The sequence below is a fragment of the Fervidobacterium sp. 2310opik-2 genome, from assembly GCF_011057735.1.
In the GTDB taxonomy this organism is placed as follows: domain Bacteria; phylum Thermotogota; class Thermotogae; order Thermotogales; family Fervidobacteriaceae; genus Fervidobacterium; species Fervidobacterium nodosum.
Map to the genome: position 1 here is coordinate 1 of NZ_LNGG01000003.1, position 57,671 is coordinate 57,671.

General features: G+C 35.4%; 49 protein-coding genes, 1 tRNA gene and 1 pseudogene (1 of these 51 running past the window's edge). 32 read left to right on the forward strand and 19 right to left on the reverse strand.

From position 1 onward, the window contains the following. From AS161_RS09290 to AS161_RS01245, 8 genes are all read left to right on the forward strand, one after another. The coding region (locus AS161_RS09290) for a hypothetical protein (RefSeq protein WP_241241301.1) at window positions 1-217 on the forward strand (217 nt) is incomplete at its 5' end. A gap of 103 nt (window positions 218-320) precedes the next feature. Continuing rightward, on the forward strand, window positions 321-1,358 hold the full coding sequence (locus tag AS161_RS01215; RefSeq protein WP_164541502.1) for a hypothetical protein: 1,038 nt from the start codon (window positions 321-323) through the stop codon (window positions 1,356-1,358). Window positions 1,359-1,389: 31 nt separating this feature from the next. Then, the gene (locus AS161_RS01220) at window positions 1,390-2,814 is read left to right on the forward strand and encodes a thermonuclease family protein (RefSeq protein ID WP_164541503.1); all 1,425 of its coding nucleotides are present in this window, start codon (window positions 1,390-1,392) and stop codon (window positions 2,812-2,814) included. 45 nt (window positions 2,815-2,859) lie between these two features. Beyond that, entirely contained in the window at window positions 2,860-5,211 is a 2,352-nt protein-coding gene (locus AS161_RS01225) for a DUF4493 domain-containing protein (protein ID WP_164541504.1), read from the forward strand. 134 nt (window positions 5,212-5,345) lie between these two features. Then, complete coding sequence (locus AS161_RS01230; protein WP_164541505.1) at window positions 5,346-7,625, forward strand: hypothetical protein; 2,280 nt, start codon at window positions 5,346-5,348, stop codon at window positions 7,623-7,625. Window positions 7,626-7,658: 33 nt separating this feature from the next. Further along, on the forward strand, window positions 7,659-9,335 hold the full coding sequence (locus AS161_RS01235; protein ID WP_164541506.1) for a hypothetical protein: 1,677 nt from the start codon (window positions 7,659-7,661) through the stop codon (window positions 9,333-9,335). 37 nt (window positions 9,336-9,372) lie between these two features. Then, complete coding sequence (locus AS161_RS01240; RefSeq protein ID WP_164541507.1) at window positions 9,373-10,161, forward strand: thermonuclease family protein; 789 nt, start codon at window positions 9,373-9,375, stop codon at window positions 10,159-10,161. A 42-nt stretch (window positions 10,162-10,203) separates the two neighbouring features. Next, on the forward strand, window positions 10,204-10,845 hold the full coding sequence (locus tag AS161_RS01245; protein WP_164541508.1) for a nucleotide-binding protein: 642 nt from the start codon (window positions 10,204-10,206) through the stop codon (window positions 10,843-10,845). A 67-nt stretch (window positions 10,846-10,912) separates the two neighbouring features. Here the strand turns inward: AS161_RS01245 and AS161_RS01250 are convergent, their stop codons facing one another. The 9 genes from AS161_RS01250 to AS161_RS01290 all read right to left on the reverse strand — a co-directional run bounded on the left by AS161_RS01250 (window position 10,913) and on the right by AS161_RS01290 (window position 21,846). Then, window positions 10,913-11,623 (reverse strand): hypothetical protein, encoded by a 711-nt coding sequence (locus AS161_RS01250; protein WP_164541509.1) that lies wholly within the window; start codon window positions 11,621-11,623, stop codon window positions 10,913-10,915. A 194-nt stretch (window positions 11,624-11,817) separates the two neighbouring features. Continuing rightward, window positions 11,818-13,947 carry a S8 family serine peptidase gene (locus AS161_RS01255; RefSeq protein ID WP_241241302.1) on the reverse strand — a complete coding sequence of 710 codons (2,130 nt, stop codon included), beginning with the start codon at window positions 13,945-13,947 and terminating at the stop codon, window positions 11,818-11,820. A 17-nt stretch (window positions 13,948-13,964) separates the two neighbouring features. Beyond that, window positions 13,965-16,367 (reverse strand): Ig-like domain-containing protein, encoded by a 2,403-nt coding sequence (locus AS161_RS01260; RefSeq protein ID WP_164541511.1) that lies wholly within the window; start codon window positions 16,365-16,367, stop codon window positions 13,965-13,967. A gap of 255 nt (window positions 16,368-16,622) precedes the next feature. Next, a complete protein-coding gene (locus AS161_RS01265; protein ID WP_164541512.1) occupies window positions 16,623-16,946 on the reverse strand; it encodes a hypothetical protein in 324 nt (107 codons plus the stop codon). Between the two features lie 195 nt (window positions 16,947-17,141). Further along, window positions 17,142-18,152, reverse strand: a complete 1,011-nt coding sequence (locus AS161_RS01270; RefSeq protein ID WP_164541513.1) for a M42 family metallopeptidase — start codon at window positions 18,150-18,152, stop codon at window positions 17,142-17,144. Beyond that, on the reverse strand, window positions 18,149-19,183 hold the full coding sequence (locus tag AS161_RS01275) for a M20/M25/M40 family metallo-hydrolase (protein WP_164541514.1): 1,035 nt from the start codon (window positions 19,181-19,183) through the stop codon (window positions 18,149-18,151). Before AS161_RS01275 ends, AS161_RS01270 begins: the two co-directional genes overlap by 4 nt. Next, window positions 19,176-19,820: a septum site-determining protein MinC gene (gene minC, locus AS161_RS01280; protein WP_164541515.1), complete on the reverse strand. Its 645-nt coding sequence runs from the start codon at window positions 19,818-19,820 to the stop codon at window positions 19,176-19,178. The genes AS161_RS01275 and minC overlap by 8 nt, the downstream gene beginning before the upstream one ends. Window positions 19,821-19,847: 27 nt before the next feature. Beyond that, window positions 19,848-20,900: a YfbR-like 5'-deoxynucleotidase gene (locus AS161_RS01285; RefSeq protein WP_241241303.1), complete on the reverse strand. Its 1,053-nt coding sequence runs from the start codon at window positions 20,898-20,900 to the stop codon at window positions 19,848-19,850. 109 nt (window positions 20,901-21,009) lie between these two features. Next, window positions 21,010-21,846 carry a GGDEF domain-containing protein gene (locus AS161_RS01290; protein ID WP_164541517.1) on the reverse strand — a complete coding sequence of 279 codons (837 nt, stop codon included), beginning with the start codon at window positions 21,844-21,846 and terminating at the stop codon, window positions 21,010-21,012. A 114-nt stretch (window positions 21,847-21,960) separates the two neighbouring features. On the opposite strand from AS161_RS01290, the gene AS161_RS01295 reads away from it, so the two are divergent. Genes AS161_RS01295 through AS161_RS01305 form a run of 3 tightly spaced genes read left to right on the forward strand, consistent with a single transcriptional unit; the run spans window position 21,961 to window position 24,630 of the window. After that, window positions 21,961-22,344: a type II secretion system protein gene (locus tag AS161_RS01295; RefSeq protein WP_164541518.1), complete on the forward strand. Its 384-nt coding sequence runs from the start codon at window positions 21,961-21,963 to the stop codon at window positions 22,342-22,344. A 25-nt stretch (window positions 22,345-22,369) separates the two neighbouring features. Beyond that, window positions 22,370-22,936: a hypothetical protein gene (locus tag AS161_RS01300; RefSeq protein ID WP_164541519.1), complete on the forward strand. Its 567-nt coding sequence runs from the start codon at window positions 22,370-22,372 to the stop codon at window positions 22,934-22,936. 32 nt (window positions 22,937-22,968) lie between these two features. Beyond that, window positions 22,969-24,630 (forward strand): hypothetical protein, encoded by a 1,662-nt coding sequence (locus AS161_RS01305; RefSeq protein WP_164541520.1) that lies wholly within the window; start codon window positions 22,969-22,971, stop codon window positions 24,628-24,630. Window positions 24,631-24,658: 28 nt separating this feature from the next. Here the strand turns inward: AS161_RS01305 and AS161_RS01310 are convergent, their stop codons facing one another. Genes AS161_RS01310 through AS161_RS01325 form a run of 4 tightly spaced genes read right to left on the reverse strand, consistent with a single transcriptional unit; the run spans window position 24,659 to window position 31,505 of the window. Then, entirely contained in the window at window positions 24,659-26,209 is a 1,551-nt protein-coding gene (locus AS161_RS01310; RefSeq protein WP_164541521.1) for a hypothetical protein, read from the reverse strand. After that, window positions 26,202-28,232, reverse strand: coding sequence for a S8 family serine peptidase (locus AS161_RS01315; protein ID WP_164541522.1), 2,031 nt, complete (start codon window positions 28,230-28,232; stop codon window positions 26,202-26,204). The genes AS161_RS01310 and AS161_RS01315 overlap by 8 nt, the downstream gene beginning before the upstream one ends. Before the next feature lie 33 nt (window positions 28,233-28,265). Beyond that, on the reverse strand, window positions 28,266-29,738 hold the full coding sequence (locus AS161_RS01320) for a GGDEF domain-containing protein (RefSeq protein ID WP_164541523.1): 1,473 nt from the start codon (window positions 29,736-29,738) through the stop codon (window positions 28,266-28,268). Window positions 29,739-29,789: 51 nt separating this feature from the next. Continuing rightward, window positions 29,790-31,505 (reverse strand): ABC transporter ATP-binding protein, encoded by a 1,716-nt coding sequence (locus AS161_RS01325; RefSeq protein WP_164541524.1) that lies wholly within the window; start codon window positions 31,503-31,505, stop codon window positions 29,790-29,792. A gap of 199 nt (window positions 31,506-31,704) precedes the next feature. On the opposite strand from AS161_RS01325, the gene AS161_RS01330 reads away from it, so the two are divergent. Continuing rightward, window positions 31,705-33,708: a S9 family peptidase gene (locus tag AS161_RS01330; protein WP_164541525.1), complete on the forward strand. Its 2,004-nt coding sequence runs from the start codon at window positions 31,705-31,707 to the stop codon at window positions 33,706-33,708. A 65-nt stretch (window positions 33,709-33,773) separates the two neighbouring features. On the opposite strand, the gene AS161_RS01335 is transcribed toward AS161_RS01330, so the two are convergent. Beyond that, the gene (locus tag AS161_RS01335) at window positions 33,774-35,057 is read right to left on the reverse strand and encodes a Glu/Leu/Phe/Val dehydrogenase (protein ID WP_164541526.1); all 1,284 of its coding nucleotides are present in this window, start codon (window positions 35,055-35,057) and stop codon (window positions 33,774-33,776) included. A 221-nt stretch (window positions 35,058-35,278) separates the two neighbouring features. Then, a complete protein-coding gene (locus tag AS161_RS01340) occupies window positions 35,279-36,937 on the reverse strand; it encodes a formate--tetrahydrofolate ligase (protein ID WP_164541527.1) in 1,659 nt (552 codons plus the stop codon). A gap of 221 nt (window positions 36,938-37,158) precedes the next feature. On the opposite strand from AS161_RS01340, the gene AS161_RS01345 reads away from it, so the two are divergent. The 19 genes from AS161_RS01345 (at window position 37,159) to AS161_RS01435 (ending at window position 53,972) form a co-directional block, all read left to right on the forward strand. Continuing rightward, a complete protein-coding gene (locus AS161_RS01345) occupies window positions 37,159-38,235 on the forward strand; it encodes an ExsB family protein (protein ID WP_241241304.1) in 1,077 nt (358 codons plus the stop codon). Next, window positions 38,178-38,819 (forward strand): ribonuclease III, encoded by a 642-nt coding sequence (gene rnc, locus AS161_RS01350; RefSeq protein WP_241241307.1) that lies wholly within the window; start codon window positions 38,178-38,180, stop codon window positions 38,817-38,819. Before AS161_RS01345 ends, rnc begins: the two co-directional genes overlap by 58 nt. 30 nt (window positions 38,820-38,849) lie before the next feature. Beyond that, window positions 38,850-39,722, forward strand: a complete 873-nt coding sequence (gene xerA, locus AS161_RS01355; RefSeq protein ID WP_164541529.1) for a site-specific tyrosine recombinase/integron integrase — start codon at window positions 38,850-38,852, stop codon at window positions 39,720-39,722. Window positions 39,723-39,784: 62 nt separating this feature from the next. Then, window positions 39,785-41,935: a bifunctional (p)ppGpp synthetase/guanosine-3',5'-bis(diphosphate) 3'-pyrophosphohydrolase gene (locus tag AS161_RS01360; RefSeq protein ID WP_241241308.1), complete on the forward strand. Its 2,151-nt coding sequence runs from the start codon at window positions 39,785-39,787 to the stop codon at window positions 41,933-41,935. Between the two features lie 2 nt (window positions 41,936-41,937). Beyond that, a complete protein-coding gene (dtd, locus tag AS161_RS01365; protein WP_164541531.1) occupies window positions 41,938-42,387 on the forward strand; it encodes a D-aminoacyl-tRNA deacylase in 450 nt (149 codons plus the stop codon). A 1-nt stretch (window position 42,388) separates the two neighbouring features. Continuing rightward, entirely contained in the window at window positions 42,389-42,940 is a 552-nt protein-coding gene (locus AS161_RS01370; protein WP_164541532.1) for an epoxyqueuosine reductase QueH, read from the forward strand. Between the two features lie 6 nt (window positions 42,941-42,946). Further along, window positions 42,947-43,693 carry a DUF4940 domain-containing protein gene (locus AS161_RS01375; RefSeq protein WP_164541533.1) on the forward strand — a complete coding sequence of 249 codons (747 nt, stop codon included), beginning with the start codon at window positions 42,947-42,949 and terminating at the stop codon, window positions 43,691-43,693. Between the two features lie 35 nt (window positions 43,694-43,728). Continuing rightward, window positions 43,729-44,154 (forward strand): ATP-binding protein, encoded by a 426-nt coding sequence (locus AS161_RS01380; protein ID WP_011994248.1) that lies wholly within the window; start codon window positions 43,729-43,731, stop codon window positions 44,152-44,154. Window positions 44,155-44,193: 39 nt separating this feature from the next. Further along, window positions 44,194-44,556 (forward strand): divergent PAP2 family protein, encoded by a 363-nt coding sequence (locus AS161_RS01385; protein ID WP_011994249.1) that lies wholly within the window; start codon window positions 44,194-44,196, stop codon window positions 44,554-44,556. Between the two features lie 33 nt (window positions 44,557-44,589). After that, entirely contained in the window at window positions 44,590-45,306 is a 717-nt protein-coding gene (locus AS161_RS01390) for a transglycosylase SLT domain-containing protein (protein ID WP_164541534.1), read from the forward strand. 14 nt (window positions 45,307-45,320) lie between these two features. Continuing rightward, window positions 45,321-46,100, forward strand: coding sequence for an ABC transporter ATP-binding protein (locus AS161_RS01395; RefSeq protein WP_011994251.1), 780 nt, complete (start codon window positions 45,321-45,323; stop codon window positions 46,098-46,100). Between the two features lie 268 nt (window positions 46,101-46,368). Beyond that, window positions 46,369-47,499: a solute carrier family 23 protein gene (locus tag AS161_RS01400; RefSeq protein WP_346774407.1), complete on the forward strand. Its 1,131-nt coding sequence runs from the start codon at window positions 46,369-46,371 to the stop codon at window positions 47,497-47,499. Between the two features lie 38 nt (window positions 47,500-47,537). Beyond that, complete coding sequence (locus tag AS161_RS01405) at window positions 47,538-48,737, forward strand: 5-(carboxyamino)imidazole ribonucleotide synthase (protein WP_164541536.1); 1,200 nt, start codon at window positions 47,538-47,540, stop codon at window positions 48,735-48,737. Window positions 48,738-48,759: 22 nt separating this feature from the next. Next, window positions 48,760-49,317, forward strand: coding sequence for a 5-(carboxyamino)imidazole ribonucleotide mutase (gene purE, locus AS161_RS01410; RefSeq protein ID WP_164541592.1), 558 nt, complete (start codon window positions 48,760-48,762; stop codon window positions 49,315-49,317). An 8-nt stretch (window positions 49,318-49,325) separates the two neighbouring features. Then, entirely contained in the window at window positions 49,326-50,015 is a 690-nt protein-coding gene (locus AS161_RS01415; protein WP_164541593.1) for a phosphoribosylaminoimidazolesuccinocarboxamide synthase, read from the forward strand. Further along, window positions 49,994-50,242 carry a phosphoribosylformylglycinamidine synthase subunit PurS gene (gene purS, locus AS161_RS01420; RefSeq protein WP_164541537.1) on the forward strand — a complete coding sequence of 83 codons (249 nt, stop codon included), beginning with the start codon at window positions 49,994-49,996 and terminating at the stop codon, window positions 50,240-50,242. The genes AS161_RS01415 and purS overlap by 22 nt, the downstream gene beginning before the upstream one ends. Window positions 50,243-50,246: 4 nt before the next feature. Then, window positions 50,247-50,942, forward strand: coding sequence for a phosphoribosylformylglycinamidine synthase subunit PurQ (purQ, locus tag AS161_RS01425; protein ID WP_206518743.1), 696 nt, complete (start codon window positions 50,247-50,249; stop codon window positions 50,940-50,942). Then, window positions 50,939-52,741, forward strand: coding sequence for a phosphoribosylformylglycinamidine synthase subunit PurL (purL, locus tag AS161_RS01430; RefSeq protein WP_164541538.1), 1,803 nt, complete (start codon window positions 50,939-50,941; stop codon window positions 52,739-52,741). Before purQ ends, purL begins: the two co-directional genes overlap by 4 nt. Before the next feature lie 160 nt (window positions 52,742-52,901). Further along, on the forward strand, window positions 52,902-53,972 hold the full coding sequence (locus tag AS161_RS01435; protein WP_164541539.1) for a hypothetical protein: 1,071 nt from the start codon (window positions 52,902-52,904) through the stop codon (window positions 53,970-53,972). 130 nt (window positions 53,973-54,102) lie between these two features. Here the strand turns inward: AS161_RS01435 and AS161_RS01440 are convergent. Then, a tRNA-Pro gene (locus tag AS161_RS01440) sits at window positions 54,103-54,179 on the reverse strand. A 133-nt stretch (window positions 54,180-54,312) separates the two neighbouring features. On the opposite strand from AS161_RS01440, the gene AS161_RS01445 reads away from it, so the two are divergent. Then, window positions 54,313-55,665 (forward strand): response regulator, encoded by a 1,353-nt coding sequence (locus AS161_RS01445; RefSeq protein ID WP_164541540.1) that lies wholly within the window; start codon window positions 54,313-54,315, stop codon window positions 55,663-55,665. Window positions 55,666-55,676: 11 nt separating this feature from the next. Here AS161_RS01445 and AS161_RS01450 read toward each other — a convergent pair whose 3' ends face one another. The 3 genes and pseudogenes from AS161_RS01450 to AS161_RS01460 all read right to left on the reverse strand — a co-directional run. Then, window positions 55,677-56,567 (reverse strand): RluA family pseudouridine synthase, encoded by an 891-nt coding sequence (locus AS161_RS01450; protein ID WP_241241309.1) that lies wholly within the window; start codon window positions 56,565-56,567, stop codon window positions 55,677-55,679. Window positions 56,568-56,670: 103 nt separating this feature from the next. Further along, window positions 56,671-57,087, reverse strand: a pseudogene (lspA, locus tag AS161_RS09295) (signal peptidase II); the annotation flags it as partial. An 80-nt stretch (window positions 57,088-57,167) separates the two neighbouring features. Beyond that, window positions 57,168-57,671, reverse strand: the 3' portion of a protein-coding gene (locus AS161_RS01460) for a protein-glutamate O-methyltransferase CheR (RefSeq protein WP_049751017.1). 348 nt of this gene lie beyond the right edge of the window; 504 of the gene's 852 nt are visible here — the last part of the coding sequence; the start codon falls outside the window, past its right edge; its stop codon occupies window positions 57,168-57,170.

The window sequence follows — 57,671 nt, forward strand, 5'->3', positions numbered from 1 at the left end:
AAATTTCCATGACATGGTTACAATGAACACAACGAGGGTAAGGGAAAGAGAAGAGTTTGTGTTTTTTGGTGAAAGAAAGTTTAAAGTAACGCTTGCAGTCTTTGCAAAAGAAGATTTGGTTTTTGAACTTATCATGACCGTTTTTGATGAAGTTAGAAGAGCCGCAATGAGGGCATTTGAGTTGGACATTAGCCATATCGGGATACCTCCTTATTGAGAGTATATTGGGGGGTGTCCCCTATTTAAGAAGATAATATGATTTTTGAAATTTATCAATACCTTTGGTTAACAAAATCCTTACAAGAGAGGGGAGAAGGAAAGTGAAAAAGTATCTTATTTATTTAACGTTTCTTTTGTTACTTTTTTTGATTTTCAGCTGCTCATTGCTTAATACCCCTAATCAAACTGAAAAACAACCATCAGAACCATCGAACCTTCTGTTACAAGCAAAAGCGGAAGTATTAAACTCGAATACACCTAAAAATATTGACTTACTGGTTGGAAAAGTCATATGGGTCTATGAAAACGGTGATTTCGTTTTGAAAGACAAGCAAACAGCTATATACGTTGTCGGAGGAAAAATAACGGATAAATACATAGGAAAATTTTTGAAAATTAAAAACGGAGTCGTAAAATCATCAGACGGAATGATAAAACTAACTCTTGATAACTCATCAGAAATAGAAGTAGACTTATCACAAAAATTTTCCGTAGAAGTACTTAATCTTGAAAAATCACTTAAAAACTTAAAAAAAGAAGAAACATACTTTTGGGACGGACAATATGTAAAAATCGCTGGTAAGCTTTCTGGAAGCTCGAATGAAAATACTGTATACTCTATAAAAGATAAAATCGGCAATACTATAATCATTGACAACAAAGAAATAATTGAATCATTCAATGAAAATAAATTTATCCCCATCACAGTGGATGCTACAGTAACAGGATATTTGTATAGAAAAATATCTTCAAACAGCTCTTCAGAATGGCATATAATTCCATTTGGAAAATCAAATGTCACATTAGACATCCCCCCTGTACCAACCCAAGTCTCCGTGGATTTAGGAATAATAGCACCTGTTGAAAATATCAGTGCATCGTATAACAAAAATGAAAACAAACTAAGACTTTCTTGGTCTTACACATATGGGAACGTAAATTTCTTCATCTATCGAGAATACGAAGAAGACAATAACGTTTATTACGAACTAATTGGAAGTACAGATAAGAATAACATAGAAATAAATCTCTCTAATCAAACATACGAAAATTCAACCGGATTTGGCGTATTGGCTTACAAAGACGGAAAAGAAAGTAAACTTGTAGTTGTCAAAAAAGACAACATACTCGAAAACTAATTTAATTAAAAAAGGATAAGGAGCGATAGGAATGTCTAAAAATTCAATCAATCACAAAAAAACGATAAAAATACTGTACATAATCACATTAGCTATATTCATACTCACTCTATCAACATGCCAAAATCCTAAGACAATTAATTATACAGTTTCAATAGCTTTAAACTTGCCATCAGAAATAACGAATCAGCATCAGAACTCTCAAAAAACTCAAAACTCATTCTCTGAATACCAAATTAGTAAATCGGAATTGTTGATTTACAATGGGGAAAACCTTATAAACTCATTTGAAACCAACAACCTAAATTTTTCTCAAATACAACTCCCTAAAGGAAATTATAAATTCGTATTTAACGCATATTACCAAGAAAATTCTCAAGAACTGCTTTTTTTCTACGGTACAAAGAATGTAAACATTGATTCAAACACAACTGTATACATAGATACTCGGCTTGCTTCAGGTACAGCAAATATTAATTTTTTAACAAACGACCAAAATTTTGATATAACTCAAGCTACGATAACATTGCTAAATCAGGCAAACGGAAAGATACTAACGCTAAACTCAAACACCAATAATATTGAAATCTATCCAGGGGTTTGGAAGTTAGTTCCAGAAATAATTGCGAGAAACCAGACAAATCCAATAGATAAAAGATATTCAGCTGGCAAGGAAATATTCATATATATCCGCCCATCTCAGAATTCAAGAAATACAATAACATTACCAATCCCTCCCGAAGAAAAAATCGGAGCCATTCGTCAGGTAAATGATGTACATGATGGAGATACATTTAGAGACAGCAATAACAATTCTTACAGAATAATAGGAATAGACACACCTGAAGTATCCGCTGGAACAAAGCCAGTAGGGGAATTCAATCAAGAAGCAAAGCAAATGCTCGAGAATTTTGTTAACTCTGGAAATGGATACGTAAGGGTTATATCTAAAGGCACAGATAGTTATGGTCGTTACCTTGTTTACGTATTCAACGACTCTGGGAAAAGATTTTTTGAAGAAGAAATTTTAAAAGCAGGTTATGCGAGACCCTTATTCTACGATGAAAATGCTGACCCAGAATTAACACCACGTCTAATAAATGCTTATAGATACGCATATGAAAACAAAAACGGTATTTACTCAAAATGGGACACTGCGCCCATAATAGAAAATACCACACAAAACAAAGATAGCTACGTTGGAAAGATTGTTTGGTTGAAAGGAACAGTAAGTAAAATTTCATATGACTCTAGCTACGAAAAATGGACCATTACATTAGACAACGGTTGGGCAAAAATTGAAATAAGAAACGAAGAGTACACACGCCTTTTCAATAATGAAAATTTATCAAATCTTAACAATAAACAGGTAAAATTCTATGGAGAACTTTGGAATGAATCAGGAATTTATAAGATTTTGCTACGTGCATCATGGGAATATGTAATTATAAACTAAACCTTATTACGAAATTGTACCATTAACCACCAAGGAGGAGAAAGTATGCTTAGAGGGTTCAAACTTGGAAAAGTTTTTCTGTTATCCTTTTTAATTTTACTCACAGCTATTTTCTTAACAACGAGTTGTACTTCCAAACCGTCGGCCAACACACCAACTGATAAAAAAGTAACTGTAAAAGTCAACGTCAGTCTGCCTTCAGAAAAAACATCAACAAAGACCAACGCGTTTACAGACAACATCACAAAAGTTACACTTACAGTAAAAGATTCGAGTGGTAACCCTGTCCAATCAACTGAAACTACAAACAAGCTTAATCCATCATTCGAAATTCAACTAACCCCAGGAACATATACTTTCGAAGTAAAAGGTTATGAAAACGATACAGAAATATTCTCTGGGGCCAAAGAAAATCAAACTGTAGCACAAGGAAATGACAACACCATAGTTATAGATGCCACATTCGTCAATGGGACAATAAAGGCAACTGTAGAAATAGAACAAGCAATATGGGATAAATACAACGTAACTTCAGCAAAACTTACATACAAAAAAGATGTAGAAACGCAATCTCAAGAAGATAACATAACATTTTCAAGTACATCAACTGTATTAACAAAATCGGTATACCCCGGAATGTGGAATGTAAAATTCAACATATCCCTTGCAGCGAAAAGCCAGTATACAGAACCAGCAAGCAAAGACCTTGAAAAATCAATTAGCATAGAAGTATCACCTGCAAAGATAAGAGAGATAAAGTTCAAAGTATACTTTGACTCACAAACCAATGAACCACAAGTAGCCGTAGTAGTAACGCAAATCAATTTACCATATATACAAGGAGTAACAAATCTAACCGCAACTTGGGTTAAAAACGCAAATAAGCTTATACTATCTTGGGATTATAACGATGACGCGCAATTTTACATATACAAAGAAATAGTCACTCAAGACAATGAGACATATTATGAACTTGTTGGAAATACTCAGGATAAAAATTACACTATTGAAAACTTTGACCAATCAGAGTACGACAGAATAAGCGGAATAGCGATAAATACTTACAAAGATGGAAAAGAAAGTGGATTAGTTGTATTAAAGAAAGACCAAATTCAAGAATTTACAATAGGCGCAGTTACTAACCTAAAAGGGTATTACGACGGGGCTCAGTTGAAACTAACATGGGATCATAACAGTTTAGTTGATAAATATATAATTTACAGAAAACTACCAACAGACAGCGATTTTGTAAAAGTAGCCGAAGTAACAGAAAAACAAGCAACCATCGAACTTTCACTTGTTGATTATAACAATTTGGAAAAAATAGCCGTATCAGTTTATTGCTTTGAAACTGAAGGTCAAAAAGTTGAACTTGCTAAAGCTGACATCTTACCATTCGATGGTGGAACAGGAACACAAGATGATCCATATTTAATCCGCACGGCATGGCAACTGCAAAGATTAAACGATTCACAATATCTCACAGCTAATAAATACTTTAAACTCATTGCTAATATAGATTTGACAGGATTCACTTGGACACCGATAGGAAATTTTTCTTCTGATTTGTCACAAACCGCATTCCAAGGAACTCTCGATGGTGATTATCACAAAATCACAAATTTGACATTCAACGATACGAGCAGAAGCAACGCAGGATTGTTTGGGTATCTTTACAACGCAACTGTTAAAAATCTTATCATCGAAAACGCAAATGTTACAGCTAAACAATACGTTGGCGCATTATCTGGTTCTGCTAAAAAATCAATGATATACAGAGTAGGTGTAAGAAATTCTGCAGTTGAAGGAACAAACAACAATTACAACATCTACGCAGGAGGATTAATAGGCGATGTATCTGGTGGAGTGACTATTGAAGAATCTTTTGCTAATAATATAACTGTTTCTGGTCCAAATTATGACAACGCCAGAGTTGGTGGATTAGTAGGAAGGTTGATGCATTCAACAGATGGCGATAACAACGTTTCAAAGTCTTACGCAACAGGAACAGTAAAATTCAAATCGAAAGATTCTTCGAATATTGGTGGATTAATAGGCCTAACGTCAAGCGGAACAAGTTCTACAGCCAAAAATTATATCAACCAATCTTATGCGGCAGTTGCTCCATCTAATATCGCAAATGATGGCACAAACGCATACTGGAAAGGTTTCGTAGGCGGCTCTGTTGTAGCTGAAGATCCAACAATAAAAAATTACTTTGACACAGAGGTTTCAGCAACACCATCTGGTTCATCAAAGGCAACACTTCAAGACGGATTAACAACAGCACAAATGAAGTCTAGTTCAAATTTTGTTGGTTGGGACTTTACAAACGTTTGGACAATAAACGAAGGTAACGATTATCCAAGATTAAAGTGGGAACAAGATGTAAAATAAAAAAGTTGTACCTTTATTAAGAGCGCTTAATTTAACTATTTAATTATCCACAACCGATGGGAAACACACCCCATCGGTTGTGTTAGCTAAAAAGGACAAAAGTACAAAAAAATATATTTGCGGGAGGCTAAGGTATGAGTGGTTTGAAATTTATGAAAATCAAAAAAATTATATTTACGTTTGTCATCTTCATTATGTTATTCTCAATACTTTCTTGTGTTCCACAACGTCCAGAGCCAAAAAGTAACGATATTTACTCATGGAAAATGGAAATTTTGAATTCTCCAGGTAATGTGCTTATAAAGTCAATTGAAGGTACACTTATCTATGTCGATACTAGTGGAAATGGAATAATTCACGATGGAAAGACAGGAATATACGTTTACAAAGGCGGTTTTTATAGTTCAGATAAGGGTAAGAAAGTTATAATATCAAACGGTATTGGAACAACATACAGAGATTCCATACAAATTGATATGAGCAAAGGTGGAACAAAAACATTACAAACATCATCGGATAGCATTTCACCTACCCCATTGGATGTAAAATTAGATAACAGTGATAAATCGCGAGCACTTTGGGACTTTAGATATGTAACAGTTTCTGGATTTATTCTCGGAGGTCAAAATTCAACTGGTGATTACATACTAAGTTACACAACAAGCTCGAATACCAGTGAAAAAATAGTGATATCTTCTTTAACAGGAGCTCTTACTTTACCGTTGGCTTACACAACAGAAGCAACGGTAACAGGTTATCTTCAATATTCAAGTGGGAAATGGAAATTGAACATTATGCAAGCCACGTTAGGAAAACAAATTGTGGGTAATGGAATATACGTAGATGAAGTTATCGACGGATTAACATTTACCGCTCTTGGAAAAACTTATAAAATAACGGGAATAGATGTCTCACTAAACAACGCATCAAAAACTTCGCTCGAGAATTTTATAAATGAAAATAATGGTTTGGTCCAAGTAGTTGAAGGTAAAAGAGATGAAAACGGCGCAATCCACGTTTTCTTATTCAGTGAAGATGGTTATAAATTTTACCAAGAAGAGTTACTTAAAACCGGTAATGCATTGATAGATATAGATGCTACAATAGACAACCCAAACATGTATGAAAGGATGAAATTAGCTTACAAAGAAGCTTACAACAAAAAATTAGGAGTTTATAGCACATTCTCAGACGCACCAACTGTAAACTCAGCTGACATGGCGTTATCAAACGTAAACAAATTTGTTTTCGTGACAGGAACTGTCAACGATATAATTTCAAATGAAGATAGGAATAAAACTCTTCTTGTAAGTGATTGGCTCCAAATTAACATATCTGCCGGGAATTTCAAGTATCTATTCTCATCACCAATCGATAGCTTGAAAAATAAAATAGTAACATTCTATGGGTATCTCACAAAGCCAGAAGGTACCGAAAGGTATACAATTAATCTTAGAGCCGAGTGGGAATACTTCTCATTTGCGGGTGGTACTGGTACAAAAGATGATCCATTCATCATAGAAAGTCCATTACACCTTATAAGTGTCAAAGCAATGGCAACACAAGGTAAATACTTCAAACTCAACGCAGATATAGACTTAGAGGGTCAAGAGTGGTCGCCAATAGGCACATATTCAACTGATTTGACAAAGACAGCATTCCAAGGAGTATTTGACGGAAATAACCATAAAATCTCGAATTTCGTTTACAATAACGAAACGACTGGAACAAACGCTGGATTGTTCGGATACCTGTATAACGCAACAGTCACAAATCTTATCATCGAAAACGTTACGATTAGAGCAAAACAACGAGCAGGTACACTAGCAGGCGCAGTAAAAAGTTCATACATCGAAAAAGTAAAAGTTGTTAACGCAAATATATACGCTTCTATCGATGGTTCAGGATATGCCGGAGGATTAATAGGTGATGCTGGGGAAGGTACAGTTGTAAAACAATGTGCTGTCAGAAACTCAACAATAACAGTTGCCAAATATGCTGGTGGTGGATTAATAGGTCAATTGGTGAGTACAAATGCATCTAACCCCGCTCTTATCGAAAATTGTTATGTGGAAGGTGGAGAAGTAAAGAGCAACTATTCATCAACAACAGCAACTAGTGGTTTTATTTCCAATTATAACGTTTCAGCTGGTCAAGTAAGGAACAATTACGTGGCGATTAAAGTTACGAACGGGCAAGGTTTTGTTGGATACATTCCATCAGGTGGTTCCAGTTCCGGAGCTTCAGGAAATTATTTTGACAAAGATGTAGCAGGAACAAGTAGTGACAAATTAAATACTCCAGCTAAAACGACAGCGGAAATGAAAATGCAATCAACATTCGTTGGTTGGGACTTTACAAACGTTTGGATAATCAACGAGGGCAATGATTATCCAAGATTAAGATGGGAATAAAAAATTAAATAATAAACAAAGGGGGGAAATTTGATGAGTTTATTGAACAAAGTTCAAAAATTACTTATAATTGTAATGATAGTGATTTCTATTTTTGCGTTAGCGTTTAAATTAGATTTTAGTTTGACGGGTTATTTAACATATGGATTGACTGATGGAACTTACGATAATTTTCCGATAGCTTATTTCACAATTACACCTCCAAGTTTTATAAACATATTCTCCTTGAAATTTACAGACTATCTAACTTATACTCATGGTAAAATTGACATACTTGGAAACAGCGTTATACTGCCGAGATATTATTTCATAGATTCAACTTTTACATTCGAGCAGTATAAATTGTACCTTAGCTTTGGAAGGCTAAGACTTTCAAGGAACAACACACAAAAATTTGAAAGTGTAAGACTCGGTGGATTCAAATTTGACACATACAACACATCAGTTCAAGAACCAGCAACACTCGGTGGTTTCGCCGGATATCTTTCTGGCAAAATATTCGGATTAAATTTCGAACTGGGAGGAGCTTATAGCTTAGACTTAGGAAAATTTGCTGTATATAGCACGTTAAATACAAACTTTAATCAGCTTGGCACAGGAAGAATTGGAGTATACTACGAAAATAGGTACGAAAATTTATCAATAAATTATACACACACTTTGAAAGGAAACTTCGGACAATTGGATATTTGGACAGGTTTAGCTGCCGCGCAAAGTAACCTTTTAGAACCGAGCTTTATAATTGGAACAACATGGAAGCAAAATAGCTTTAACTTGTCATCACAATTTGTATACATTGGAGCGAATAAATACGATGTCGAATTTGCTTCCGGAGAACCATCAAATCCAAATGCTCCATACACTTGGAATTTTATGACAGAACTCGGATATGAACTTCCACAAATGTACGTTGCTTTATTCTTAAAACACAACAGCAGGTGGTTAGCTAACGAATGGTTACCTTTGTACGGTGTAAAACTCAAAGTTGCAGACTTAACTATATCTATAGCCAACGGTGACCTATCATCAACTTTACTCGGAACACAGAACATACTTCTTCAGCTCACTTACAACTATAAAGCTTCATTTGATTTTGAAGGAGCACTATCATCAGTCATAAGTTCTTTCGTTCCAAGCGGTGTACAGCAAAGTACTAAACCTGAACAAGTTTCACAAAAATCTATAAATATCGCAGAAATTTACAAACTTTCAGAAGGTAGCAAAGTCACAACCACCGGGGTCGTACTTGCTCCAACTGGCTTACTTAACTCTGCAACTACGTACATCCAAGATGAAACCGGTGCAATTATGCTTTATGGTAAGTCAATTCCAACTAACTTACAACCAGGAGACTTAGTAAGTGTATCTGGAACTACAAAAGTGTACAACGGTATTCTTGAAATTGTAGTTGATAGCATAACAAAAATTGGTACTCAACAACCAAAAACTGTTGAAACAAAGAAAGTAGAGATGAAACATTTGTCAAATCTTGTAAAAGTACAAGGTACAGTTAAGAACGTTTCAAAAGATACAGTTATAATAGATACCGGTGAAGCTGAAGTAAAACTCTTCGTTAAAAGCGCGACTGGAATATCTCTTTCAGAAATTAAGCAAGGTATGAAGTTAACTGTAACAGGTATAGTCAGCCTTTACAAAGATGAACTGGAAATCCTGCCAAGGTATCAGGAGGATATTGTTATAGAAAAATAAGTTAAAATTTAAATAATTAAGGAGAGGATAAAATAAAATGTTGAAAAACAAGAACTACAAACTTCAAGCTTACTTAGCTTTAGTTTCTTTAATTTTTCTAATTGTACTTCTCAATTCATGTCAACCTGTTCAAGAAGTTGTCTCTTATATACAAGTTGTTGATGGTGATACCCTAAAAGCAAATGGTAATACAGTAAGAATTATAGGCATTGACACTCCAGAAACATACTCAGGTTCATCAAAGCCTGTAGGAGAATTTGGACAGGATGCAAAAAATTACTTAGGGTGGTTTATAAGCAATCTAAAAATATCGCTCGAATTTAAAGGTCAAGATGATTACGGTAGGAAATTAGCGTACGTATTTGGAACAGATGGTTCCAATAACAAATATCTTTATGAAGCATCAGTTACAGAGTTAGGATACGCAAGACCGTTGTTCTATTCAGACAACTACGTTTCTGAATACGCTCAAAAAATTATAAATGCCTACAAAAGCGCATATGACAAAAAACTTGGAATATTTTCAAAGTGGGAAATCGCACCTGTTATCACATCATCCACCACAAATTGGTCTAATTACGTAGGCAGAATAGTATGGTTAGATATGAACGTCGAAAATGTGTATAAATATTCTGGAATATGGCATATAACATCTACTTTTGCAACCGTGAAGATAAGAGACGAAGAATACAGGTACATATTCAACAACTATAATTTATACACATTGAAAAACAAAAAAGTAAAATTCTACGGCGAACTCTGGAACGACGAAGGTAAACCTACGATAATGCTCAGAGCACCATTTGAGATAGTTATTGAAAATTAATTACTCTCAAATTCTCAAAATATGAAGGGGAGGACTTAGGTTATGAAAAAACTTTTGGTAATTTCTTTTTTCGTGCTTTTGGTAGTAAGCGCATTTTCTGAAGTTATTCCCATCGCTCAAATTTACAAACTAAAAGAAGGCGAAACAGTTGAAGCGACAGGTGTCGTTTTAGTGGAACCAAGCGCGTTGATGAACAAGACAACATGGATTCAAGATTCAACCGCGGGAATTATGGTTTACGGAAATCTTCCAACACTTAAATTAGGCGATGTTATAAAAATAACTGGTAAAACGAAATTGTACTACGGTATATTGGAGATACTTCCAGATAAAATTGAAGTCATAGGAAAATCTGAAGTAAAACCCGTTAACTTAAATGAACTCTTCAACAAGTTAGCCGAACAAAACGGTGGAAAAGTCTCACAACAAAAAATAGGTGAAGCATTTAACTCTGTTATGTCCATGTTAGTTACCCTTGAAGGAACGATATCAAGCATACAAGGATACCAATTCACAGTCAAAACAGAATACTTTGAGATTCTCATTTACCTACGTAAAGAAGCTAATGTATCGACAAAAGACTTGAAAGTCGGCGATAAAGTTTCAGTTACAGGTATCATGTACTTGTACAAAGACACATTCGAAATACTTCCAAGAAACCAGCAAGATGTGGTTAAGAAATGAAATAATACAAAAGAAAAAACAACCCCAGGCTTTCAAAGTCTGGGGTTGCTTTTTTTAACTTTGAAGCCTATTTGACAATATTCAAATATATTACTTTCTGCACCTTATCGTTATTTTTATCTTGTGCTACAACTATCAACGGTATTTCACCTTGCAAATCTTTGAGTGAAATTGTGTCTTCCAAATTGGTACTGTACTCATTTGATAAATCAGCGGGTAAGTTAAGAATAACTCCCGGAGTTCCGTTGACTTTCACGTAAATCTTTTTGATATCAAATTCTTTCGGCTTCGCGTTAACAACTACATATATAGTATCAGTTGCAACGGAAGATGGATCAACTGATTTAGATTTAGTACTATCTGTGTAAAGTCTGACATCGATATCTATAGGTATTTCGTAAGTGGGTGTTGCCACACTTTCTTCTAAATATGGAAAAATTCGTATAGAATCATTTGCCTTGAATTTGATATCTTGAAAAACTACCGTTCCGTAATTTTCCTTCTTTACAATCACATTCAACTGCTCGCCATCTTTTATCAAATTCGTACCAATTTTAGCGATGCCTGAGCTATCTGTCTTTCCCTCTCCCCTTATTCTTCCCCAATTACTTTTTACAACGACAGTAACGCCTTCAACAGGTGACAAAAAAAGTCCTTTGAGAACGTACGCCTCAAGCATTCCTGCTGTGGTATAGTACTCCAGCATAGCACAACTTGAAAGTATGAATAAAAACAATGTTGAAGTAAAAATAACCACCCTCCAAAAACTTCTCTTCATAATATCCCATCCCTCCAAATGTTTTAAATAGTCTTCAAGAAAATTATAATATAAAGTTTATATACAATCAATCGAAAATCAATTTAAAAAATTCAAAAATTCCAACATTCAAAAAGTAAAAAGCCCTCGGAATTACCCCGAGGGCTTTGATTTTTGAATATTTTTGAATATTTAAGTATTATTTCTGAGTCACATTATTTCTTCCCAAATACTGTCCACCATGCATAGAATGGTTCCGTTTCAGTACCAAAATTCATTCCACCGTAGTCATCAACTACAGTAAATGTCTTTCCTGCTCTAATAACTCCAGACACTGGTATTTCATCTCCGTTGAGAGTTACTGTACCTTGAATTGTTATATCTTGTGAAGGTGGTACAAGCTTAATTACTCCAATGGTAACTTGTCCTGAAAGCACAGAAAGATCTATTGGATTGTTTGAATACGGTAAAGTTCCATATACAGATGATGCCATTGGATCAGTTATGATTATCATCGCATCATTTGGCAATTTCGTTCCAAGCTCAATCTTAAACTCTGAGCTTAACACGGCCGTAATTGTAGCATCTTCGGAAATAAGACCAAGTGGTTCTGGATCAACTACAACTCCTTTTCTTTCTTCTTCCATTCTCAAAGCTACTTGCCAAGCGCCTATTAAACTTCCATCAGCAGTTGGTGCAAGCGACCTTTCCCAGTGGTCTGGTCCTGCGACGATTAATTTCACATCTGGGTCACTAAAATCAATACTGTCAATATGATAGAATCTTGCGTAACCATCTAAACCCGTTTTTGCGTAATAGCAAGCACCATCTGGTCTAACAATTTTAACCATAACTGTTGGAACACCAAATTCACCATATGCATCTGTTACTAAAATGTTTAATTCATTAATTCCTCCATCTGTTGGAAGAATTCCATTCAACGCATCATCAAGTTGGGCAAGTCCATAACCTGAACTGTGGTCAAAACCTGCGTCATCTATATCCATTGCAGTTTGCTCAAGCAATTTTCTTATCTGCCATACTTTTGCATTCGGGAATTTTTGTAGTAATACAGCAACAGCTCCTGTTACATGCGGTGCTGCCATGGACGTGCCTTGGTAGTAATCATATGTTCCTCCATTACTTACTCTAACATTACTATTATGTCCTTCATAACCAATGCTATTGATTCCTGGAACTGTGGAGAGTATAGTAACACCAGGCGCTGCAACGGTGATTGCATCGCTTCTGTTTGAGAACCAAACTGTCCTGTAATTACCACCATAGTATTCCGCTGCCGCAACTTGGATAACGCCAGGATAACCTGATGGGTAATGATGGTGTTGATCTGTATGGTCATTTCCAGCCGAAACAACCATTACAACGTTGTTCTTAAGTGCATAATCAAATGCTGCTTTCATTGTATGGCTATAACCCCAGCCACCCCAAGAATGGTTCATAACCTTCGCACCATGCTCAACCGCCCAAATAATACCTGCTGCAATGTAATCATCACCAACGTATCCATTTCCACCAACAAGAGCAGGATCATCAAATATAACTATTGGCATGATTTTTGCATTTGGCGCAACACCGACGATACCTTTTCCATCTTTCTTCGCTGCGATTGTTCCTGCAACATGTGTTCCGTGCGCTCCACCATATGATGAATCCGTTCCTGCTGGTAATACTTTACCAATAAATGGTCTATATCCTTCAATAACTTGTCCTTCAAGATCTGGATGTGTTCCATCAACACCCGTATCCACAACAGCAACGATAATATCTGTACCACTTGCTTCATTCCAAAGTGATGACGTTATTCCCATCGCTTCAAGTCCCCATAGTTCATTCGATAGTTCTTCACCATAATCACGTGCAAGAGGTGAAACTTTTCCTTTATTTCCAAGTATGTTCTGATCAGGTGTTAATTTCGTAGGTGCTATTAATTCTCTTTTGTAGCTTGGTTCAACGTATTTAATTCCTTTAATATTTGCTTCTTTTATTTTTTCATAAGCTTCTTCAACTGTTCCGTTGAATTTGATTGAAACCATGTTAATTTCTGGCAAATCAACGATTATTTTACCGTTGAGCAATTTTGCTACTTCTAATGCCGCATTTCTATCCGTGTATCCGACAAGAACCTTACCTTCAGTATATTCCCCTTCTTTGAGTTCACCATAAATTATCTTAAATCCATCTGGCTTTGTTGTTTCAACATTTCTTGGATCAAAACCTGGTTCAAACGGTTTCAATGATTTATTAGAATCTGGCTTATTTAAAGCACAGGAGAATACCAAAAGGAAAACAAGAGCAATGCTAACGAAAAGTAATGATTTTTTCATCATTTATCCCCCCTTCCTCAATTTTCACCAGTTACAAATCTGTGATACATGTCTGTTTCTATCGTACCTGTTCCCAAATAGTTATTGTTGTCAGTATGAATTGCGTAAGCTACTGTCCTATCAGAACTGTCTATTACCCTTGCGTAAAGTAATTCATTACCCCATTCGTACGTTTTGTTAGCTTGTAATTTATCGTATGGATACCAAGTACCGGCTTCGAAGTCAACCCATCTATACGTTTCAGATTCAGAGGTAAAATCTGAGAATTTAAAGCTAACAGTATTGCCTTGAGTAGCTGGAGTTATTCCAAAGATTGAGTAACTTCCACCAAGAGCTCTTGAGATAGAGTAGTAACAAAAATCGTTAACTACAAGGTCGTATAACCATATATCGTATATATAGGTAACATTACCTTCTGGTGTTGAAGTTGGACCAACAAATTGCCAGCTAAATTCTGGATCTCTTGGCACATTTGTCGAGCCATTGACAGGACTGATGTATTGAACATCAAACATTGGAAGCGGTATTACACTACCAACTACGCTGTAAGGAGTTTCATAACCATCATAAACCGATGAAACAGCATACCAAACTTTTTTATTTGGTTCAAGTTTTGCTGAATAGTCTGTGTATGTATATACATTATTTGGAAGTGTCGCTACAGGTTCAAAGATTGTTCCATCGAATGATCTGTAAATTTTGTAAGCCTTCGGTTGAGTTGTTCCCGATGCACTATACCATGGTCTCCAGTATACTCTCACATAGAGATTTTGGTCTTTATCTGCAACTGTTGGACTCGGAGTTTTACCACCATAGTATTCTATCTTTCCACGACGTGTGTAAGCTAATATATTGTATCCAGTAGGAACTGCGTTAGTATATTTTTCAACAATATAAGGTGTTATTGCAACCGATGGGGTTCTTGAAACATAGAGATAAATTATCTTCTCATATCTATTATCGTTTTGATCGTAAAGATCAACGTAAACTGGTACCATTCCTTCAAATTCTTTGACAGAGCTTAAAGCGCTAATTGCCGGTGAGTACCCAATCACTCTTGGATTAGTAAGTGTTCCTGCACCTGGTACTCCACCAACTTTCACGTACCACAGATTAAACGTATATTCGGTGGAAGTAGCAGTACCTAAAACCTTTATTCCATCAGTACTTACAACATTATCAACTAATTCTCTTCCCATTTCATCCAATATCACATATTCAAGTTCAAATGGTTTATCAGAGCTTGTTGGACCTAATTTTGCAACGCGCATTTGCGTCTCAAATTCTATAGTTTCGCCATCTTTAAGTCTCAATCCTTCTATATAGGTCTTCGCATACCCATTCTTGGAAATGATTATATCAAAATCAGTTGTTGTATTTAAAGTTATGTTATTAAACACTACTTTACCACTTGAATCTGTTGTTTGTTCACTTACCAAGCTACCATTTTTCATTAATTTCACGGTTGCTCCACTTGTCGCTGGACCACTCTTGTAATCAGTTATGTAAATCGTAAGATTACCTGTTCCTGGAATAGTAGCACTAACTTTAAATGTTTTTGTTACTTCGCCACCTTTTCCATCAGAGAATTTGAGTGTAACGCTTGTTTCATTCATCAAAGTTTCTGGGAACCAAACATATTTTGTTCCAACAATCGCACCAGGACCGCTAACTTTCGTTATTTGTACGGCATCTCCATCCGGATCAGAAACATAGTCTTTAAGGTTGATTGAAACTTCTTTACCAACTTTTGTTGAGAGATTCTGAAGTGGTAATACTACAGGTGGTCTGTTTGGAATAACAGCTGGTTGAACAGAAATCTCTAAAGTCGCATATGAAAAAGCTCCTTTGGAATCTCTTGCTTTGAGTAAGAAGCTGTAAGAACCCTCAGTAATAGCTGAAGTATTCCACTTAAAAACTTTTCCTTCAATAGTTGCTCCACGTGTATTGCCCTCAATAGTTACTTCTACTTCATCTCCATCAGGGTCATTTACTTTGTCGCTTAAATCAAATATAAATAATTCTCCTTTATTTACGTTTCCTGTGTAACTCGAGGCACTCCAAACTGGCGCATTGTTTGGAACTATTGAGACATTTATAACTAACGTAGCTGTGTTTTTACCACCTTTTCCATCAGATGCTTCAAGAACGAATGTGTAAGTTTTTGCTTCAGATGGTGTAAATTTGAAAACACCGTTCTCAATAGTTGCTCCGGTTCCTCTGACTATGGTAATACTCACAGGATCACCATCTGGGTCTGAAACTTTGTCAGAAAGGTCAAACTCGAGTAGCACACCAACAGTACCCGAAATCTCGTAAGGAGCATCTTTCCAAACCGGTGCTTTATTAAGTGGAGTACATGAAAACACAAAAGCCAAAACTAACAGTACAATCAAACTAAGCAAAAAATACTTTTTCACAACATATCCCCCCTCGCTTAAAAAATGGTTTTAAATAAAAGTATTAAAACTCTCAAAAATATAAACATCTCTTTAAATTTAGAACATGCTTTACAATATATTCTTCAAGAAATAGATATCAAAACGTAAATACTTTCAGTATTAAGATTTCCTTTCTTTTTAAAACAACATCAAATGTTCGAAAATAACTACTACAAGTTCTTTTAATAAAACTCAATTAACATTTATTAGTTAAATAAAAATTCAAAACATCAACTACCAATGCAACACTTTTGCTCCTGCTGTGTCTTCGGCAGCAACTTTGATTAAGAAATCTCCTTCTTCTGTAGGTGTCCATTTGTAAATACCATTTTCGATAATACCTTTACCAGTTGTTACAAGTGATATAGACTTTAGGTTATTGTCTGGGTCACTGACATATGATTTGAGATCAAGAACAATTTCTTGACCTTTTCCAACAACTTGATCAGGTATGTCCTTCCAAACAGGTGGTTTGTTAAATACCTGTTGACAACCTGAAAGTACGAAAATCAAAACTGCCGCAAGTAAAAAAGTTGTTAATAGAATACTCTTTTTCACCTAAATCCCCCCTTTATTGAAATGGTGTTATTCAGTTACTTTAATCCTTAAAAGCTTCCCAAATATCAACCAATATCGTAAAATTTTCTAGCTTTCAATTAGTTTAATAGTAATCAACATTATAAAATTATATAAAAAACTTCATACCCTGTCAATAAATATTTTTTACAAAAAAGTAACTTAAAAAACCAAAATTTATTCTTTTTCAAGAAACATTTCTAACAAATTTAACGTATGCTTGTAATCGTTTTTATTTATCGACGAGACTGGACTGTGAATGTATCTTGCTGGTACTGATACAACTCCCGCGGGTATTCCAGTTATAGCGTATCTTCTTGCGTTTGTGCCTCCAACTGTGCGCATTTTGTATTGGAATGGTATATTGTTTTCCTTGGCTATCTGGACGAGTTTTTCAAATATTTCTTGATGAACAACGTATCCACTGTGCATAAATGTTATCGCAGGACCGTTACCAAGGTGAGTGGACCAAAGTTGTTTTTCAAGTTCTGGATCGTCACCACTTGTTGTTGTTTCAACAGCTATCGCCATATCAACTTTTAATTGTTCCGCTATTATCGCAGGGCCCCTTAAACCTGTCTCTTCCTGGACAGTGAAAGCAAAGTAAACGTCGTTTGGCAACGAATTTTTATTTGATAATTCATCTATTAAATCCATAAGCACACTACAACCACATCTGTCATCAAGAGCTTTCGCAATTACGAAGTCCCCAGATTCTTCGTAATTTGTTGTGAATGCCACCATGTCGCCTATTTTGACTTGTTTTTCCGCTTCTTGCTTTGATTTCGCACCTATGTCTATTTTAAGCTCCGGGTACTTTGGTGTGTTCATCATTCCTTCTCTTTGAAGATGAGCAGCTTTGTAACCTATCACACCTATTGATTCTTTACCAACTTGAACTTTTTTACCAATTATGACCCTGGGGTCAACACCACCAACTGGCGCGAATGATAATGTACCATCTTCGTTGATGTTTGTTATCATAAATCCAACCTCGTCCATATGTGCATCAAGCAATATTTTCTTACCTTTCCCATTGCCTTTCTTCAGCGCTATTAGATTTCCCATTCTATCTACAAACAATTCATCGACTTTTTCTTTTATTTTCTCTTTTATGTATTCTCTTACATCATCTTCAAACCCAGAAACGCCCTTTAGCTCTGTGAGTTCTTTTAAATATTTCATCATTGCTCTTCCACCTCCGTGATTTCAACCGCAGTGAATACAAGTAGTTTGGCTGTGTCTTCGACATCTTTAACTGTAATTTTTTCGTATGGGTTGTGCATGTATTTTAGAGGTATAGATATCAAAGCTGTTTTAACGCCTATTCTTGTTAATTGGACTTCGTCGGTGTCTGTTCCAGACCTTCCCGGTATGGGTTCTATCTGAGTCTTTATGTTGTATTTCCCAGCTACTTTGTTTATATGCTCCACAAATTTTTTATTTGTAACAGGTCCAACAGCAACGGCTGGTCCTTCGCCCATCTTTATCTTAGGATAACCAGGTATATCCTCATCACCATGCGTAACATCTATGACTATGCCGTATTCTATTTCTGAAATGTACGCACCACTTTTAGCACCTGGCCCTCCTATCTCTTCTTGAGTGGAGAATACATAATAAACTTCCGCGTCTGTATTAATTTTCGAGAGTAACTCAGCTGCTTTAATTATAGCCACACAACTTGCTCTGTTATCAAGTGCAGGTGCGAATATCGTCCCGTTTTTCTCAAATCCTTCTATATCTAAAGTTACCAAATCACCTATCGATATATCCTTCCAATTTGGGTTCATAGTAACGTCGACGAATAAATGGTCATAATCTGGTACTTTTTTCGACTCTTCCGTTGTTTGGAGATGCGGAGGCATGAAGCCAACTACGCCTCGTAATTTCCCTTTTTTCGTGTGAATCCATACTTTTTGGCTTACAACTGTCTTTGGATCCCACCCACCAACTCCAGAGAGTCTCAAAAATCCGTCTTCGTATATTTTTGTAACAACAAACGCTATTTGGTCGGCATGGGCAAAAAATCCAATCTTGGGTCCAATACCTTTTTTAACACACACAAGACTGCCCATAGGTGTTCTGAAACATTCATCAGAGTAATCACACATAATTGTTTTTATTTCTTCAATGACTTCGTCTTCGTATCCAGAAGGACCTGGAATGGCGGAAAGTTTTAAAAGTAAGTCTTTCGTAGATAATTTTTCTTTACTCAACGTTTATCCCTCCCAGTTTGCTGTCGTATTTGTTTATTTCTATTCTACTACTTTTAACGTAAATAATGCATGGAAATTCGTATTTTTCTGTGAATGTCCCTTTTAAATCTGAAATCTGAACGAAAGGAGATTCAAAAGAAAGTGTGGCTATAACCGATTCTCTTCCCTCGTTTATTCCCGCTCTCACTATGCCCTGACACCTTCCAAAGATAACCACGCTTCCCCCAGCAACAATCTCTGCTCCCGCGTGCAAATTGCCAATCAATATCACATCACCAGAGTGGATAATACTCTGCCCACTTCTGAGGTTCTTCTTAACTATTTTTGTACCAGAACGCGTATCACCTTGATTTACCATATCAACTTTCTTCTTTACCACAACTTCATTTGCGCCTTCCGTGCCCATAAGGACATGTGAGATTGTAAGTCCAAGTTCTTGGACTCTCGCAACTATCTTAGGCACGTCGGCGATGTGTTTCTCATGTTCTTCAATCAGAAGCATTATCTTATCACCTTTTGCAAAAAAATTACCCATGCTCTTTACTTTATCCTCTATCTTTTGAAGAACATCGAATATGTCAGTGTAATCTTTAATGTAGAGCACTAAACCATCTTTTGTCATCTTGAAATCTACCATACGATTCCTCCTTGCTTATCATAAAAGTCAGAGTATTAGCGCTTCTATTTCATCAATCCACTCCGAAACATCTATCGGTGAAATTTCTTTGATGAGCTTTTTAAACGTAAAAAAGCTATCTCGGAATACATCCAATCTATTTCCCGAATGTACTTCGACAGCGCATTCAAGGAGTGCGGCAAAGTAATCAGCGGTTCTTACAATTCTTCCAGAATCCTCACTAAATGGTTCAACACAGTATTCTATGTAATTCTCAAGAGGTTTTACATTCTCATTTCCGTTTATCCATTCTTTAATCATTTCACGTTCAACGACGTTGACTAGCTCTTCTAACCCCGGAACTTTTTTCTTTGTCGGAGTTATAACATCACCTGTGAACGCTTCTGGCAAGTCGTGCAGGATTGATTTCAGAATAACTTCTTCGATATTTTCAAATTTATATAACTTCGCAATCAAGTAAGCGATTGTAACAACAAGGAAAGAGTGCCCTGAAACAGTTGTTCGAACATTGCGGTGTGTTCTATTCCATCGTACCATAGAAGTGAGATTTAAAATGGCAGGCCAAGAGTATTTAGCGGTATTCCACAACTTGTCGCTCTTTTCTTTTCCAAAATGGTTTTCAATTTTTTCTATCTTTTCTTCCAATTCTTTCAAAGGTTGAGAGTAATCAAAAAGCTTTCCATTTTCATATGCTTCAAGATAGCTCACGTACAAATCAGCAATCTTATCTAACGGATTCTCTTTAATAGGTGATATTAATAAATCAACGGTTTCTTCATCTGACAATTTTCGTAAATCCTGAATAGATTTCTCAGTTACTTCTTTCCATACTTGTGGCGAAAACCTTTCGATACGTTCTTTGAGTTGCAGTGAAACATCGGAAAGCACAATCTTTGGAAGTTCACGTGTGAACCTCCATTTTAGACTATCTTCAATTGATTGAATTAATTGGTCTTCGGAAATTTTGAAAAGGAAAGATAAAAATAATGTATTAAAGGAATTATCAGCTTCGGAAAACCTTATTATCGCCGGTCGGTTATTCCAACGCTGAATCGTGAACAAATTTGTGAGAGAAAACAAAAAATTCCCCTTCCCCAAGTGAATCACTCCCGATACTATTCCCAATTTGATATTATTATACCACGACACACTTGGAGAAGGGAAATTTTTTTAGATCTCATTAGTTTTATCACGAGCTTAAATTTTGATAGATTATCTTTTTATCTGCTTTATTCATCTTTTTACTTTCGTACATCTTTAAATCGGCACTTTGGATTGCTTCTTCAAGAGAGTTGTAATTTTGCAAACTAACAATTCCATATGAAAATTCAACGATGGATGTTAATTTTACACGTTCAATAACTTTCTCTGGTTCATTTGAGTCTATGTAAAGTAAAAATTCATCTCCACCATACCTTACAAGAACATCACTCTTTCTTATCATGTTTAGGCATGTTTTTGAGAAATCTTTTAAAATTTGGTCACCTCTTGCATGACCGTATTTATCGTTGTATTCCTTAAGATTATCAATATCAATAAACGCTAAAAAACCTTTTCTATCATTACGCTTAACACTCTCAAAGATGTTCGAAAGTATCTCCATACCAGCTTGTCTTGTATATGCTCCGGTCAGTTGATCACGTAGTAGCATATATACTGACTTGTTATGATATAATATATTTTGTAAATGCGTTTGAGCAATTTCAAAGATGTTGCTAATAAAATCGCGCTCTTGCGTTGAAAAGTCTGTGTGATAAATCGTTAGTTTCAAACTATCAGATTGAAATGAACTTGAAATTTTGCATGATTTTCCGATTATCTTTATGTACGAGTCTGTCATTGCCCTAACACCTACCACAGATGTGTTGAGATAGATAATAGAGGCTAACTTATTTATAAACTCAACTTCGTTTAATGTACTTATTAGTTCCTTTGCTATACTTAAAAAATCTTTATTTAGATGTTCATTTTTCTGTATCTTATCAGCTTTTGCTATGTTTTCATCGAAAATAAGCAATTTTTCCATATTAGGCAACACCCCTAACAAATTTTGTGTTTTTTCCTCTTCTGAACGAATTATCGGAAATAGCTGTCTAATATTTAGAGGATTAGAGGATTTAAAGGGAGGTAGATAAATCAAATGATTAGTATATATAAAAAAGGATTCACATTAACAGAGAGTATTATGGCTATTTTGTTGATTTCTATAGTGTTTATGGTGATAACATATGGACTATCATCTGTTATAAATTCGGTTGCCATGCTAAATAATTTTCAAAAGGTTACCGAACTACAGAATTTTATAGCAAGGTGGGTTTATATCCAAACAGATTTTAGTAACGCGGTAGACGAAATAAATACTGCTTTTTACGGTAATCCATTACCAGGTAATTATCCACGGTTAAACAATTTCAGCAGAACTTCCATTTCGGGCAATTATTTTGATAAATTTACATTCACGATAGAATACGCGCCAGGTAAGATAAGCAATTTCACGGTTTACAAATATAAATCCACAAATTAAATTAGACTATTAAGGGGAGAGATGAATGGACCTTACTTTAACAGGTTTGATAGCTAGTTTAATAGTGTTTGTAATAATCTTTGGAATGTTAGGGCTAATATTTAACGCGACATTAAACGTTTTAAATCAACAAAAAGAGTACGCGGAATTCTACGCGGATGTTCAAAATTTGACAAACACAATTGATATGTTTTTGTCTCAGAGCGTTTGGAAAACGGAAGAATTAGAAGCAACCAATAATTATTTAATACTACCTTTCTTCGTTCCACAGCAATCAAGCTTAAGTGCAGTAATTGAGAAGAAAAAACTTAAAATTGAAAATGGTAAATTAATCTTCAGTGATTACAATGATTCAAATGGCAAAATAATAATGAATATTCCAAATACAATCGGAAGTGCTAGGTTTGCGAAAGGAACAATTAATTTAAAAAAATTTATAATAATGATGGTGCAACCAAAAAACGGAAATTTACAAGAAGTTTTTAAAAATCAATTTCAAAAAACATTGCAAAAAATTTTAGAAGATCCAAATCAATATTTACCAGGATCTTATCCCATTTTCCTTCTTTCAGCACTTACAGAAGCAGGATAACAGAAGCGGGATAATAGAGGAGGGGAATAAGTATGCCAAATCGAAAAAAACCTGGTTTTGCGGTCGCAATTGTACTGATATTTCTTACTGTTGCTAGTATATTACTCCTTATAATATACGAAGTACTTGCGAATTACAGAAATAACGAAATAAGAATGCGTTTAGAATCACAATTAGAAGTTGATGCTTTAAATACATTAAACGTCGGCATAGGCATGATAAGAAGTAAAAGTGCCGGTATACTTGGTTTCGATATTCCCTTTTCACCTAACTCTCCCAGTTGGTTTAATTCGGAGTTTTTGAACAAATTAAATAACGATTGGAAACAATTTGTAACGAAAAATGTTAAAGCTAATAGTGTTTATAAAGTGATTTCCATGACTGGTAATGAAAATTACTCAATTGATCCATCGGTAATAAGTGAAATATCGAATTATAAATCGGAGCGAGGCTTAGACTCTATTGAAATATATGCGTTCAATATGAATAAACTGAATTTATTTTTAGTTTCGCGTGTTGTAAAAAATGGAAATTCAACTTATTCTTATGGAATAGTTGGTTCAAAACTTTTAAATCAATATGTGTATTTTACTAATAAAGAAAAAATTCCAGACGGGCAAACAATATATTTTAAATCAGGTGAAACCATTGATGGCCCACTCAGAACACATGATTATATAAATATAAACAATGTTGGTGGTAATCCTACATTTCTAAGTACAATTGAAATCATTGGAATTAAAGACAAAAATGGTAATGTAGTTCAACCGAGCAATTATTCTAACTACGCAAATCTGTTGGGAAATCCACCGTATAAAATTTTAACTCAAGAAGATATTAATGCTTTAGATTTTAATGCTATAAAGTCTCAATACCAAAGTTCAATTAATTCGCTTGTTGATACATACGATAATGTGAAAAATAACCCAAATAAACTAAGTGGGCTCAAATTTACGGGTGATATAACTGTCAGTTTCAATCATGGTCAAGGAAATTCAAACTATGACATCAAAATATCTCAAGGAAACGTTGACTATATAATTAAATGGGAACCATCGGGTCCACCTTTGGCAAGAATAAGGAAACAAGGAGGAGGAAAACCGGATGAATTTGTCTTCAATTTCAACGGAGTGATATATTCGACAGGTAACATGACTATAGGTGGTCAAACTAGTCTTTCCACATATAATGGCAATTATACTTTGTTTTCGGAAAAGAGTGTTTACATAAAAGATAGGATAATACCTTACAAAACATATAAAAAAGTTTTTAACGCAAGTGAACACAGTCCTAATGGTGAAGTCGTAACAGCAGATAAGATTGAGCAGATAAAAGATTTTGTCACATCAAATGAAACTTCCGCTTTAAACATCGTTGCAATTAAGGATGTTGTAATAAAAGAGAAACTCCATAACATGAAATTGTTTTCAAGTATATTTTCTTTCGATGGATCATTTGAGGTGGAAGGGTACGATACAGATGAATCAGTTGGTCAACTCTTTGTATTTGGTAGTATAATGCAAAACGTACGTGGCCCTGTTGGAACGTTTGACCCATCAACTGGTCAGACAGTAACAGGTTACTACAAAACTTACTCGTACGATCCAAGAATAATAACAGGAGCCTATCAACCTTATGGAACTCCCACAAAATCTGAAACTATAAGGCTTTTTGTACTTGGGGTTGTTAAATAGCACAAAATATCAAAATCAATGAAGATAATTAGTTTCCTGTTATAAAAAGATAATACTTTTCAGGTGGTATCAAAACCGGAGATATGCTTCCGTTGTAATCACAAACGATAGATACCGCAATAGAGTTATTTTTATCGTCTTCTAAAATAGCAGCCATTAGTTCAGGTGCCCATTCATATGGCTTGTTGGATTGCAATTTATTTTCATCTAAACCTTTCCATCTATAATCTTCAAATTTTATGTTAACTTCTGGATTTTTCGTTTTAAATATTATTCGATTGTTACTACTATCAACTGGATAGTAGTAATGTTTTTTATTTACAGTCCAATCGTAAAGCCATATTTCATATTTGTACTTTATTCCTTCAAAATCTTCAAGTCCCTCAAATTTCCAAGAAAATTCTGGTGTCACAGAAACGTTTGTTTCACCATCATACGGTTTGACATTAGTCATTTTAAAAGATGGGAGTAAAACAACACTTCCAACTATGCTTCTTGCCCCTTCCAAAAATTTATAAACACTAGCAACGGCATACCACACTCTTTTTCCAAATCTATTTGTTGGCGAAGTGTCTATGTATGAGTTTTCTCTATCAGAAACAACGGCTATTTTTTCGAAATTTTTCCCGTCGTAAGAACGATAAACCACATATCCGTAAGGTTTTTCTGTAATTAAATTTTGTGTACTCTCTTCCCATCTTTTCCAATTTATTTTTATGTAAGTATTTAAACCAACGCTTGAACTCTCTAAAATTTCCAAGATTGGTGAAAAATTATAGTATTTTGTTTCACTTCTAATTGTGTAAGCATAAAGTGCGGGTTTTTGTGGTTCCACTATGTAAGGTTTGATTTTTAAATTAACTGAATCTGAGAAATAAATCGGTATTATTTTCTCATATCTGTTATCATTTACGTCATAGCAATCGATAAAAAGATAAGTTTTTCCGTAAAAACCTGTTGTTTCTATATTACCCGATAGACGACTAGATTCGCTGTACAATCTTGGAGAAGTCAAAAACTCCGCCCCCGGCGGAGTACCAATTTTTGCGTACATGTGCGAGATAGGAATATCAGATGAGGTCGCTTGTGCTTCGATGAAAATAGAAGATGTGAAAAAAATATTATAGATACCTTCTTCGTTTGGTGTATATTTTAATTTTCTCTGTTCCGAATCGTAGATTGAATAGATGATGTTCATTTTATTTTCCATGTTTTCAACAAAATTTGCCTTCCTTAGAGTTGTGTTTATTGTCAATGAACTTTGTAATCTCTCTATGTCTATAACGGTTTTAGCATGGGATGGTTTTGAGATAATTATTGTGTATGGTTTACCAATTTGAATAGTTTTACTGAATGTAACTATTCCTTTTTCATTAGATGTTGCTTCTTCCAATAATGTACTTCCACTGTATAGCTTTACGTTAGCCCCTTCTACCGCGGGACCTGAATTGTATTCTGAAATTACTAACTTTATATAATTCTCAGAATTTTTGAAACTAACACAACTGGAAAGGAAAATAGTAATTATAAGAATTATTATGAGGAAGAACTTTCTATAATTTCTATTCATTTTACTCATTGCCAAACACCGTCCAGTAATTTCCTGATTTATCGCGAAGAACTGTATTTGTTGAACCTTTTGTTATTGTACCAAAAATTGGTATTTTAAATCCGTTGATGGTAACTGTTCCATTAAGGGTTATGTCACTCATCGCAGGCTGATTAATTTCCGCTTTTATATAATACTTACCACTCATTTTGGAAAAATCATATGAATTAATACTTGAAAAGTCAACGCAAGTGTATGCGGTGGTATCAGTTGAAGGTTTTAACATATCTTGAAAGACAAGTTTCATATTCGCTGGTTTATTTTCCAAGGTTATGCCTGCACTTGAAGAAAATTTTACATTAAGTGTGTTTAAATCGCTCAAGTTAAAATTTTTGAAATTGTATTGTCTTTCTTCCGCTTTTCTTAAACACTGTGTGGTTAAACCCGTTGATGATTCAAAACTATCCGGGCCACCTACAAATATATCGTATATACCACTATCTATACTTACAAACTTTGCCAAACCGTCTTTATTTGTCTTAGCAAAATATCTAACTTGTCTATTATCCGTGGAAGTACCAACTAATGAAACAAATGCAGATTGAATATCCCAACTTCCGAAATAATCGGTGGTATGTACGATGAAATCAGTACCTCCGGTTGTTGGAAGCTCCTCGCTAACCGCTTCTGCTCGTACAAGTCCAAAGCCTGATCTTTCATCAATCCCAGGTTCATCAATATCCAATGCCGAACTTTCGATAATTTTTCTTATTTGCCAAGGTTTTGCACTTGGATATTTTTGAAGTAACAATGCAACAAGTCCGGAAACATAAGGTGTTGCCATAGATGTACCTGACATGAAACCATAGTATCCACCATTTTCGTCGCAAATGAATGAATCGCTGTCGTACCCATTCGATCCATCCTGTGGCATCGTCGAAAGGATATTACTACCAGGTGCGGCAACTGTAATCATAGGACTCCCGTTTGAAAAATACGCAGTCTTAACATTGCCACCGTTAAATTCAGCTGCGGCAACTTGTATGATACCCGGATAGTTTGCAGGATACAGAAACGTCTGGGAAGATGTTGAATTACCAGCCGCGACTACTACAGTAACTCCTTTTTCAAGCGCGTAATCAAATGCATCTTTTAGAATTTGAGAATAACCTGGCCCACCCCAAGAGTTGCTTAACACTTTAGCTCCATGGTTAACTGCCCAGATAATACCTTTTGCAGTGTAGTCATCACCAATATACCAACCACCATCATCAAATATAACTATCGGCATTATCTTCGCCTTTGGAGCTACTCCAACAACACCTTTACCATCTTTCTTTGCCGCAATTATTCCAGCTACATGAGTGCCATGAGAACCTCCGTAAGAGGAATCAGAATTAGGTGGGATGTTTGTATCATATAAAGGTCTGTAACCTTCGATAATCTGACCTTGTAAGTCCGGATTTGTTCCATCCACTCCTGTGTCTAAAACCGCGACGACTATGTCATCGCCAAAAAGGTTTTCATTCCACGCATCTTTTATATTAACAACTCTATGACTCCATAAATAAAAATCAAGTGATTCACCTGTGTAATTTGCATACGCAAAATGTGATACCCCGATTAATTCTTTAGACAAAGATACTTCTGGTTCTTTACTTTTATAAGCTGGCTCTAAGTACCTTTTGTAAGATAACTCAACGTATCTTATACCGCATTTTGAAATGTCACCCATCTTAGATAATTTATTTATAACATACTCAGCATTTTGCTTAATTTTGACAGAAACAGCATTTAGTTCAGGGATGTGCAGAATAATTTCTCCATCTAACAAATTCAGTATATCGGGGATTTTGTTTTCATCTTCGTATCCTACGATTAGTCTGTCATTAAAATAATCTTCTTGAGAAGATGTATTATCAGGAATATTGTTTGAATTGTTCAACTTATTTGTGCAGGAATATAATAAAAAGAAAATAGCGACAATAAAAATTATCGTTAGCATTGATAAATACTTTTTAAACCGCTTAAAATTCACAAAATTTATGTTCACAATATTTCCCCCTAAAAACTATTGACATTTAAGTTAAAGATTCTTCTTCTTCTTCATCTCGTACATTTTTTCATCGACTTTTTTATATACGTCATCTATACTGCCATACTCAGAAGCATCGATGATTCCATAAGAGATGTTTATATTTTCTTCCTTTAATCTGTCAATTATCCTATCGATGACTTTTTGAGCATTCTCTACTCCCGTTTCTGGTAAAACAATCACGAATTCATCGCCGCCATACCTTGCTATCAAGTCCATTGACCTAATAGTTTCATTCGCAATCTTAACAAACATTTTAAGTACGTTGTCACCGTACACATGTCCGTAAATATCGTTGATTTTTTTAAAGTCGTTAATATCTATGAACACAACTGATAAAGGTGTTTTCATTCTTTTGCTCTTAAACAATTCTTTCTCGAGGTATTGTTCAAGAAATCTTCTGCTGTATGCGCCAGTAAGGTAATCTTTTATCGAAAGTTCAAATAACTTTCTTCTTTCTTCCTCAACTTCATTGAGTACATCTAAAAACGAGAACGCCAAAGTTATTATATTAGCAACTTTTTCAAATAGGTTAATTGTGACATCGGAGAATTGATCTTCACCTTGCTTTTCAAAAAGCACAGCGCCGTGAACAAGAGATTTATAAACAATCGGAGCAGCGTAGATTGTGAACAATTCACCACGAATTTTATACAAAGAATATCCTTCGGGTAGTACCCACTCTTTCTCACTGTTTCGAATATGAACCTTAATATTCTTATCTATAACATACCTTGTCAAATTTTTTACCTCGGGCCCAAAACGCATGCCACTTTTATCATCATCGTCAACGTACTTGAAGTATGGGTAATAAATGTAACCGTTAGGTTCCAAAAATGCTATTCCAAATGTATCGATAAGGCCATGTGAAAGTAATAATTTTCTAATGCTTTCACCTAAATTTTTTATACTAACATCGCTTTTAGAAAGTTCGCTTGAAATTATATTTATTAGTTCACTTAAAATCTGCCTTTCGATGTTTTGGTATTCGAAGGAGCTATCTTTTGTAATTATAGCTCTGATTTTTTTATCACCTTGAATTCTAACTAAATAAGTTATTTCAACATACTTTTTCCCTATTTCCTTGTTCCACGTTCTGGTATAATCTGAATCTATGTCTCGATGTTCACGTATATCTTTCAAAATATCGTATATTGTAAGATAATTTTCAGGATTATCAAGCATTAGCTGAATTTGTTCTCTACTTTTTAAATCTAATCCCAATAAATTAGCATATTCTATAATTTTTGAGTTTATGTACACAAGCTCATCGTTAATCCAAGTAACGATACCAAATTGATAATTATTGCTTATTGCACCAAAAATACTTAGAAGATTATTTAACTCTTCATTCTCTTTTTGAATTTTTCTTACCTTCTTATATTGAATTACAAAAAGAATAGTTAATAAAACCACCGCTGAAGAAGCAACAATAAGAAAAGGTAAAAGTAAACTTTGCTCCACATTTTCACCTTCATTTTTAACTTGTTTACTGAAAAGTATTTAATTTTCCATTCACTCCCCCAATACAAGCTGTTTCTTATACATCCTTGCATACAATCCTTCGTTTCTAAGCAGTTCATAATGCGTACCTTTCTCAACTACTTGCCCTTGGTCTAACACATATATTATATCAGCACTTTGCAGAATTTTTAATCTGTGAGTTATTATTATCATCGTAGAACCTTTCATCTTTGTTCGAAGTGTTTCGATTATTTCTTGCTCAGTTTCTGGGTCAACAGCAGATAAACAATCGTCAAATATATAAACGTCAGCGTCTCTCATAAGCGCTCTTGCTATTGTTAACCTTTGCTTTTGACCACCGGAAAGCATTACACCTCTCTGTCCCACTATTGTATCATATTTTTTCGGAAACTTTTCAACATCTTCTTCAACAGCAGAGAGTCTTACCATTTCTTTTACTTTATCAAAATCGTATTCTTCCATGGCAAAAGCGACGTTCTCCTTAACAGAATTTGAGAATAAGAACGTTTCTTGTGGTACATACGATATTAATTTTCTTATATCCCTTGAATGGAGTTGGTTTATATCTATTCCGTTAATGAAAACTTGCCCATTTTCAACAGGGTACAATTTGCTAATTATCTTAACAAGTGTTGACTTTCCACTTCCAACTGTCCCAACTATGCCTACAAACTGTCCTTTTTTAACGGAAAAATCCACATTTTTAAGCACAAACCTATCCGTTTCTGGATATTTAAATGATAATTTTTTTGTTTCTATAACCTCTATATGTTCCAATTTTACGGGATTTTCTGGTTCTACAACAAAAGGTTGAACACTTTGAAGTTCTCTCAACCTTTGCAAAGAAGCTCGCCCTTGCTGGATAACATTCATAACCATGCCGTAAGCTGTCAATGGCCATATGAGCATACCTATGTAACTGTTAAAGGCCAAGTAGTCTCCTAATGTAACGGTCCCTTTTACAACCATAGGACCGCCAACGGTGAGCGCCAAGAAAAACGCCAACGTTCCAACAAAGTGCACCAATGGCCACATGACGCCCCATACTCGGATGAGTGAAATTGTTGCATCAAAGTGTTTTCTCGCGCGTTCTTCAAAGAGTTCCTCGATTTTTGGGATTATAGAAAAGCTTTTTATAATCCTTACACCATCCATTGTCTCTTCCGTATAACCACTTAGTTCCGAATAAACGTCTTGTACTCGCCTCGAACGTTTAAAAATTAATTTTCCAAACAACGCAGAGATTAATATAATCCCAGGAAGTGGCGAGAGTGCAATCAGTGTAAGTTTCCAATTGGTTGAAGTTGCCATGAAAAAAACTGTCATGGAACTCATAAAAACAGCGTCGGTAAGTTGAACAACGCCAATTCCAAGCATTCTTTCAACCGTTGCTATATCGTTTGTAAAGTAAGCCATTATATCTCCCGATCTATGTTTGTCAAAGAAGAACATATCAAGTCCAAGAATTTTGTCAAAAAGGTTCTTTTTGGCATAATAATCGAAATACCTTGAACTTCCCATAATAAAGTAACGCCACCAGAATCTACCGATAAGCATTCCAAACGCTAAAGCTAATATCGAAAGCACAAAAGTCTTAACTTCATTTATATCTTTAATCGTTTGAAGAGCATTTACCGCTTTCGCAACAAATTTTGGAACAAAAAGTTGCAGTAAATCGATTATAATCAGTGAAATAATTCCAAAAATATAAAAATGCCAGCGCTTTTTGAGAAATTCCTTGAACAAATTAATCCCTCCAATCAAGCAATTATATACAAAATTATACTTAATTATAAATAAAAAATAGTTTGAATCACTAACAATTATATCACCTCTGAATTAAAAATTACAGTATGAAAAATTGATTTTCTTTCTTCAAATAAAATTTAGTATAATAGAAATAATTAACCATTATTGTATTTTATCTTAGATTGGAGGTGTCTTCATGGAAAAACTTACTATATCAGATTTATTAAAGTTCAAATTTGTTTCTAACATCTCGTTCTCACCCAACGGAAAATTAGTCGGCTTTGTCGTCCACACAATGAATGAGGAGGAAAACAATTACACATCAAACATATGGATTTTGGATACCGAAACAGAAAAAATGTTCCAATTAACATCGTTCGGAAAGGAAAAAAGTTTTATATGGCTAAACGATGAGAGTATCTTATTTTCAGAAATTAGGGAAGAAAAAGACAAAAAGAGAATGGAAAATGGCGAAATGTTCACAATATTTTACAAAATTAACGTGAACGGTGGAGAAGCTGAGAAATATTTTGAGGTACCGTTTCTCATTAGAAAAATTGAAAAGTTAAGTGACGAAATGTTCGTTTTACTATCGACTTACAGTAAGTACATACCTGATTTCTCAAATATTGAAGAGAAAGATAAGCAGGAAATTTTAAAGAAATTAAAAGAAGAAAAAGACTACGAGGTGATAGACGAAATACCATTTTGGTCGAATGGAGAAGGTTTTACCAACAAAAAAAGAGCAAGGTTGTATTTGTTTAATTTAAGAGAAAATAAATTCATGCCTATCACTGATGAGCTCACCAATGTTCATCATTTTGATGTAAGTCAAGACAGAAAGAAAATTTTATTTGTCTCAAATAGATACGAAAACAAAATGGAAATAAGAAGTGATTTGTTTTTGTATGATATAGAAAATAATTCTCTTGAAAAATTAACCCATGAAGAACTATTTGAGTATGTTTATGCGTACTTTTTGGATGATTCAATAATATTCGCTGGTAGTAACATGAAAAAATACGGTATAAATGAAAATCCGAAATTTTACCTTTTAGAACTCTCTACAAAAAATGTAAAATTGCTTACTCCAGAATTTGATTTAAGCGTTTGGAATAGCGTTGGTTCTGATTGTAGGTACGGCTCAAACAAAAATGCCGTAGTTGATGGAGAATATCTTTACTTTGTCACAACAGAATGGAATAGTTCTTATTTGAATAAAATAGGGAAAGATGGAAAAATAGAAAAATTGACAAATAAAGGCGGGTCAATTGATGGATTTGACGTAAAGAACGGAAAAATATATTTTGTTGGGTTAAGGGATTATAAACTCCAGGAAGTTTATAAATTGGAACCAGGATGCAATGAAAAACAAATTACCGAATTTAATGAGTGGGTTTTAAAAGAAAGGAAAATTTCCAAGCCAGAAAGATTTACATTTTTCTCTGATGATGGAGTTGAAATAGAAGGTTGGATAATAAAGCCCGTTGATTTCGATAACTCAAAAAAGTATCCAGCAATACTCGATATCCACGGTGGTCCAAAAACAGTATACGGTGAGGTATTTTTCCACGAGATGCAAGTTTGGGCAAATGAAGGATACGTCGTGATGTTTACAAATCCAAGGGGAAGTGACGGACGAGGAAACGAATTTGCTGATATAAGAGGAAAATATGGTACTGTTGACTACGAGGATTTAATGAAATTCGTTGATGAAGCGCTAAAAAGATATCCATTTATCGATAAAGATAAACTAGGAGTAACCGGTGGTTCGTACGGTGGGTATATGACAAATTGGATAATTGGTCACACAGATATATTCAAAGCAGCAGTATCACAAAGAAGTATCGCAAATTGGATTTCAAAATTTGGAACAACAGATATAGGTTACTATTTTGTAGAAGATCAACATTTAGCAAATCCATGGGATAATTTTGAAAAACTTTGGTGGCATTCCCCAATGAAATACGCCAATAAAGTTAAAACACCAACACTCTTTATCCATTCAGATGAGGATTACAGATGTTGGCTCGTTGAAGGTATTCAGATGTTCACCGCGTTAAAATACTTTGGAGTCGATGCTAAATTGGTTATATTCAAAGGAGAAAATCACGAACTTTCTAGGAGTGGTAAACCTAAGCATAGATTGAGAAGATTACAGGAAATAACTGATTGGTTTAACAAGTATTTAAAGTCATAAATATATAAAACGAAAATCCCCAGCGAAAGCTGGGGATTTCATATTACTATTAATTCGGTTAATTATTACATTGGGTAGTATCCTCTTTCTTTGACAGCATTTGCAACTCTGCTTATAGCAACAATATATGCGGCTGTTCTCATGTCTGTATTGTATTTTTCCTTTGTCTTGTAAACTTCCGCAAATGCGTTAACCATCATCTTTGTGAGTTTCTTTCTAACATCGTCAATGTCCCAGAAGAATGTTTGGAGGTCTTGTACCCATTCGAAGTAAGAAACTGTAACACCACCAGCATTTGCAAGAATGTCAGGAACAATAAGAACACCTTTCTTTATTAGTATTTCTTCTGCTTCTGGTGTTGTTGGACCGTTTGCACCTTCAACAATAATCTTTGCCTTTATTTTGTCTGCATTTTGAATTGTAATTGCGTTTTCAAGAGCGGCTGGGACGAGTATGTCAACATCAAGTTCAAGAAGTTCTTCGTTTGTGATTGGTTTTGCTTTTGGATATCCTTTTATAAGTCCTTTGTTGGCATCTCTGTAAGCTATCACATCATTTATGTCAAGTCCATTTTCGTTGTAAATTCCACCACTTACATCGCTAACTGCGACTATCTTGGCGCCAAATTCTTCACTGAGTATCTTTGCACTGTATGAACCAACGTTACCAAAACCTTGAATTGCTACTGTTGCTTTTGATATATCTTTTCCAAGAGCTTTACATGCCTCGTTTGCTACAATGGAAACTCCTCTACCTGTTGCTTCCGGTCTTCCGTCTGAGCCACCAAGGTCAAGTGGTTTACCAGTAACAACACCAAGAGCCGTGTAGCCAACATTCATACTGTATGTATCCATGTACCATGCCATTATCTTCGCGTTCGTGTTTACGTCTGGAGCTGGAATATCTTTTTGTGGTCCAACCATCATCTGAATTTCGGAGAAGAATCTTCTGCTTAGCCTTTCAAGTTCTTTTTCGGAAAGTTTTGTAACGTCTACTCTAACTCCACCCTTACCGCCACCGTATGGAAGGTTCATAACTGCACATTTCCATGTCATCCAGAATGCAAGTGATGCAACTTCGTCAAGATTTGTATCTGGGTGGTATCTTATTCCACCTTTCGCTGGTCCTCTTGCTGTATTGTGTTGTACTCTGTAACCTTCAAATATTTCAACTCTTCCATCATCCATTACTACTGGAAAGTGAACTTCTAAAATCCTTTGTGGCCAGAGTAAGAAATTTCCAATGTTTGGATCTAGGTTCATAAGGTCTGCTGCCTTTAAGAACTGCTTTTGAGCATTTTCGTATAGTGGTCCAAATGGCTTGAGGTTACCCATCTCGCTAATCTTCATCTTTTACACCCTCCTCTAATCATTGTAACGCCGGTTTTTTTGATTTTCGGCTATCTTTCACCGGCGAGTTTAATTAAGAGATGTTTCTAAATTTATTATCTTCCATATATTTAAAAGTATCAACCAGAATTTTTGTGAAGAGTATCACATTTTTATGGAAAATTATTGAAAATCTCTCTTTTTCTTTGAGATATTCAAAGATATTCAAGTATGCAATTTTTTTAGAATAGTCCTGTAATTTCTCCATTTTCGTCAATATCTATGTTTACTGCAGCTGGTACTTTTGGCAAACCTGGCATAAGCATTATTTCGCCTGCTAAAGCTACGACAAATCCAGCACCAGCACTTATCTGGAAGTCTCTCACCGTAAATTCGTATCCAGATGGAGCATTTATCTTTTTGGGATCATCTGAGATGCTATTTTGTGTCTTGGCTATAATTACCGGATAATTTCCAAATCCATTCTTTTTTAACATCGAAAGTTTTGATTTTGCTGTATCAGTGTAGATAACCTTTCCTGCCCTGTAAATTTCTTTTGCTATTAACTCTATCTTTTGCTCAACAGGTAAATCACTTGGCACTAAAGGCTTATAATTACTTGGCACATTTTCGATAGTTTCAACTACTGCTTTCGCAAGTTCTATCGCACCTTCGGAACCTTTCGCGTAGGCTTCGTTAAGCACACATTTAGCTGGACTGTTTTTCAAAACAGCTTCTATTTCTTTTTCTGTATCGGTCGAAAATCTGTTCAGCGCAACGACGACGGGCACACCATATTTTTTCATGTTTTCAATATGCACTTTCAAATTCTCCAAGCCTTTAATTACTGCATCTACATTTTCTTCGTTAAGGTTATCTTTCGGTACTCCACCATGGTATTTCAATGCACGTATCGATGCGACGATAACAACTGCATCTACAAATAAACCACCAGTTGGAGCAACAAAATCTAAAAATTTTTGAGCACCCAGGTCCGCCGCAAACCCAGCTTCTGTAACAACGTAATCTGAAAGTTTGAGCGCTAATTTAGTTGCAATTAATGTGTTTGTACCGTGCGCAATATTTGCAAATGGGCCACCATGTACAAACGCAGGAGTGTTTTCAATTGTTTGAACAAGATTTGGGTTAATTGCATCTTTCAAAAGTGCAGCTGCCGCGCCTTCGGCTTGTATGTCTTTCACTCTAACTAATCCATTACTTCCTTGAGCAATTACAATTTGGCCGATTCTTCTTTTCAAATCAGTTAAGTCCTTTGCTAAACACAAAACTGCCATAATTTCAGAAGCAGCTGTGATTAAAAAACCATCTTCCCTTGGATAACCATTTGCACTACCACCAAGTGCAATTACAATTTCTCTCAAAGCTCTATCGTTCATATCCATAGCACGTTTCCAATAAATCTTCCTCAAATCTATTCCTAATTCGTTTCCATGGTTAATATGCGCATCAATCATCGCGGCGATTAAGTTGTGTGCGGTCGTTACTGCATGTATATCACCGGTAAAATGTAAGTTAATATCTTCCATAGGGAGTACTTGGGAATACCCACCGCCCGCCGCACCACCTTTGACACCAAAAACAGGGCCAAGTGATGGCTCTCTGAGAGTAACTATCGATTTTTTCCCAATTTTGTTCAGCGCCATGGAAAGACCTATGCTGGTGGTTGTCTTACCCTCCCCAGCCGGTGTTGGTGTTATCGCTGTAACGAGTATAAGCTTTCCATTAGGCTTGGCATTGAGCGTGTTCAAATACCTATGGTCAACTTTAGCTATATACCTGCCGTAAGGTTTGAGCATATCTTCAGGAATATCTAAAGATTTTGCAATATCTCTAATATCTTTTAAACTTGCTTGTTTCGCAATCTCAATATCACTTAACATCTCTCATCACCTCCAAATTTTATCTCGTTAAACATCTTATCAATAGTTTATCACTGCAATCTCAATTTATCAAAAAGAGAATTTCAAGAAATCAGAATAATTTTGTACGATTTTCAATGTAATTCACAAAATGTTAATCCTATTCAAAATTGTTGAAAATTATGGTAAAATATAGAAAATTAGGTTATAGAACAATAGAATACTGCAGGAGGAAATAATTAATGGCTATAGTAACTATAGAAGATATATTGAAAGATATAAAAAATGTTGCAGAAGAATACGGTAAAGATTTTGTAGTAGCGTTTTCCGGTGGTATGGATAGCACCGCAAGTGCTCTTTTGTGCGCTGAAGCTATTGGAAAAGAAAATATTGAATTAGTACACGTTGTATATGGACCTTACACTTATTCTAATAGTCTCGAAATAGTTTCAGAATTTGCTGAAAAGTTTGGTTTCAAAGTAACTTTTTTATATAATCGCGGTCAAGAACAGATATGGAAATATGGCCCGTCTTGTAACATGTGCACAAGACAGATAAAGATGGGAACAGTCTTGAGCTATGCAAATGGCAGAATCGTCGTAACAGGCTCAAATTCATCGGATACATGGGGACAAACTGGATTACGTGTATTTAATTCAATGTATGCACCATTAGGTGATATAGGTAAAGATGAAATTAGAAAAATATTAGATAAATACGGTGTGAAAATCAGACGAATAGGTGAACACGCCCTTAGAGAAGGATGTAAATTAAAGCATCTTTTAAAACCAATGACAAATCCGGCTTACCATGGAAAAGCAACAGCTATTGCAAATGAGATGGTTCTCGATTACTTCCCAAATGGCAATGAAATCGCCAATATAAAAATCGTTGGGCCACTATCAAAAAATATAGCGGTGATAAATGTTAAACCGTTTAGGGAAGAAGTGTACAAATTGGCTGAAGACCTCAAAAACATAGATGTTGTCGACGATGTAATCGTCGCAGACAAACCATTGATTTTAAAAATAGTTGCAAATCCATCAATCTACAGGGTGGAAGAATCAAAGTTTTGGGTTGTAGAAGGTAAACTCAAGCCAGAATTTGCCGTACCGATTAAGGTAGAATGGTACGAGTCAAAAAACAATAAATTAAGAACATTCCATGTTGTGGAGGTATGTGAATGGACGAATTACGAGACAGAGAAAGACGAGTACTTGAAGAACTCCAACGTCGACTCGGATACACTTTTAAAAATCAAATGCTCTTGTTCAATGCCCTCTGCCATTCAAGTTACGCATACGAACTCAATCAAATAGGCAGAGATGTTCAAGACAACGAAAGATTAGAATTCTTAGGTGATGCCGTTGTAGAACTCGTCGTATGTGATATACTCTATCGAAATTACCCAGACTCAAATGAAGGCGATATGGCAAAAGTGAAAGGTGCCGTTGCTAGCGAAGAGGTACTTACTGAATTAGCAAACGAAATTGAGCTTGGTAAGTACATCTTCCTTGGCAAAGGCGAAGAAAAGACAGGTGGAAGGAAAAGAAGTAGTATATTAGCAGACGCATTTGAAGCGCTGTGTGCTGCTATCTATCTCGATGGAAATCTTGAGTCAGTGGTAAAAGTTTTTGGCGAAAAACTGAAGAGAGAGATTGAAATATTCTACACAGGCCAAAGGATATTCGATTACAAAACCGCTCTTCAAGAAATTACGCAAGAGAGGTTCAAAGAACTGCCAGAGTACAAAACGGTTAAGAACGATGAAAACGGGAAGTTTTTAGTCGAATTATACATACAGGGAAAAAAGATATCGATGGGAATAGGTAATTCAAAGAAAGACGCGGAAAAAGATGCCGCAAAAAAAGCTTACGAAATTCTAACAAGAGACGAAAATTAAACAAAGAACAAATAGTGAAAATATTGAGGAGTGGATATTATCGATATAGAAGCGCTATTGAGAACGTACGAAGATTATCTTGTACATGTGAGAAGAAGTTCTGAAAATACAGTAAAGGCATATATAAAAGATATAAGGAGGTTTTTTGAATATATACAAAAACCTCCAAAGGATATTGTTAGAAGCGATGTTGAAAAGTTTGTCAAAGCACTTTCGAAAGGTGAAATTACCGGTGGAGAAGTTACTGAAACAACTATATCAAGATACATTTCCTCGCTTAAGACTATATTCGATTATCTCCAACTCATAGGAGTAGTAAATGAAAACCCAACCGAGCGTGTCAGACATCCAAGGCTTAGAAAGAAAATTCCAAGTTTTCTCACTATGGAAGAAGTCAAAGCGATGATAAATACTTTTGACGAAGAGAAAGAATTGAAGTACAAAACGATCATATCTGTTCTTTATTTTTGTGGGTTAAGGGTAAGTGAATTGTGTAATTTGAGAGTAGAAGATGTGTCTTTCTATCCACCATATATAAAGGTTGTTATGGGTAAGGGAAACAAAGATAGGCTCGTTCCAATCAGCGATAGCATAATTCCTTTACTTGAAAAGTACGTGGAAAGGTATAAACCGAAAGTTTACTTTATCGAAAGTCGTGGAAAATCGATACATCCAGCAACTGTTTTTAGGATAGTAAAGCGTGCCGCACAAAGGGCTGGCATAAATAAGAAGATTCACCCACATACGCTAAGACACTCTTTTGCAACCCATCTTATAATGAACAACGTAAACGTAAAAATTGTACAAGAACTCTTGGGCCACGCAAATTTAAGCACGACAAGTATTTATCTACACGTAGCAGATAAAGAGAAATTCGATGCGGTTAAAAAGTTGGTTATTTGAAAACTAAAAACATCAGAGGTGTTTGAATGTCAGAAAGTAAAAGTGAAAAGAAAGAGCTCACTATGGTTAAAGATAATAACAACGATGAAATGACCAAGAATTTCATAAATGAAATCGAAAAGTTACTTGAGAAAAAAATTACAAACGAAGACGAACAAAAAATAGCTCAAGCAATCGAACTTGCTAAGATAGCTTACGAGGGATTGTACAGAAAATCCGGCGAGCCGTTCATTTCGCATCCTTTGGAAGTGGCAAAAATTGTTGCTTCGTTGAAGCTTGATATTGAAAGTATTATAGCCGCCATCCTACATGATGCTATAGAAGATAGTAATGGGAAAGTAACTTACGAGATGATAGAGAAACAATTTGGGCACGATATAGCACTAATCGTTGATGGTGTAACAAAGGTAAGTAGAATAAACGCGCCCGTTGGAAATATAGAGCAAAGGAAAAAATTGGAAACGATTCAAAAGATGCTTTTTGCAATGGCAGAGGATGTACGTGTTATATTTGTAAAATTAGCTGATAGACTACACAATATGAGAACTATAGACTTCGTTGAAGATGTTGAAAAGAAAAGCTACAAGGCACTTGAGACTTTGGAAGTATACGCGCCTATCGCACATAAGCTTGGAATTAACGTTATAAAATCTGAACTTGAGGACCTTAGTTTTAAAGTTCTTCATTACGATGAGTACCAAAAAATCAAGCAGATGATCGCACAAAAGAAGGTTGAAAGGGAAGAACGCCTAAAAATATACATCCAACAATTGGAAACAGCTCTTCAAGAACATAATATCAAAGCGAAAGTCGAAGGTCGATACAAGCATTACTACAGTATATGGAAAAAGATGATTCAAAAAGGCAAAGATTTTAACGAATTGTACGATTTAATGGGTTTAAGAGCGATAGTAAATGATGTAACAAGCTGTTATACTACGATAGGCATTGTACACAACCTATGGGTACCATTGCCGGGAAGGTTCAAAGATTACATCGCCGCGCCAAAATCAAATGGATACAGGTCCATCCACACAACTGTTATTACGCAATTTGGCGAACCACTTGAAGTGCAAATCAGAGACTACCAAATGCACGAAGAGGCCGAGTATGGTTTGATAGCACACTGGGCATATAAAGAAGGGGAACCGATTGTAGATATAAAACAAAAGTGGATTTTGAGGTTAGCTGAATGGCGGAAAGAACTTTCGCAAGGTTACGCAAGTCTTGATGATCTGAAAAAAGAGCTCCAGATGTCTGAAGTTTTTGTTTTGACGCCAAAAGGTGAAATAATCCACCTTCCATACGGCGCGACACCAATCGATTTTGCTTACGCGGTACATACAGAAATTGGTCATCACTTTGCTGGTGCAAAGGTCAATGGAAAAATTGTACCAATAGATTATCAATTGAATAACGGTGACGTTGTAGAAATCATAGTAAATAAATCTTCACCTGGACCTAGCCTTGATTGGCTAAGATACGCCAAAAGTCCAAGAACAAAGGCAAAGATAAAGAGATTTTTTAAAGAGAAAGAAAAAGAACAACTGATAGAAAGAGGTAAAGACGTACTTAGGCGAATCGCAAAGAAATTAAATATTTCAATTGAAGAATTATTGGAAAAACCAGAGATAAAAAAGTACCAAACAGCTCACCAAATAGATGAAGAAGAATTTATCATCAGACTCGGTGATAAAACGTTAACACAAGATGATTTGCTTTCAATTCTTGGAATCAAAGAACAACAAAAGAAGAAAACTCAAACTAAGAAAAAGAAATCTACCGGTTCTTTAGTTATCGTCGATGGGCTTGAGGGTCTCGAAATTTTGTTTGCTAAATGCTGCAATCCTATCCCTGGCGACAAAATAGTTGGTGTTGCAAGTAAAAGAGGATTGGTTATACATAGGTCGAATTGTGCTAACGTAGTAAACTTGGGAAATGACAGAAAGTTTTTGGCAGTTTGGAGAGCGGATATCAACGCTCAATTCAATGTTCTTGTTAAAATAGAATTAGATAGAAAAGAACGTGTGCCTGATCTTTTGTCCAAAGCCATGGAAAAGAAAGTTGAAATAAGAAACTTTAAATTCGAAATAATTTCTGACGATTACGTTATTATATCTCTAAACGTCAACGTCCAATCCCTTGAAGAGCTCGAAGAAATAATGAAATTTTTCAAGTCATTTCCTGGAATTAGAAAGGTGGTGCGTTCTTAAAAATGCGCGCAGTTGTCCAAAGAGTTACAAAAGCAAGTGTCTCAGTCGATGGTAAAATTGTTGGACAAATAGAGAAAGGAATTGTTGTTTTACTTGGAGTTGGTAAAGATGATAACATCGATGATGCAAAATACTTAGCTGAGAAAATTGTAAATTTGAGAATATTTGATGATAATGATGGGAAAATGAATCTTTCGCTATTAGATGTTCAAGGTTCAGCTTTGATTATCTCACAATTCACGTTGTACGGCGATTGCAGAAGAGGTAGAAGACCATCGTATTCTGATAGTGCAAACCCAGAATTAGCAAAAGAGCTATACGAAAAATTCATAGAACTTGTGAGAGGATATGGTGTGCATGTTGAAACGGGAATATTCGCTGCGTACATGCAAGTTGAGATACACAACGACGGACCTGTAACTTTACTTTTGGATTCAAAGAAGGTGTTTTAATTTGAAATGCCATCTTTTACATGTCTGTTGCGCTCCAGATTTGGTTATCGCTTATCTTTCTGGCGCACGTGGTGATGTATTTTTCTACAATCCAAACATACACCCAAAAACAGAATACGAGAAAAGATACAATGAAGTACTAAAGCTTGCAAATATGTGGAATTTAAATGTGATTGATGTGCCATACGACCCCGAAAATTTCTTTAAATTAACCAGAGGTTTTGAAAATGAACCAGAGAAAGGTAAAAGGTGTGAAATATGCATAAGAATGAGGCTTGAGGCAACAGCAAAATTTGCAAAAGAGAACGGCTATCGTTCTTTCTCTACAACACTTACATCTTCACCACGAAAATCTGTTGAAATGATAAATAAGATAGGGCTTGAAGTTATGAAAAATTTTGGGGTAGAATTCCTTCCAAATGTGTACCGTAAAAGCCCACTTTATAACGATGCTCAGAGGCTAATCAAGCAACTTGGAATATACAGACAAAATTACTGCGGTTGCGTTTATTCAATGAGTTCAAAACAACCACAATTAATAACGATGAGGTGAAAACAAATGAAAATTTACCTATCAAAGGAAGAACTTGAACTCGAAAAACAAATGTACGCAGATATAGCTATTAATTCAAAAGTTAGGATTGAATACACATACAAAGATGAGAAATACTTGCTCATACCTTATCAAATTGGTGACTTAATTGTTTTACTAGAAGTAAATGATGAAAAAGAGATTGTTGCTCAACTTTTGGATAAATTTGTACGTCAGTGGGTTCTTGAAAATTACACTTATCCTGAAGAAATAAAAACCTTGGCGAAACATTTTAAAACCGAATTGAAAAAATTCAAGATTCTTGTGGTAAAATATAACAGTCCAGAAGAGAAAGAGTTTTCAAGATATTCTCTTTCAAATATAACGTTTGGTGTTGTAAGTTACAATAATTTAGATATCCACTTGCTTTCTGCAAATACCGAAATCAAAACTAAGTATGGTTACAGCATATCGGATATTGTAGAAACACCAGAAGAAGGGTTAAGACAAGCGTTACTTATTAACAAATGGTTCGGTGGAGGAGATTATACTGAATTACCAAATATTGCACTAGAAAAACAATTAGAAGAAAAATCTGATTTAGAAAAGTGGTTAGAACTGCTTAGTTATGTACTATTCAAAGACATCGATGAAAAATACTTTGGGCCAATAATCAACAAACTAAATGAATTTAAGCAGGAAACATACTTTAATCCTTCGAAGAATATAGAGAAAATAACGTTGGGTATTTTGGTTAGTAAAATTCACAAATAAAACTTTTCCTTTTCTTTATACGGGAGGTCGATGACTTGAACCAAACAATTGTTTTTTCGTTTCCTGGGTTGGTTGAAAATATAAAAATAACACGTGCTATTCTACATACATTTCTAACGTTTAGAGGTGTCTTTGATAAAGACATATTCGATACAGAACTAGCTATAAACGAAGCTATAGCTAATATTATCCAACATACTTATAAAGGAGAACCAAAGTACATAACAATGACAGTAAATTGGTTAGAACCAGATACATTAGAAATTTTCTTGAGGGACTTTGGGCCAAAAGTTGATCCTTCCCAAATTAAGTCACGTGACCTTGACGACATAAGACCAGGTGGATTGGGAGTATATATAATTAAACGTATATTTGATGTCATGGAATTCAAGGACGTCTCTGAAGGCAATCTCCTCTATTTGAGGAAAAAATACCTACTCCCACCGAAAAAAGAAGATTAGTAAGGATTAATTTAGAATAAATAACGGAGGAAGATTAGTGTGTTGTGGCTTAAAGAATTGTTTAAAAACACATGTTTTCTATCTGCGCTATTTGGATTCCTTTCAGCACAATTTTTGAAAGTTATCATATATAAAGACATAAGAGTTTTCGGACGATACGGGGGTATGCCAAGCGCACATGTGGCTACAACTTCCGCGTTAGCATGGTCAGTTGGATATACAACAGGCTTTTCTTCTTCACAAACCGCTATTGCCGCTATTTTTCTTTCAATAGTTACAGCTGATGCCGTTGGCTTAAGAAGAAACGTTGACCCAAACAAAGGTCATACCCTTATGGAAGTTATATACGGTTTCTTCTTGGGATGGGTCGTTGCTTTGATAACTGTAAAAGTTATGCGCTGATAGAAATTATTTTTATATTCCGGGGGTGACTTTTTGCTTAATAATGCCAAAAAGCTTAGCAAATTAATCTTAGTTCTGTCTTTTATTTTAATACTAAGCTCTATAGCGCTTTGTGAAACACCTAAATGGTTTTTGGAAGTGGTTACTAAAAGAAGAGCAAACGTGAAGGAAAAAACAACAGAAGAATTCATTAACGATTTATGGAATACTATTTCAGATATAAGTGAAAAATACAACATTGATCCTGTATTTATAAGCACTGTAATAGCCATAGAAAGTAACTTTACAAATGCTAAAGGTCCCGGTGGGGTACTTGGGATGATGCAGATTTTGCCGTCAACTGCACAAGGTATAGCTAGATTACTTAAACTGGAAGTTCCAAAAGATGGTTGGAATGCTTTGCTCACTGATTATAAATTGAACATAACTTACGGAACAGCATATTTGTCTTACCTTTATAAAAAAACAGGCTCGCTCTCAAAAGCCCTTGAAGAATATAACAATGGTAAAAATAAGCAAAAATATGCTGCCACAATAATGCAACAGTACGAATATTATAAAAGTTTACACGAAAAAGAGCTTAAAGAAAAAGCTCAAATAAACATAAATACATTCATCGAAACTTCGGAAAGTTCATCAACACAACAAGCAACTCAAGAAACACAAGAAACAACTCAAGAAACTCAAACAACAAATTCAACTATAAATGAAAACTCAACCGATACATCAACAACAAAAAGTGAAAATTGAAGGGACTGAAAGCAATGTCAAACACGAAAAAAATTGTAATTTCCTTGGAGAACATATCATTCTCTTACGGTGAAAATTTTGAGTTAAAGGATATTAGCCTATACGTAGAAGAGGGAACGTTCTTCGGTATAATAGGTCCAAACGGCTCGGGTAAAACAACACTTTTATCACTAATAATGAAATTTCTAAAACCCGCTTCGGGAAAAATTATGATAAACGGAAATGATATTAAGCATATGTCACACAAAAAGATAGCACAAAACATTGCGTACATAGCCCAAGATTTCAACCCATCTTACGATTATACAGTTGAAGAAATAGTGGAAATGGGAGGCATAGCTCACTCAAAAAATTTCTTTGATACAGAAGTTGATGAATCGAAACTTATAAATGCTCTTAACACTGTTAATTTAGTAGAGTACAGAAAAAGACCATTTTCAACACTCAGTGGTGGTCAACAAAGACGCGTCCTTATTGCAAGAGCGATTTACCAAAATACACCAATAATAATCGCAGATGAGTTGATAAATCATCTTGACATAGGTCAGTCTGTAAAAGTGATGGATTACTTAAAATCGTTAACAAAAATGGGAAAGACTGTATTAGGAACTTTCCACGATATAACCATCGCTGCGAAATACTGTGACATAATAGCACTTATGAAAGATGGTGAAATAACCAAAGTAGGTACACCAAAAGAAATCATAAATAAAGATATTCTCGAAAAAATATACGATATAAACTTAAAGATTATACACTCTCCAGATGTAGAATACCCAATTATAGTTATTTGACATCTTGCAACCTTATTATTATAAATGTAACTTAATTTACTTACTATTAACGTTGACATTGTGTACTTTTTTGTGTTAGGATAGCTTTGTAAGAGAAAAAAAGTCAAATACCTTTAATTTCGCCCAGTGAGGCGAGAAAGGAGGAAAAAAGATGGAAAAAACTGATATTATTGGTATTTCTAATGAAATTTCTTCGAATTCCTCAGGATATGTTTCCTCTCTATCGCCATCGAAGAGATTTATCCTCTCACTCCAACATTTCGTAGCGATGTTTGGCGCAACGGTTTTAGTTCCTCTCCTGACTGGTTTAGATCCTCTTGTTGCTCTCTTCACAGCAGGTTTAGGAACTTTGGTATTTCATTTTGTGACCGGTGGTACTGTACCAGTCTTCTTGGGTTCGAGCTTTGCTTTCATTGCGCCAATAATCATGGTTAAGGAAAAATACGGTGATATAAGATATTCACTCGGTGGAATTGTGGTTGCCGGAACAGTTTATCTGATATTCTCACTAATTGTCAAATTGGTAGGAACAGATATAATCAAAAAACTTTTCCCACCAGTCGTAACAGGTCCAATGATAATGGTAATTGGTTTAGGTCTTTCACCAGTTGCGGTAAATATGGCATCTTCAAATTGGCCCATCGCATTCGTGGTTATAATTACAGTAATAGCATCTGCAACGGTGTTCAAAGGTTTCTTCTCACTTATCCCTGTCTTAATCGGCGTGGTTGTTGGCTACATCACTTCGGCACTCTCTGGAATAGTGGATTACTTACCTATCATAAATTCAGCCTGGATTTCAATTCCAAATTTCATACTGCCAAAATTCGATTGGGGCGCGATAAGTTTAATCGCACCAGTGGCTTTTGTCACTGTAATGGAGCATATAGGTGATATAACAACAAATGGAGCGGTTGTTGGGAAAAATTTCTTCGAAAAGCCCGGCATACATAGAACTCTCCTTGGCGATGGTTTGGCAACAATGTTGGCAGCACTCATTGGTGGTCCAGCGAATACAACGTACAGTGAAAATACCGGAGTACTTGCAATTACAAAAGTCTACGATCCATCAATTCTAAGAGGCGCTGCTTTCATAGCAATGATAATAGCGTTCTTCTCAAAATTTGGTTCAGTGCTCCAAACGATACCAACAGCTGTAATCGGAGGAGTAAGCTTGATACTATTCGGAATGATTGCATCGATAGGCGTAAGAACTTTGGTTGAAGCAAAAGTGGATTTCTCAAAATCAAGGAATCTTATAATCGCCGCATTGATACTAACGCTTGGAATTGGTGGAGCAAGTGTAAAGATTGGAAGTATTGAATTAAAAGGTATGGCTCTTGCCGCGATAGTTGGTATAATCGCAAATCTTGTTATTCCTGAAAAGTTAGAAAAATAAAGAAAACCGCATAAAGTCGTGGGGGATTTATAGATTTTATGGATACTGAAAAAAGAACTGTTTATCCATTTAAAACTATTGGATTCATCGGTGGAGGACAATTGGGAAGAATGATGGCATTTGAAGCTAAGCGCATTGGATTTAAGGTTATAGCATTAGATCCAAAGCCCAATTGTCCTATATCACACCTCAGTGATGAGCTTATCGTCGCGGATTTGTACGACGAAAAAGCTTTAAGAAATTTAATCGAGAAATCTGACGTTGTAACATACGAAATAGAACATACAAATACAGAATTTCTGAAAAAAATGTATGATGAAGGTTACAATATCCAACCATCACCTTATATACTTGAGGTTATAAACGACAAACTCAAGCAAAAACAGTTTCTCATATCAAATGGCATTCCAACCCCAAGTGTATTGGAATTGGACATCTCAAAATTTAGCGATACAGAGAGCATACTGAAAGCTCTTGAAAATAACGGCATTAAATTTCCTTTTGTTCAAAAATCGAGGCGTGGAGGATACGACGGGAGAGGGGTTTTCCTTGTTAAAGAAAAAGATGATTTAAGTAAAATAATAAAATCTGATTCGTATATTGAAGAATACGTTGAGATAAGTAAAGAAATCTCTGTGCTTTTGGCAAGGAATAAAAATGGAGAAATCAAATTGTACGAAGTTGTTGAGATGATATTTGATGAAAAGGCAAACATATTAGATTTTCTAATAAGCCCAGCAAGAATAGATAAAAACATAGCACAAATGGCAAAAGATATCGCTATAAAGATAGTTTCAACACTTAAAGGAGTAGGGGTATTTGCTATAGAGATGTTCGTAACAAAGGATAATGATATTCTTGTAAATGAAATCGCTCCAAGAGTACACAATTCAGGCCATCACACGATTGAAGCATGTTTCACAAATCAATTTGAGCAACATATAAGGGCTATATGTAATATTCCACTTGGTAGTACCTATCAGCACACTCCGTCGGTTATGATAAATCTCTTAGGTGAAGAAGGATATCAAGGTAAACCGATAGTCGAAAATCTCGAAGAAGTTTTCAAAATAGAAGGTGCGTATTTCCATTTTTATGGTAAAGATTCAACCTTTCCAAAACGCAAGATGGGCCATATCACAGTTTTGGATGAAAATTTGGAAAAAGCGATTGAAAAAGCAAGATACCTGAGAGAAAAGGTTAAAATAGTAGGTGATAAAAAAATTGGTGGAGGATAGGAATATGACTAATAAAGCAAATATGCCAAAACACCCTATTGTTGGAATAATAATGGGCAGTGATTCTGATTTAAAGGTTATGAAATTTGCAGCACAAATTTTAGAAGAGTTTAATGTTCCTTACGAAATAACAATTGTATCTGCCCACAGAACACCTCAAAGGATGTTTGAATACGCGCGAAATGCTGAATCAAGGGGTATAGAGGTTATTATCGCTGGTGCAGGTGGTGCCGCTCATCTTCCAGGTATGGTTGCATCTATTACTTCACTGCCAGTAATAGGTGTACCTGTGAAAGCTTCCTCATTAGATGGCTTAGATTCTTTGCTTTCTATAGTGCAAATGCCAAAAGGTGTACCTGTCGCAACAGTTGCGATAAATAATGCGCAAAACGCAGGTTTGCTTGCTGTTCAAATACTGTCTTTAAAATATCCGGAATTGAAGGAAAAAATTAAAGAGTATAGAATATCTTTACAGCAAGAAGTCATTCAAAAAGCTAAATTGTTGGAAGAATTAGGGTATGAAGGATATGAGAAACACCAAAGTCATGAAATTAATGAAAGTCACGAAGGAGGTAAATAATCGTGAATATCATTTCCGAAGGGAAAACAAAAAAAGTGGAAGACCTTGGCAGTGAAGTTATACTACACTTTAAAGATGATATCACAGCAGGAGATGGAGCTAAACACGATGTGTTAGAAAAGAAAGGTACAATCTGCTCTGAAATTACCTCAAGACTTATGAAATATCTCAACGAAAAAGGTGTTCACACAATGTTTCTCGAATATCTCCCACCTAACAAAATCCGCGCAAAAAAACTTAAGATGATACCACTTGAAGTAATAGTAAGGTTCAAAAAAGCTGGTTCCTTTATCAGAAGATACGGTGGTAACGAAGGTGAAGAGTTACCAGCCCCACTTGTAGAATTCACATACAAAAACGATCAACTCCACGACCCTCTTATGTGCGTAGAACATCTTGAAGTGCTTGGCATTACAAATAGAGAAATTGCTCTGAAAATTATTGAAGAAGCGAAAAAAGCGGGGATACACTTAAAAGAATTTTTCGAAAAACACGGGTTAGAATTATGGGATATGAAATTCGAGTTTGGTATAGATGAAAATGGGCAAGTATGCCTTGGTGATGAGATATCACCAGATACAATGAGACTTAGGAAATCAGGCGAAATTTTTGATAAAGATATCTATAGAAGAGATTTAGGAAATCCATTAGAAAAATACGAGGTGGTGTTGAATTTATGCCAATCTATCAGTTTGTAGTCGATATTCAGTACAAAAGTCACGTAAGGGACCCTCGGGGCGAAACAATTAAACGCGTATTAAACGAAGAATATGAAATTCCAGTGAAAAATCTTAGATTGGGCAAATCAGTCCATCTTGAAGTAGAAGCGGAAACTAAAGAAGAAGCCTTAAAATTAGTCGAACGTGCGTGTGAAAAACTTTTAGTCAATACCGTCACAGAAACCTTTGAGATAAAGGGGTTATGATTCTATGAGCTCTCCAAATATCATCCCCAAAGCACAAGTTATTGTTTATCCAGGTAGTAATTGTGATAGAGATGCCCTTTGGGCACTGCAATACACAGGCTTTGACGCTGAATTCATAGATATCCACGATGATATTGACGCCGATTTGGTTGTGTTACCCGGTGGTTTTTCGTATGGAGACTATCTAAGAGTTGGCGCAGTCGCCGCAAGAGAACCAATAGCTTACAAACTTAAAGAATTCATTAGCCGTGGGGGGCTTGTTATTGGTATATGCAACGGATTTCAGATATTGGTTGAAATGGAAGTTTTACCCGGTGCTCTTCTTCAAAATTCTTGTGGACATTTTATTTGTGATATCGTAGAACTTGAAGTTGTGGATAATTCAACACCGTTCACAAGGTATTTTCAAAAGGGTGAAAAAATCAAATTACCAATTGCACATGGTTTTGGCAGGTATGTGAAAGTTGAAGAACCGAAAGTTGTTTTTAGATATACAAAAGATGTAAACGGCTCAGATGATTTAATCGCTGGAATATCGAATGAATACGGTAATGTTCTTGGTTTGATGCCTCATCCAGAACGCGCAGTTGAAAAATTGCTTGGCTCAGATGACGGTCTTAGGGTATTTTTGAGTGCTTTTAGTTATATTAAAACCACAAAAAACAATGAAACTAGCAAAAGTGTAGGTGTTAAACAATGAAATACCTAAAAATATTAGAATCAAAACTTGGTCGTAAGGCAACCAAAGCCGAAATTGAAGCATTTACAGTAATGTGGAGCGAACATTGTGGATACTCACATACAAAAGGCTACATTAGGAAATTACCGAAAGCCGGTGTTGGTGGTAACGCAGGTATAGTTTCTCTCGACGATTATCATTTCTTGGCATTTAAAGTGGAAAGCCACAACCACCCAAGTGCCATTGAACCGTTCAATGGCGCAGCCACCGGCGTAGGGGGGATTATACGCGACGTTCTTGCAATGGGTGCAAGACCAACAGCCATATTAGATTCACTCCATATGGATAGAATAATCGATGGTATAGTTGAAGGAATCGCTGACTATGGTAATTCCATAGGAGTGCCAACAGTTGGTGGTGAACTTAGAATATCTAATTACTATAAACATAACCCTCTTGTCAATGTTATGGCAGTTGGCGTTGGGAAAAATGAACACCTTATTCAATCTAAAGCATCTTACGTTGGACAAGTAATTGTCATTTTCGGTGGTGCAACTGGAAGAGATGGGATACACGGTGCATCATTTGCCTCGGAGGATTTAACCGGGGAAAAAGCCACAAAACTGTCCATACAAGTTGGAGACCCATTCGCGGAGAAAAATCTCATAGAGGCATTTTTGCAAATGGTTGAAGAAGGTCTCGTTGAAGGCGCCCAAGATTTGGGAGCAGGTGGTGTACTTTCTGCAACAAGCGAGTTAGTTGCCAGAGGAGGATTTGGAGCGGTAGTTCATCTTGATAAAGTCCCACTGCGTGAACCTGATATGTTACCGATAGAGATACTCATAAGCGAAAGCCAAGAAAGGATGGCAGTTGTTACTTCCCCAGAAAAAGCTAAAAGAGTAATCGAAATAGCTAAAAAACATCTTTTGTACGGCGATATAGTTGCCCAAGTAACGGATACAGGAAGGTACATCGCAATGTACAAAGGAGAAGTTGTTTTAGACGTACCGGCAAAATTACTTGAAGAATCACCAGAAGAGCCAATTTACGATTACACACCATCAGCAGACATGCCAAAATTTAAGTGGATAAGATTTGATAACATCGACGCAAATAAAGTATTTGAAAGATACGATTACATGGTTGGTACAGATACACTACTTCCTCCAGGATTTGGTTCTGCTGTAATGCGCGTAAAAAATTCAATAGCATACTCACTTTCAATACACAGTAGAGCAGATATCGGTTTGCAAAGTCCATACTGGGGAGCTTACATAACTCTAATTGAAAGCGTTAGAAAAACACTCTCCGTTGGTGCAAAACCACTTGCAATTACAGACGGTATAAATTATGCAGATCCGGATATCGAACCTAAAGGTCTCGCAGCTCAAATGAAAGGACTAAAAGACGCGTGCGAATTTTCTGGAATACCCGTTGCATCCGGAAATGCTTCACTGTACAATACGTACAAAGGAAAAGGCATCCCACCAACAATGGTTATTGGAATGGTGGGAAAATTGGAAAATCAAATCGTTAACAGACCACAAAAAGGACCGGTTTACTCTGTTGGATTTGCAGACTTTCAACTAGATAGAGAAAAAACTCTATGGAGAGAAATTGAGAATATAGTAAAACAAGGACACTTTGTTCTTAGCATGCATGATTATACAAGAAATAAGACATTGGAAAACTCACTGAACAAACTTGGATTTACAATGAAAATTAAAATTCCAAAACATGAACCCGTCCATCAATTAATAATAGTCTTCGGTGAGCCAAAAACCAACCTGCCAAAAACAAAAATAGGATATATATACTGATATAACAATATTGTCAAACTTTACTTAGAACCACAGCATCCGCTGTGGTTTTTTATTTTTTGTAAATCATTGCAATTTTTTAAAAGATTTGTTGTATAATTTTGTTGATAAGTTTTTAAATAAAATATTAATACTACCAAAACAAGGGAGGGAAAAGGGTATGGCAAAACTAAGAAAACTTATTGCGTTATTTATAATTGCATTGAGCTTTGTATTCATCTTTGCGGAAGGTGAAGAACACGAACATGATGAAAATTGCGGTTGTGAAATTGCAGATTCGCGTGAAATTTCGTTGCAAGCCACTCAGGAATTATTGGAAGTTGACAGCGAAGTTTATCAAAAACTAGCAGAACTTGAAGAAAACATAAACTTAATTTACGAATTGGCTGATTCAAAACTCTCCATAGAAGACTTTGAAAATTATCAAGCTCAATTAGATGAAAGATTTGGTGAACTTGAAACAAGATTATTAAACGCGGAAAACGTTATTGAAACAGCTTTTCCATCAATACAAGGTTTAGTCTACGAACTTGCCCAAAATCTCATGTCTTTAGAAGAAAGGCTTACTTCATATGTTCAAGTGTCCGTTGATGAAATAAAAGAAGTATTTATTCCTGAAGCTCTGGATAATTTAAAAGTTGCTATCGAAGATTTACAAGTTACACTCGACATCCACGATGGTGATATACTCAAGATATACGATGAGCTTGGAAAACTCTCAGATTCAATTTCTGCTCTGAATGAGCAAGTATCTGATGTCAACGCCAACGTCAATAATATGAGCGAAAATCTTGAAACACTCGCGTTGAAAGTTGATTTCCATGACCAAGATATAGTAAACATCTACGATGCTTTAGCATACAAAGCAGATACTTCGACACTTGAAGAACTTGAAGAAAAGATAAATAAATTATTTGAAAGCACCAAAGAAAGTATCGATTATGGTATAGTAAGCAGAATTGAACTTCTTGAGGAATACACAAATATGATATACGAACTTGCAAACTCAAAACCATCATTAGATGAAATTGAAGAAATGATTATCCCAGTAAAAGAAAATCTAAATAAACTTGCAGATGAAACAGCAAAACTTGCAGAAAAAACGAAAGAGCAAGATATAGATATAATAAAACTTTACGATGCAGTATCCAAGCTTGCAGACGAGGTTAAAAGACTCTCAGGAAAGCTTTCCACAATAGAAACAATTGTTAATGAGCTGAGGAATAAATAATTTTTGTTGAAATATGAAAAAATAAAAACGCGATAAAACCAAAAAAATAAAGCAAAACACCCCCGAAATGGTATATAAAGCCAAAAAGGGGGTGTTTCTTATGTTCTTAAAGTCCCATATTTTAAAATTCTGGTCTGGGCGGTGGGACTTGAACCCACGACCACCAGATCCCGATTCTGGCGTTCTAGCCAACTGAACTACGCCCAGAAAAGTGTGATTTTAAAATTGCATATATTATTTTACCACAATCATTTCACTTTTCAAGTTATACAATTTAAAGCTTAATAAATGTATTTTTTGATATAATATTTTTAGACGATTTATTATAGGAGGCGACTACATGGATAAATTCAAAGTCTTAATAGTAGACGACTCAAAAACAATACACTATGAAATCGAAAATACAATAAAAAATATAACTGTTGAAAATATCCCCATTGAAATTTACCATTCTTACAGCTATTCAGATTTCACAAAGATTTACAATCCTGGAAAATACGCACTTGTTCTAACAGATTTGGTTATGGAAGAAGATAATTCTGGAATAAAAGTGATAAATTATATCCGAAATGAATTATCTGATGAGATAACACGCGTAGCATTGATGACAGCCAACCCTGAAAAAGTTCCACAAGACATTTTGATAAAAGACTATCAAATAAATGCTTACATCGAGAAAGAAACAATGAACGAGTTTAGCTTAAAGTTGACAGTTTTATCACTTTTAAGAGTGTACAAAGATATGATTGCGTTTGAAAGAGCTATAAAGTCGATAGACCACGTTATTCAAAATTCAAACAAAATGGATTTGGATGAGCTTTTAATGGAAGCATTTTTCCAAATTCGCTCGTTTTTGAGTTTGAAAATGCCAAATATCGAAATTCATGGGAAAATATATGTCGATAAAAACCAAATATTCCCACCAAAATCTGTAAAATATGTAAATACTACAAATTCATTAAAATACACATTCGAAGAAGAAATTTCAGGAAAGAATGTAAAATTAATTCTTGAAAGTTCGAAACAACTTAGCAATATAGACAAAGATTACGTACGTGCGCTTTTATCAAATTTAAAGCAATCTTACTTTTATTCCACTTTATCAAGTGTTGAAAATGAACTTGTTTATAGATTAGCTAATCTAATAGAAACAAGATCTGAGGAAACAGGAAAGCACGTGGAGAGAGTTTCAGAAATATCGTACATTCTTGCATGCGAGTATGGTTTTGCGGAAAAAGAAGCTCAATTAATTAAGAATGCATCGGGATTGCACGATGTGGGAAAAGTAGGTATTCCTGACCATATTTTAAACAAACCCGCAAAACTAACAGATGAAGAGTTTTCAATAATGAAAGAGCACACGCTTATCGGATTTGAACTATTGAGAAATTCCCATTTAAAAGTCTTTGAGTTAGGTGCCGCAATTTCTTTACAGCATCATGAACGATGGGACGGAAATGGATATCCTTATGGATTAACAAAAGAAGAAATTACTCCAGAAGCTCGTATAGTCCAAGTTGCAGATGTCTTTGAGGCACTAACACACGATAGATGTTACCGCCCAGCTTGGCCTGTTGAAAAGGCGATTGAATATATGCGTGATATGAAAGGTAAGCAATTTGACCCAAATCTAATAGAAATTTTTGATAGAAAATTACCAGATATCTTAGATTTGTTTGAAACATTAAAATAGTAAAAGCATTATTAAAGATTTTTATTTTTTCTAATGAAATCATCGAGCTTTTGTATGGCCTCTTTGAAATCTTGAGGAATTTTAGCTATGAATTTAACTTTTTCGCCTGTTCTCGGATGATAAAACGATAAGCTCAGTGCGTGAAGCATCTGTCTTTTGATACCGAATATTTCATCTTCTTTTGTCCTTCCGTAAACTTCATCTCCCATAAGCGGATGACCTATGTATTTCATATGGACTCTTATTTGATGAGTCCTACCTGTTTTTGGATATGCAAAGACTAATGCGGCGATATCACCAAATTCTCTTACAACTTTGTAATGAGTCAATGCGGGTTTGCCGTATTCTGAATTTGTTACTGTCATTTTTACTCTAAGAACAGGATTTCTCGCTATATTTATTTCTATATCGCCTTCTTTTCTCTTCGGTACACCTTTTACAAGGCAAATGTACAATTTTTCTGTTAACCTATCTTTAAATTGTTTTGTGAGTGACTGATGCGCAAGGTCGTTCTTAGCGATAATCATAACACCACTTGTATCTTTATCGAGCCTGTGGACTATCCCTGGTCTTAGAACTCCGCCTATTCCCTGTAAATCTTTACAGTGGTACAATACACCATTTACAATTGTTCCGGATGTGTGAGATGGGATTGGATGCGTTATTATACCTGGCTGTTTATTTATGACGAGAATATCCCTATCCTCATATATTATATCAAGCGGTATATCCTCAGGTAGGATTTCTGGTATCTCGGGGGCCTCTGGAGCATTCAAGGTAATTATATCCCCAGACTTCACCTTGTAACTCGGCTTCTTTGAAGTCCCATTGACCAATACTTCCCCGTTCTTTATCGCTCTTTGTATGAAGGTCCTCGATATCCATTCTGGTGTTTTCTCCATAACGAATTTGTCCAATCTCCATCCGTTTTCCCTTGATGTAACTTGTATATCCACTAAATTTTTCCCTCCTATTATCTGTGGTGTGTTTACTGTTTTTTTCCTTTATTTCTTGCTTTATAAATATTAAAATTAGTCCTAAGCTTCCGAAAAAAATAAACATATCTGCAACGTTAAAAACGGTTGGCCAGTATTTCATCGTTAGAAAATCTATCACATAGCCAAACCTTATCCTGTCAATCAAATTTCCGAGCGCTCCACCAACGATAAAAGCTAAGTATTTTTCTGTGCTTTGGCTGATTTTTACGTATCTAGGTATTAAAGAAATTGCGACGATTATCGCGAGCGATAGATATATTACTATTTCCTTTACACCTGCAAATAGTCCAAATGCAATGCCACGATTTGTCGCAAATGTTAGATAAAAGAAATTAAATATCGGTATATATTTTACTTGAAGAAATAAACTTGCTAAGTGTTTTGTAATTTGGTCAAGCGTAACAGCAAGGACAACCCAAAACACAAAATCAGTCCCTTCACTTATATTAAAAAGATAAGAAGATAATAAATCGGCAGACTCTCTGCCGATTTTAAATTGTTTTTTCAAATCTTTCTATAAATAAACGGAGAAGCTACTTCGAGATTGAGTGCTTTGTAATTGAATATTCTCTCGGTATTTCCAACAAAGAGTATTCCGCCATGTTTTAAACTTTCAGAAAATTTACGATATAACATATCTTTCGCTTCCATCTCAAAGTATATAACAACGTTTCGACATGTTATAAGGTCAAAGTCTTTTTCGAATGGATCTTGAAGAAGATTATGCTTTCTAAATTGAACGCGCGCCTTTACGTTTGGTTTGACTATGTACCTTCCATCTTTAACTATGAAGTATTTTTGAATGTATTCCGGAGGAGTGCTAACCATTGAGCGCTCGTCGTACTCACCAATTTGTGCTTTTGTCAAAACTCCCATATCTATATCAGTGGCTAATACTTTCACACTCGAGGGCGCTTTTAATTCTTCTAGAAGTATGGCTATGGTATAAGGTTCTTCACCAGAAGAACAACCAGCGCTCCAGGCTTTAAACCTCGAACCGCTCTTTGC

Coding starts and splice junctions, on each gene's coding strand:
- AS161_RS01225 (WP_164541504.1), top strand. CDS start 2,860: ATGCTTAGAGGGTTCAAACTTGGAAAAGTTTTTCTGTTATCCTTTTTA.
- purQ (WP_206518743.1), top strand. CDS start 50,247: ATGAGCTCTCCAAATATCATCCCCAAAGCACAAGTTATTGTTTATCCA.
- AS161_RS01295 (WP_164541518.1), top strand. CDS start 21,961: ATGATTAGTATATATAAAAAAGGATTCACATTAACAGAGAGTATTATG.
- AS161_RS01405 (WP_164541536.1), top strand. CDS start 47,538: ATGGATACTGAAAAAAGAACTGTTTATCCATTTAAAACTATTGGATTC.
- dtd (WP_164541531.1), top strand. CDS start 41,938: ATGCGCGCAGTTGTCCAAAGAGTTACAAAAGCAAGTGTCTCAGTCGAT.
- AS161_RS01395 (WP_011994251.1), top strand. CDS start 45,321: ATGTCAAACACGAAAAAAATTGTAATTTCCTTGGAGAACATATCATTC.
- AS161_RS01235 (WP_164541506.1), top strand. CDS start 7,659: ATGAGTTTATTGAACAAAGTTCAAAAATTACTTATAATTGTAATGATA.
- AS161_RS01250 (WP_164541509.1), bottom strand. CDS start 11,623: ATGAAGAGAAGTTTTTGGAGGGTGGTTATTTTTACTTCAACATTGTTT.
- AS161_RS01245 (WP_164541508.1), top strand. CDS start 10,204: ATGAAAAAACTTTTGGTAATTTCTTTTTTCGTGCTTTTGGTAGTAAGC.
- AS161_RS01435 (WP_164541539.1), top strand. CDS start 52,902: ATGGCAAAACTAAGAAAACTTATTGCGTTATTTATAATTGCATTGAGC.
- minC (WP_164541515.1), bottom strand. CDS start 19,820: ATGGTAGATTTCAAGATGACAAAAGATGGTTTAGTGCTCTACATTAAA.
- AS161_RS01255 (WP_241241302.1), bottom strand. CDS start 13,947: ATGAAAAAATCATTACTTTTCGTTAGCATTGCTCTTGTTTTCCTTTTG.
- AS161_RS01345 (WP_241241304.1), top strand. CDS start 37,159: ATGGCTATAGTAACTATAGAAGATATATTGAAAGATATAAAAAATGTT.
- AS161_RS01220 (WP_164541503.1), top strand. CDS start 1,390: ATGTCTAAAAATTCAATCAATCACAAAAAAACGATAAAAATACTGTAC.
- AS161_RS01450 (WP_241241309.1), bottom strand. CDS start 56,567: ATGGAGAAAACACCAGAATGGATATCGAGGACCTTCATACAAAGAGCG.
- AS161_RS01375 (WP_164541533.1), top strand. CDS start 42,947: ATGAAAATTTACCTATCAAAGGAAGAACTTGAACTCGAAAAACAAATG.
- AS161_RS01270 (WP_164541513.1), bottom strand. CDS start 18,152: ATGATGAAATATTTAAAAGAACTCACAGAGCTAAAGGGCGTTTCTGGG.
- purL (WP_164541538.1), top strand. CDS start 50,939: ATGAAATACCTAAAAATATTAGAATCAAAACTTGGTCGTAAGGCAACC.
- purS (WP_164541537.1), top strand. CDS start 49,994: ATGCCAATCTATCAGTTTGTAGTCGATATTCAGTACAAAAGTCACGTA.
- AS161_RS01335 (WP_164541526.1), bottom strand. CDS start 35,057: ATGAAGATTAGCGAGATGGGTAACCTCAAGCCATTTGGACCACTATAC.
- AS161_RS01305 (WP_164541520.1), top strand. CDS start 22,969: ATGCCAAATCGAAAAAAACCTGGTTTTGCGGTCGCAATTGTACTGATA.
- AS161_RS01310 (WP_164541521.1), bottom strand. CDS start 26,209: ATGAGTAAAATGAATAGAAATTATAGAAAGTTCTTCCTCATAATAATT.
- rnc (WP_241241307.1), top strand. CDS start 38,178: ATGCTCTTGTTCAATGCCCTCTGCCATTCAAGTTACGCATACGAACTC.
- AS161_RS01400 (WP_346774407.1), top strand. CDS start 46,369: ATGTTTGGCGCAACGGTTTTAGTTCCTCTCCTGACTGGTTTAGATCCT.
- AS161_RS01360 (WP_241241308.1), top strand. CDS start 39,785: ATGGTTAAAGATAATAACAACGATGAAATGACCAAGAATTTCATAAAT.
- AS161_RS01240 (WP_164541507.1), top strand. CDS start 9,373: ATGTTGAAAAACAAGAACTACAAACTTCAAGCTTACTTAGCTTTAGTT.
- AS161_RS01290 (WP_164541517.1), bottom strand. CDS start 21,846: ATGGAAAAATTGCTTATTTTCGATGAAAACATAGCAAAAGCTGATAAG.
- AS161_RS01445 (WP_164541540.1), top strand. CDS start 54,313: ATGGATAAATTCAAAGTCTTAATAGTAGACGACTCAAAAACAATACAC.
- AS161_RS01340 (WP_164541527.1), bottom strand. CDS start 36,937: ATGTTAAGTGATATTGAGATTGCGAAACAAGCAAGTTTAAAAGATATT.
- AS161_RS01300 (WP_164541519.1), top strand. CDS start 22,370: ATGGACCTTACTTTAACAGGTTTGATAGCTAGTTTAATAGTGTTTGTA.
- AS161_RS01330 (WP_164541525.1), top strand. CDS start 31,705: ATGGAAAAACTTACTATATCAGATTTATTAAAGTTCAAATTTGTTTCT.
- purE (WP_164541592.1), top strand. CDS start 48,760: ATGCCAAAACACCCTATTGTTGGAATAATAATGGGCAGTGATTCTGAT.
- AS161_RS01230 (WP_164541505.1), top strand. CDS start 5,346: ATGAGTGGTTTGAAATTTATGAAAATCAAAAAAATTATATTTACGTTT.